General features: G+C 41.5%; 49 protein-coding genes and 6 tRNA genes (2 of these 55 cut by a window edge). 8 read left to right on the top strand and 47 right to left on the bottom strand.

The genetic code is table 11. The features are described from left to right. The 20 genes from rpoC to pth all read right to left on the bottom strand — a co-directional run. A protein-coding gene (gene rpoC / locus JG30_RS06485) for a DNA-directed RNA polymerase subunit beta' (protein WP_046317423.1) crosses the window boundary here: on the bottom strand, nt 1-3,554 show its 5' portion. It extends 46 nt beyond the left edge of the window; only the first 3,554 of its 3,600 coding nucleotides appear in the window; the start codon lies at nt 3,552-3,554; the stop codon falls past the left edge of the window. 14 nt (nt 3,555-3,568) lie between these two features. Further along, nucleotides 3,569-7,222 carry a DNA-directed RNA polymerase subunit beta gene (rpoB, locus tag JG30_RS06490; RefSeq protein WP_143443915.1) on the bottom strand — a complete coding sequence of 1,218 codons (3,654 nt, stop codon included), beginning with the start codon at nt 7,220-7,222 and terminating at the stop codon, nt 3,569-3,571. Nucleotides 7,223-7,444: 222 nt separating this feature from the next. Beyond that, entirely contained in the window at nt 7,445-9,916 is a 2,472-nt protein-coding gene (locus JG30_RS06495; RefSeq protein ID WP_046317425.1) for an ATP-dependent Clp protease ATP-binding subunit, read from the bottom strand. Nucleotides 9,917-10,049: 133 nt separating this feature from the next. Beyond that, a tRNA-Pro gene (locus JG30_RS06500) sits at nt 10,050-10,123 on the bottom strand. A gap of 11 nt (nt 10,124-10,134) precedes the next feature. Then, nucleotides 10,135-10,206: transfer RNA gene (locus JG30_RS06505), tRNA-Gly, on the bottom strand. 31 nt (nt 10,207-10,237) lie between these two features. Next, a tRNA-Arg gene (locus tag JG30_RS06510) sits at nt 10,238-10,311 on the bottom strand. 9 nt (nt 10,312-10,320) lie between these two features. Continuing rightward, nucleotides 10,321-10,406: transfer RNA gene (locus JG30_RS06515), tRNA-Leu, on the bottom strand. Nucleotides 10,407-10,417: 11 nt separating this feature from the next. Continuing rightward, nucleotides 10,418-10,489: transfer RNA gene (locus tag JG30_RS06520), tRNA-Gly, on the bottom strand. A 41-nt stretch (nt 10,490-10,530) separates the two neighbouring features. Next, nucleotides 10,531-10,603: transfer RNA gene (locus tag JG30_RS06525), tRNA-Lys, on the bottom strand. A gap of 81 nt (nt 10,604-10,684) precedes the next feature. Then, on the bottom strand, nt 10,685-12,187 hold the full coding sequence (gene lysS / locus JG30_RS08960; RefSeq protein ID WP_046317427.1) for a lysine--tRNA ligase: 1,503 nt from the start codon (nt 12,185-12,187) through the stop codon (nt 10,685-10,687). A gap of 6 nt (nt 12,188-12,193) precedes the next feature. Then, entirely contained in the window at nt 12,194-13,201 is a 1,008-nt protein-coding gene (gene dusB / locus JG30_RS08965) for a tRNA dihydrouridine synthase DusB (protein WP_046317429.1), read from the bottom strand. A gap of 183 nt (nt 13,202-13,384) precedes the next feature. Continuing rightward, nucleotides 13,385-15,505, bottom strand: coding sequence for an ATP-dependent zinc metalloprotease FtsH (ftsH, locus tag JG30_RS06540; protein ID WP_046317431.1), 2,121 nt, complete (start codon nt 15,503-15,505; stop codon nt 13,385-13,387). A 60-nt stretch (nt 15,506-15,565) separates the two neighbouring features. Then, nucleotides 15,566-16,108 carry a hypoxanthine phosphoribosyltransferase gene (gene hpt / locus JG30_RS06545; RefSeq protein WP_046317434.1) on the bottom strand — a complete coding sequence of 181 codons (543 nt, stop codon included), beginning with the start codon at nt 16,106-16,108 and terminating at the stop codon, nt 15,566-15,568. Beyond that, on the bottom strand, nt 16,108-17,445 hold the full coding sequence (gene tilS, locus JG30_RS06550; RefSeq protein WP_046317435.1) for a tRNA lysidine(34) synthetase TilS: 1,338 nt from the start codon (nt 17,443-17,445) through the stop codon (nt 16,108-16,110). The genes hpt and tilS overlap by 1 nt, the downstream gene beginning before the upstream one ends. 33 nt (nt 17,446-17,478) lie before the next feature. Then, nucleotides 17,479-17,913: a S1 domain-containing RNA-binding protein gene (locus JG30_RS06555; protein WP_046317438.1), complete on the bottom strand. Its 435-nt coding sequence runs from the start codon at nt 17,911-17,913 to the stop codon at nt 17,479-17,481. Between the two features lie 16 nt (nt 17,914-17,929). Further along, nucleotides 17,930-18,322, bottom strand: coding sequence for an FtsB family cell division protein (locus JG30_RS06560; protein ID WP_052725254.1), 393 nt, complete (start codon nt 18,320-18,322; stop codon nt 17,930-17,932). Nucleotides 18,323-18,400: 78 nt separating this feature from the next. Further along, nucleotides 18,401-18,643, bottom strand: coding sequence for an RNA-binding S4 domain-containing protein (locus JG30_RS06565; protein ID WP_046317441.1), 243 nt, complete (start codon nt 18,641-18,643; stop codon nt 18,401-18,403). Next, a complete protein-coding gene (locus tag JG30_RS06570) occupies nt 18,630-20,180 on the bottom strand; it encodes an oligosaccharide flippase family protein (RefSeq protein WP_046317443.1) in 1,551 nt (516 codons plus the stop codon). The genes JG30_RS06565 and JG30_RS06570 overlap by 14 nt, the downstream gene beginning before the upstream one ends. Then, entirely contained in the window at nt 20,177-23,701 is a 3,525-nt protein-coding gene (mfd, locus tag JG30_RS06575) for a transcription-repair coupling factor (RefSeq protein ID WP_046317444.1), read from the bottom strand. Before mfd ends, JG30_RS06570 begins: the two co-directional genes overlap by 4 nt. A gap of 14 nt (nt 23,702-23,715) precedes the next feature. Next, nucleotides 23,716-24,273: an aminoacyl-tRNA hydrolase gene (pth, locus tag JG30_RS06580; RefSeq protein ID WP_046317445.1), complete on the bottom strand. Its 558-nt coding sequence runs from the start codon at nt 24,271-24,273 to the stop codon at nt 23,716-23,718. A 210-nt stretch (nt 24,274-24,483) separates the two neighbouring features. Between pth and JG30_RS06585 the strand changes: the two genes are divergently transcribed. The 3 genes from JG30_RS06585 (at nt 24,484) to cbpA (ending at nt 26,414) form a co-directional block, all read left to right on the top strand. Continuing rightward, nucleotides 24,484-25,455 (top strand): L-lactate dehydrogenase, encoded by a 972-nt coding sequence (locus JG30_RS06585; protein WP_046317447.1) that lies wholly within the window; start codon nt 24,484-24,486, stop codon nt 25,453-25,455. Nucleotides 25,456-25,568: 113 nt separating this feature from the next. Beyond that, nucleotides 25,569-25,715 (top strand): hypothetical protein, encoded by a 147-nt coding sequence (locus JG30_RS09075; protein ID WP_198205197.1) that lies wholly within the window; start codon nt 25,569-25,571, stop codon nt 25,713-25,715. 33 nt (nt 25,716-25,748) lie between these two features. Then, nucleotides 25,749-26,414 (top strand): cyclic di-AMP binding protein CbpA, encoded by a 666-nt coding sequence (cbpA, locus tag JG30_RS06590; RefSeq protein WP_046317450.1) that lies wholly within the window; start codon nt 25,749-25,751, stop codon nt 26,412-26,414. Nucleotides 26,415-26,482: 68 nt separating this feature from the next. On the opposite strand, the gene JG30_RS06595 is transcribed toward cbpA, so the two are convergent. The 7 genes from JG30_RS06595 to JG30_RS06625 all read right to left on the bottom strand — a co-directional run bounded on the left by JG30_RS06595 (nt 26,483) and on the right by JG30_RS06625 (nt 34,583). Beyond that, on the bottom strand, nt 26,483-26,827 hold the full coding sequence (locus tag JG30_RS06595; protein WP_046317451.1) for a type II toxin-antitoxin system PemK/MazF family toxin: 345 nt from the start codon (nt 26,825-26,827) through the stop codon (nt 26,483-26,485). Next, on the bottom strand, nt 26,811-27,074 hold the full coding sequence (locus JG30_RS09080; protein ID WP_046317453.1) for a hypothetical protein: 264 nt from the start codon (nt 27,072-27,074) through the stop codon (nt 26,811-26,813). The genes JG30_RS06595 and JG30_RS09080 overlap by 17 nt, the downstream gene beginning before the upstream one ends. A 54-nt stretch (nt 27,075-27,128) precedes the next feature. Continuing rightward, nucleotides 27,129-28,238, bottom strand: a complete 1,110-nt coding sequence (gene alr, locus JG30_RS06605; protein WP_046317456.1) for an alanine racemase — start codon at nt 28,236-28,238, stop codon at nt 27,129-27,131. Nucleotides 28,239-28,243: 5 nt separating this feature from the next. Next, nucleotides 28,244-28,606 (bottom strand): holo-ACP synthase, encoded by a 363-nt coding sequence (gene acpS / locus JG30_RS06610; RefSeq protein WP_046317458.1) that lies wholly within the window; start codon nt 28,604-28,606, stop codon nt 28,244-28,246. Nucleotides 28,607-28,704: 98 nt separating this feature from the next. Further along, nucleotides 28,705-30,195 carry a degradosome RNA helicase CshA gene (gene cshA / locus JG30_RS06615; RefSeq protein ID WP_046317459.1) on the bottom strand — a complete coding sequence of 497 codons (1,491 nt, stop codon included), beginning with the start codon at nt 30,193-30,195 and terminating at the stop codon, nt 28,705-28,707. Nucleotides 30,196-30,359: 164 nt separating this feature from the next. Continuing rightward, nucleotides 30,360-33,134, bottom strand: coding sequence for a cation-translocating P-type ATPase (locus tag JG30_RS06620; protein ID WP_046317460.1), 2,775 nt, complete (start codon nt 33,132-33,134; stop codon nt 30,360-30,362). A gap of 84 nt (nt 33,135-33,218) precedes the next feature. Next, complete coding sequence (locus tag JG30_RS06625; RefSeq protein WP_046317461.1) at nt 33,219-34,583, bottom strand: UDP-N-acetylmuramoyl-tripeptide--D-alanyl-D-alanine ligase; 1,365 nt, start codon at nt 34,581-34,583, stop codon at nt 33,219-33,221. Nucleotides 34,584-34,685: 102 nt separating this feature from the next. On the opposite strand from JG30_RS06625, the gene JG30_RS06630 reads away from it, so the two are divergent. Further along, nucleotides 34,686-35,879, top strand: a complete 1,194-nt coding sequence (locus JG30_RS06630; RefSeq protein WP_046317462.1) for a multidrug efflux MFS transporter — start codon at nt 34,686-34,688, stop codon at nt 35,877-35,879. 76 nt (nt 35,880-35,955) lie between these two features. Here the strand turns inward: JG30_RS06630 and JG30_RS06635 are convergent, their stop codons facing one another. The 5 genes from JG30_RS06635 to JG30_RS06655 form a co-directional block, all read right to left on the bottom strand. Continuing rightward, on the bottom strand, nt 35,956-36,204 hold the full coding sequence (locus JG30_RS06635; RefSeq protein WP_046317463.1) for a type B 50S ribosomal protein L31: 249 nt from the start codon (nt 36,202-36,204) through the stop codon (nt 35,956-35,958). Between the two features lie 96 nt (nt 36,205-36,300). Further along, a complete protein-coding gene (gene murA / locus JG30_RS06640; protein WP_046317465.1) occupies nt 36,301-37,569 on the bottom strand; it encodes a UDP-N-acetylglucosamine 1-carboxyvinyltransferase in 1,269 nt (422 codons plus the stop codon). A 73-nt stretch (nt 37,570-37,642) separates the two neighbouring features. Then, complete coding sequence (gene pyrG / locus JG30_RS06645) at nt 37,643-39,256, bottom strand: CTP synthase (RefSeq protein ID WP_046317466.1); 1,614 nt, start codon at nt 39,254-39,256, stop codon at nt 37,643-37,645. Between the two features lie 202 nt (nt 39,257-39,458). Beyond that, the gene (gene rpoE, locus JG30_RS06650) at nt 39,459-40,007 is read right to left on the bottom strand and encodes a DNA-directed RNA polymerase subunit delta (RefSeq protein WP_376856665.1); all 549 of its coding nucleotides are present in this window, start codon (nt 40,005-40,007) and stop codon (nt 39,459-39,461) included. A 95-nt stretch (nt 40,008-40,102) separates the two neighbouring features. Next, a complete protein-coding gene (locus JG30_RS06655; protein WP_046317468.1) occupies nt 40,103-40,537 on the bottom strand; it encodes a YwiB family protein in 435 nt (144 codons plus the stop codon). An 80-nt stretch (nt 40,538-40,617) separates the two neighbouring features. On the opposite strand from JG30_RS06655, the gene JG30_RS06660 reads away from it, so the two are divergent. Genes JG30_RS06660 through mscL form a run of 3 tightly spaced genes read left to right on the top strand, consistent with a single transcriptional unit; the run spans nt 40,618 to nt 43,164 of the window. Continuing rightward, nucleotides 40,618-41,433: a lipoyl protein ligase domain-containing protein gene (locus JG30_RS06660; protein WP_052725255.1), complete on the top strand. Its 816-nt coding sequence runs from the start codon at nt 40,618-40,620 to the stop codon at nt 41,431-41,433. Nucleotides 41,434-41,435: 2 nt separating this feature from the next. Then, on the top strand, nt 41,436-42,773 hold the full coding sequence (locus tag JG30_RS06665) for an HD domain-containing protein (RefSeq protein WP_046317471.1): 1,338 nt from the start codon (nt 41,436-41,438) through the stop codon (nt 42,771-42,773). Nucleotides 42,774-42,798: 25 nt separating this feature from the next. Further along, on the top strand, nt 42,799-43,164 hold the full coding sequence (gene mscL, locus JG30_RS06670) for a large conductance mechanosensitive channel protein MscL (RefSeq protein ID WP_046317473.1): 366 nt from the start codon (nt 42,799-42,801) through the stop codon (nt 43,162-43,164). Nucleotides 43,165-43,217: 53 nt separating this feature from the next. On the opposite strand, the gene JG30_RS06675 is transcribed toward mscL, so the two are convergent. The 11 genes from JG30_RS06675 to JG30_RS06725 form a co-directional block, all read right to left on the bottom strand. Continuing rightward, entirely contained in the window at nt 43,218-44,198 is a 981-nt protein-coding gene (locus JG30_RS06675; protein ID WP_046317475.1) for a ribose-phosphate diphosphokinase, read from the bottom strand. 36 nt (nt 44,199-44,234) lie between these two features. Beyond that, entirely contained in the window at nt 44,235-45,623 is a 1,389-nt protein-coding gene (gene glmU / locus JG30_RS06680) for a bifunctional UDP-N-acetylglucosamine diphosphorylase/glucosamine-1-phosphate N-acetyltransferase GlmU (RefSeq protein WP_046317477.1), read from the bottom strand. A 69-nt stretch (nt 45,624-45,692) separates the two neighbouring features. Next, nucleotides 45,693-46,541 (bottom strand): pur operon repressor, encoded by an 849-nt coding sequence (gene purR / locus JG30_RS06685; protein ID WP_046317479.1) that lies wholly within the window; start codon nt 46,539-46,541, stop codon nt 45,693-45,695. A gap of 77 nt (nt 46,542-46,618) precedes the next feature. Next, nucleotides 46,619-46,852: a Veg family protein gene (locus tag JG30_RS06690; protein ID WP_046317481.1), complete on the bottom strand. Its 234-nt coding sequence runs from the start codon at nt 46,850-46,852 to the stop codon at nt 46,619-46,621. Between the two features lie 75 nt (nt 46,853-46,927). Next, nucleotides 46,928-47,818, bottom strand: coding sequence for a 16S rRNA (adenine(1518)-N(6)/adenine(1519)-N(6))-dimethyltransferase RsmA (gene rsmA / locus JG30_RS06695; RefSeq protein WP_046317482.1), 891 nt, complete (start codon nt 47,816-47,818; stop codon nt 46,928-46,930). Beyond that, nucleotides 47,808-48,380, bottom strand: a complete 573-nt coding sequence (rnmV, locus tag JG30_RS06700; RefSeq protein WP_046317485.1) for a ribonuclease M5 — start codon at nt 48,378-48,380, stop codon at nt 47,808-47,810. Before rnmV ends, rsmA begins: the two co-directional genes overlap by 11 nt. Beyond that, entirely contained in the window at nt 48,367-49,146 is a 780-nt protein-coding gene (locus JG30_RS06705) for a TatD family hydrolase (RefSeq protein WP_046317487.1), read from the bottom strand. Before JG30_RS06705 ends, rnmV begins: the two co-directional genes overlap by 14 nt. A gap of 12 nt (nt 49,147-49,158) precedes the next feature. After that, on the bottom strand, nt 49,159-51,165 hold the full coding sequence (gene metG, locus JG30_RS06710) for a methionine--tRNA ligase (RefSeq protein ID WP_046317489.1): 2,007 nt from the start codon (nt 51,163-51,165) through the stop codon (nt 49,159-49,161). Between the two features lie 100 nt (nt 51,166-51,265). Further along, nucleotides 51,266-51,520, bottom strand: a complete 255-nt coding sequence (locus tag JG30_RS06715; RefSeq protein ID WP_046317490.1) for a hypothetical protein — start codon at nt 51,518-51,520, stop codon at nt 51,266-51,268. A gap of 2 nt (nt 51,521-51,522) precedes the next feature. Next, nucleotides 51,523-52,215: an NAD-dependent protein deacylase gene (locus tag JG30_RS06720; RefSeq protein ID WP_046317492.1), complete on the bottom strand. Its 693-nt coding sequence runs from the start codon at nt 52,213-52,215 to the stop codon at nt 51,523-51,525. A gap of 19 nt (nt 52,216-52,234) precedes the next feature. Continuing rightward, nucleotides 52,235-53,170, bottom strand: a complete 936-nt coding sequence (locus JG30_RS06725) for a hypothetical protein (RefSeq protein WP_046317494.1) — start codon at nt 53,168-53,170, stop codon at nt 52,235-52,237. Between the two features lie 97 nt (nt 53,171-53,267). Here JG30_RS06725 and JG30_RS06730 point away from each other — a divergent pair, with 97 nt between their 5' ends. Beyond that, complete coding sequence (locus JG30_RS06730; protein ID WP_046317496.1) at nt 53,268-53,780, top strand: YbhB/YbcL family Raf kinase inhibitor-like protein; 513 nt, start codon at nt 53,268-53,270, stop codon at nt 53,778-53,780. Nucleotides 53,781-53,903: 123 nt separating this feature from the next. Here the strand turns inward: JG30_RS06730 and JG30_RS06735 are convergent, their stop codons facing one another. From JG30_RS06735 to JG30_RS06750, 4 genes are all read right to left on the bottom strand, one after another. Next, on the bottom strand, nt 53,904-54,848 hold the full coding sequence (locus JG30_RS06735; RefSeq protein ID WP_046317498.1) for a Ppx/GppA phosphatase family protein: 945 nt from the start codon (nt 54,846-54,848) through the stop codon (nt 53,904-53,906). A 187-nt stretch (nt 54,849-55,035) separates the two neighbouring features. Then, the gene (locus JG30_RS06740) at nt 55,036-55,743 is read right to left on the bottom strand and encodes a DUF4811 domain-containing protein (RefSeq protein ID WP_046317500.1); all 708 of its coding nucleotides are present in this window, start codon (nt 55,741-55,743) and stop codon (nt 55,036-55,038) included. Next, the gene (locus tag JG30_RS06745) at nt 55,744-57,210 is read right to left on the bottom strand and encodes an MDR family MFS transporter (RefSeq protein WP_046317502.1); all 1,467 of its coding nucleotides are present in this window, start codon (nt 57,208-57,210) and stop codon (nt 55,744-55,746) included. Continuing rightward, nucleotides 57,207-57,671, bottom strand: the 3' portion of a protein-coding gene (locus tag JG30_RS06750) for a MarR family winged helix-turn-helix transcriptional regulator (RefSeq protein ID WP_046317503.1). The gene runs 21 nt beyond the window's last position; only the last 465 of its 486 coding nucleotides appear in the window; the start codon falls outside the window, past its right edge; the stop codon is at nt 57,207-57,209. Before JG30_RS06750 ends, JG30_RS06745 begins: the two co-directional genes overlap by 4 nt.

The raw sequence follows: 57,671 nt of genomic DNA on the forward strand, positions 1-57,671 counted from the left end.
ATATGACGATATTTTGCCATGCCGGTTCCCGCAGGAATTAATTTTCCAATCATCACATTTTCTTTCAGACCGACTAATGGATCATTTTTACCTCGAATTGAAGCATCCGTCAAGACCCGTGTAGTTTCTTGGAAAGAAGCCGCCGATAAGAAACTATTGGTTTCTAAGGAAGCTTTGGTAATTCCTAATAACACTGGTGCTCCCGTAGCCGGTAGTTGTCCTGAAATCAAAGCTTCTTTATTTTCATCCGTAAAATCACCAATATCTAATAAAGAGCCTGGTAGGATATTCGTATCACCTGGATCAAGGACGCGAATCTTGCGCAACATCTTGCGTACCATAACTTCGATGTGTTTGTCACTGATATCGACACCTTGCATCCGATAAACTTTTTGAACTTCTGTTAACAGATAATTTTCAGTTGTCTTCACGTCTGTGACTTTAATTAATTGTTTAGGATCAATTGAACCAGCTGTCAACTTGCCACCACGAGCGATGGTATCACCTTCAGCTACAGCCACACTAGCGGTATAAGGAACACTATACGTGCGCGTATCAGTCTTTCCTTCAACCGTAATTTCACGGGTATGCTCGGCTGGATTTTCATCAATTGTAGTCACTGTACCGTCAACTTCAGAAATATAAGCCAACCCTTTAGGATTACGGGCTTCAAAAATTTCTTCCACACGAGGTAATCCTTGGGTGATATCTTCACCGCCGGCCACACCACCGGTATGGAAATTCCGCATAGTTAACTGCGTGCCGGGTTCACCAATGGACTGCGCTGCCACTACACCCACAGCTTCACCTACTTCGACTTCTTCGCCTGTAGCCAAGTTGCGACCATAACATTTTTGGCAGACACCATGGCGCGTGTTGCAGGTGAAGGCAGTTCGAATGTTCACCGTCGTCACTCCAGCGGCAATGATTTGATTAGCTAAATCTTCATCAATTAATACATTACGTGCTGCCAACTCGGCACCTGTTTGGGGATCAAAGACTGCTTTTTGTGTAAAGCGTCCTACCAATCGATCATAGAGAGGCTCAATCACTTCGTTACCGTCTTTAATAGCAGAGACTTCCATACCACGGTCAGTGCCGCAATCTTCTTCGCGCACAATGACATCTTGGGCCACATCAACCAAGCGCCGGGTCAAATAACCGGAGTTCGCTGTCTTTAAGGCGGTATCAGTCATTCCCTTACGAGCACCGTGAGTGGACATGAACATTTCCATAACGGATAAGCCTTCACGGAAATTAGAAGTAACCGGAATTTCCATCATGCCGCCATTAGGTGCGGCCATTAAGCCCCGCATTCCTGCCAATTGAGTAAAGTTGGAAATATTCCCCCGGGCTCCGGAATCGGACATCATTGAAATTGGGTTTTTCGGATCAAAACTATCTACTAATTGTTGTTGGATTTCATCCTTGGCATCATTCCAAATACTAATAACCCGATTATGACGTTCTTCATCAGTAATTAAGCCCCGGCGAAATTGCTTGGAAACTGTCGCCACTTGTTTATGAGCTTGATCCACAATGGCTTGTTTATCATATAATTGCGGTACATCGGAGACTCCGACGGTCAACCCGGATAAAGTACATGCCGTATAGCCTAGCTCTTTAATATCATCCAACAATTCGGAAGTCCGTTGAACGCGATATAATTTAAAGACTTGAGCAATAATATCACTCAAATAACCCTTTTTGAAAGGATCCGTTAGCGGCATATCACGTAGACGTTGGTGAACATCTTCACCCGCTTTAAGGAAATACTTTTCGGGAACCCCGTCCACTAAATTAGTTTCCGATGGTTCGTTAAGGAAAGGCATCCCGGCCGGTAAAATTCGATTAAAGATTACCTTACCGACACTAGTCAACATAATGCGATCACGCTGATCATCAGCAAAAGCAAAAGAGGTTAAAGTCTTGGTCGATAAACCAATCCGTGTGTGCCAATGCACTACTCCGTTTTGATAAGCCAATTCGACTTCATCCATATCTTTAAAGATCATACCTTCGCCTTCACGGCCACGCTCTTCTAACGTGAGGTAGTAGTTACCTAAAACTACATCTTGTGATGGAGTAACAATTGGTTTCCCATCTTTAGGCGCCAAAATATGGTGCGCAGCTAACATTAACATGCGGGCTTCGGCTTGTGCTTCATCAGATAAAGGAACGTGGACCGCCATTTGATCCCCGTCAAAATCAGCATTATAAGCTTCACAAGCTAAAGGATGCAAACGAATCGATTTCCCATCTACCAAAACGGGTTCAAAAGCTTGAATACCTAAACGGTGCAACGTTGGGGCCCGATTTAACAGTACTGGCCGTTCTTTGATCACGTCTTCTAAAACATCCCAAACCGCATCATCTTGGCGTTCAATCTTGCGTTTAGCGTTCTTGATATTAGATGCTAATTCCCGCTCTACTAATTCATGCATCACAAAAGGTTTAAATAGTTCTAAAGCCATCTCGCGAGGTAGGCCGCATTGATAGAATTTCAAAGTCGGACCAACATCAATTACCGAACGTCCGGAGTAATCCACCCGTTTTCCTAACAGATTTTGCCGGAAACGTCCTTGCTTACCTTTAAGCATATGCGACAAAGACTTCAAAGGACGATTGCCGGGCCCGGTTACTGGACGACCACGACGACCGTTGTCAATTAAAGCATCAACCGCTTCTTGCAGCATCCGTTTTTCGTTTTGCACAATAATATTGGGAGCATTTAAATCTAACAAGCGCTTCAAACGATTATTACGATTAATTACCCGGCGATATAAATCATTTAAATCAGAAGTGGCAAAGCGGCCTCCTTCTAATTGGACCATGGGCCGCAAATCTGGCGGAATGACTGGAATACAATCCATCACCATCCATTCAGGACGATTGCCGGAATCTTTAAAAGCATTTAGAATATCTAAGCGCCGAATTGCACGTGTCCGTTTTTGACCGGTAGCAGATTTTAAAACGGCTTTCAGCTGGTCTACTTCTTTATCCAAATCGACCGCTTGTAATAATTCTTTGACACCTTCAGCGCCCATTTTGGCCTCGAAAGCATCACCGTATTGCTGACGTTTTTCTCGATATTCAGTCTCAGTTAAGAGCTGTTTATCTTCTAGATCCGTATTGCCGGCTTTAATAACAACATAGGCAGCGAAATAAATAATCTCTTCAAGTGCGCGAGGACTCATATCTAAAACCAAACCCATCCGACTCGGAATGCCTTTAAAATACCAAATGTGTGTCACTGGAGCAGCTAACTCAATGTGGCCCATTCGTTCCCGCCGAACTTTCGATTTAGTAACTTCTACACCGCAGCGATCACAAACAATTCCTTTATACCGAATTCGCTTGTATTTGCCACAGGCACATTCCCAATCTTTCGTAGGGCCAAAAATCCGTTCATCAAAGAGACCATCACGTTCCGGTTTTAGAGTACGATAATTAATAGTTTCCGGCTTTTTTACTTCCCCATAAGACCAACTACGAATCTTATCGGGAGAAGCCAGTCCAATCTGCATACTCTCAAACTTATTGACATCTATCAATTGACAACCTCCCCTTATTGATCCTGATCACTATCATCAACATTTAAACTATTAATTTTGTCCATTAATCCTTTGGTGGCTGATGGATTATCTGCTTGCTTTTGGGCCTGTTCTTGAAGTTGTTTTTGCTCTTGTTCTTCGGCCAAACGGGATAATGCATCAACATTATGACTGGTAGCATCTTCATCCATATCTTTCAAGTCCAATTCTTGATGTTCATGATCCAAAATCTTCATGTCTAGACCTAAAGATTCCAGTTCTTTAATCAAAACGCGGAAAGATTCTGGCACACCCGGCTTTGGAATGGTTTCTCCTTTGACAATGGCTTCATAAGTGTTTACGCGCCCTGTAACATCATCGGATTTATACGTGAGAATTTCTTGGAGGGTATAAGCTGCACCATAAGCTTCTAAAGCCCAAACTTCCATTTCACCGAAACGCTGGCCACCAAACTGAGCTTTCCCACCTAGTGGCTGCTGAGTTACTAAGGAATAAGGTCCAATAGAACGGGCATGAATCTTGTCATCGACCATATGTGCCAGTTTCATATAATACATAACACCTACGGCTACTCGATTATGGAACGGCTCACCCGTACGACCATCATACAAGACGGTCTTGGCATCAGACGCCATATTAGCCTCTTTGACTGCCGACCATAAGTCATCATCACTCGCCCCATCAAATACTGGTGTCGCAATATGGACCCCAAGATTACGCGCAGCCATTCCTAAATGCAATTCCAAAACTTGTCCGATATTCATTCGAGAAGGCACGCCCATCGGATTTAACAAAATATCGATTGGGGTTCCATCCGGCATATAAGGCATATCTTCTTCCGGGACCACAATGGATACCGTTCCTTTGTTTCCATGACGACCGGCCATTTTATCGCCCACTTGAATCTTCCGCTTTTGAGCAATATAGACCCGCACCATCGTATTCACGCCTGGACTTAATTCATCACCGGCTTCACGTGTGAAAACTTTGACATCTTGAATAATGCCGCCGCCGCCATGAGGTACGCGTAACGAAGTGTCTCGTACTTCCCGAGCTTTTTCGCCAAAAATAGCATGCAAGAGGCGCTCTTCGGAAGACAATTCCGTCATCCCTTTGGGAGTAACTTTGCCCACCAAAATATCGCCATCACGAACTTCGGCACCAATCCGGACAATTCCTGTTTCATCTAAATCTTTCAGGGCATCATCACCCACGTTTGGAATTTCCCGGGTAATTTCTTCGGGTCCCAGTTTAGTATCACGCGCTTCAGATTCGTATTCTTCAATATGAATCGAGGTATAAACGTCATCTTTCACCAAGCGTTCCGATAGAACTACGGCATCTTCGTAGTTATACATATTCCAAGTCATAAAGGCAATTAAAGGATTTTGGCCTAAAGCTAATTCACCTTTTTGCATGGCTGGACCATCAGCAATAATTTCACCTTGATCTACTTGATCGCCACGTTTGACAATCGGCCGCTGATTATAACATTTACCGGCATTGGAACGCCGATACTTCATTAAGTGGTAGTTATCTAGGGTACCATCAGCACGCTGCACTTTAATCAATTTGGCATCCACATATTGAACGGTGCCCGGATCATGGGCTAACAGGGCTGTCCCAGAATCGTGAGCTGCGACATATTCCATACTAGTACCAACTAAAGGCGCATGGGGCTGTAGTAAAGGAACCGCCTGCCGCTGCATGTTTGCTCCCATTAAGGCCCGGTTGGAATCGTCATTTTCCAAGAAGGGAATACATGAAGTAGCCACGGACACAACTTGTTTAGGTGACACATCCATATAATCGATTCTATCAGCTGTCGTTTCGATATTATCATCTTTGTGCCGGGCTAAAATGCGCTCTTCGGCAAACGAACCATCTTTATTTAAAGGTGTGTTGGCTTGAGCCACAACATAATTATCTTCTTCATCAGCTGTTAAATAATCAATTTTATCAGTTACTTTATGCGTGTCCCAAGACACCCGGCGATAAGGGGTTTCAATAAAACCATATTTATTAACTACACCATAAGTGGCTAAATTATTAATCAAACCAATGTTAGGACCTTCAGGTGTTTCGATCGGGCACATCCGACCATAGTGCGTATAATGAACATCCCGCACAGCATAACCGGCACGATCCCGCGTTAAACCACCTGGCCCTAAGGCTGACAACCGCCGTTTATGCGTTAATTCTCCTAAAGGATTATTTTGGTCCATGAATTGGGATAATTGCGAAGAACCAAAAAATTCTTTAATAGCCGCCACTACCGGTCGAATATTGATTAATTGTTGGGGCGTCACGGTGGCAGTATCTTGAATCGACATCCGTTCCCGTACCACACGTTCCATTCGTGACAAACCTAGACGAAATTGGTTTTGCAGTAATTCACCCACCGAACGAATTCTACGATTGCCTAAATGATCAATATCATCAGTGGAACCAATGCCTTCTTGCAAATTAAAGAAATAATTGATTTCTGCTAAAATATCTGCAGGTGTAATATGCTTAACTTTTTCATCAATATTATCATTACCGATGAGATTAACGACCTTATCTTCATCTTCTTGTGAGTAAACTTTGATAATCTGTAATTTAACCGGATCAGTCAAAACACCTTCTGCATCCGGTTGGAAAGTTACGGCCTTAAAATCAGGATTCTTTAAATAAGGTGACAATTTAGTTAAAGCAGCCCGATCTAATTTGGTATCTTTGTTTAAAATAACTTCCCCTGTTTCGGGATCTGCTAAAGTCTCCGCCAAAGTTAAATTGCGTAGTCGAGTTTTCAGATTTAATTTTTTGTTAACTTTGTAGCGCCCGACCGGTGCGGTGTCGTAGCGTTTCGGATCAAAGAAACGGGCATATAAGAGCGAACGGGAGCTTTCAGCTGTTTTGGGTTCACCTGGGCGGAGTCGTTCATAAATATCTTTAAGTGCTTCGTCTACTCGCGAATCAGTTGTATCCTTATGAACATCTTTTTCCAAAGTTAAATTCAAAGAATCACTGTTTTCACCTAAAATATCTAAAATCTCGCTGTCAGAACCAAAACCTAAAGCCCGCACCAATTCAGTAATCGGTAATTTCCGGGTTCGATCAATGCGTACATAGGTGATATTTTTCGCATCATTTTCAAATTCTAACCAAGCACCACGATTCGGAATGACGGTCGTTCCATAAATAATCCGGCCATTCTTATCCGGTTCCGCTGTATAATAAACACCCGGCGAACGGACTAATTGCGAAACAATGACCCGTTCTGCACCATTAATAATGAAAGTGCCCTGTTGTGTCATGAGGGGAAAATCACCAAAGAATACATCCTGGGTTTTGATTTCGCCACTTTCATGATTAGTTAGGCGTAAAGTCACGTGTAACGGCGCTGAATAATTGGCATCATGATCTCGGGCTTCTTCAACGGTATATTTGGGCTTCAGCAATTTATAGTCCACATAATCCAATGATAACGTGCCCGCAAAATCATCAATAGGCATGATATCTTGGAACATTTCTTTGAGGCCTTCATCTAAAAACCAATTATAAGAGTTAGTCTGAATGTCAATTAAATTAGGGAGCGGCATTACTTCTTTAATTCGCGCATAACTGCGCCGTGTTCGATGTTTACCGTAATTGACATTATGATAACGAACTTTTTCTTCCGTCAAATTGTTCACCCTTTCGAAAAATCTAAGCGTCGTCAATAATATTACAATTATGTTACAAATTATTAATTAGCGCATTCAAAGCAAAAAAAAACCAAAAATAGTACCAACACTATTTTTGCTTTTTTATAATTCAACCCGGACAATATTTCGGGAGAATACGTACTTGACTCTACGCTAATCAGTCTTTATTACAATATTACAATTTAAAGAATTTGTCAAGAGTTAAACTGGCACCGAGGAAGTCTGTTTGACTTTGAACTTCAATTGGCCATGGTTCACGCCTACACTTAAAGTATCACCAGCTTGTACTTGATGTGCTAACAATAAATCACTAATCGGATCTTCAATTTCCGTTTGAATAGTCCGCTGCAATGGTCGTGCCCCAAACTGAGGATTAAAGCCCTTCACAGCCAATACGTCTAATGCTTTGGCCGTGAGCCGTAATTTGATTTTTTGAGCTTGTAGTCGTTGTTCTAACTGAGCTATCATAATTTTAATAATTTGATGTAAATCTTTTTGTGTCAGCTCATGGAAAATCAAAAGATCATCAACCCGATTTAGAAATTCCGGCCGGAAAAATTGACGGGCTTCCTCTAAAATCCGGGTTTTCATAGCTTGATAATCATGTAAAGCAGAAACTTTACCAAAGCCCACATTATGCTCATCGCGCAGTGCCGTAGCACCCAAATTCGAAGTCATAATAATAATCGTATTCCTAAAATCTACCCGTCGACCTTTAGCATCCGTCAGATAACCTTCATCCAAAACTTGTAATAATAAATTAAAAACATCTGGATGAGCTTTTTCCACTTCATCTAATAAAACTACTGAATAAGGATGATTGCGGACTTGCTCGGTTAACTGGCCGCCTTCTTCATAACCAACATATCCGGGAGCGGATCCGACTAAGCGGGAAGTATTAAATTTTTCCATATATTCGGACATATCAATTCGAATCATATTAGATTCAGCCCCAAACATTGTGGCAGCTAAGGCCTTGGCCAGCTCGGTCTTACCGACGCCTGTTGGTCCTAAGAAAATGAACGCGCCAATTGGTCGTTTGGGATCTTTTAAGCCACTGCGCGAACGACGAATCGCTTTAGCAATCGTAGTAATCGCCTCGTCTTGACCAATGACACGACGATGTAAGTCCTTTTCCAAATGCAATAACCGCTGTCCTTCTTTGACGGTCATTTTTTCCAGAGGGACTCCTGTCCATTGCGCCACTACCGCAGCAATATCATCGGGATTGACTTGTACTTTTTGTTGCTGTTTTTGACGGGCACTTTTCAGCGCTTGTTGTTGCAATTGTTTTTGTAAATCCATTTCTTGTTGATGATAATGAGCGGCTTGCTCAAAATTTTGCTCCTGCAAAGCCTGATCCCGTTGTTGGACCACTTGATTGTATTGTTCTTCAAGAGTTGTTAATTTCGCATAAGAACTTTTTTGAACTTGGCGAATATGAACGCGGGCACTAGCTTCATCAATTAAATCAATCGCTTTATCCGGCAAATAACGACTAGGTAAATAGCGCTGTGATAAGTGAATGGCAGCCTTTAAAGCGGCATCACTAATTTGCACATGATGATGTCCTTCATACTCGGGCCGCAGTCCTTTTAAAATAGCATAACTATCTGCTTGATTAGGTTCATTAACTAAAACTTTAGCAAAACGACGCGCAAAAGCTGCATCTTTTTCAATGTACTTTTGATATTCGTCTAAAGTAGTAGCCCCAATCATTTGAATTTCACCACGGGATAAAGCCGGTTTTAAAATATTAGAGGCGTCGATGGCCCCTTCTGCGCCCCCAGCTCCAATTAAAGTATGCAATTCATCAATAAACAAGATGATATTTTTATCATGATAAATTTCATTAATGATCTTTTTTAATCGATCTTCAAATTCACCCCGATACTTAGTCCCTGCTACTAACGAGCCCACATCCAGCATCATAATCCGCTTGGACCAGAGTTCTTCTGGTACTTCACCTGCGATAACTCGTTGCGCTAATCCTTCGACAATCGCGGTTTTACCCACACCGGGTTCACCAATAAATACAGGATTATTTTTAGTGCGGCGACATAAAATTTGAATAGCACGGGTAATCTCGACATCACGACCAATAACCGGGTCAATAAGTTTTTGCCGAGCCATGGCTGTCAGATCCCGGGCTAATGAATCTAGGGTTGGAGTCGTACTTTCCCGTTTTTTGCTGCCATGAGTAGAATTAGCAGTTTTATTTTTCGGATTGATTCCCATTTTTTGAAGCAATAACTTGCGTGTCTTAACAATGCTTAAACCTAAATTAACTAAAATTCGATCTGCCAAAATGGTTTGATCACGTAGCAGAGCTAATAAAATGTGGCTGGTGCCCACTTGCGGTGCTTCTAATAATTGTGCTTGATTGGTAGCTTGTTCTAGAACCTGACTAGCTCGCGGTGAGTATGGTAAATAACGAACTTTACGGGCTGATTGATCATCGGGGCCGTAGCCAGTTAAAGCTTCGATCTCGTCATGAATGTCCACTGCACTGACAGCTTGGTCAGTAATAGTCTTAGCCGCTACACCAGAGCCTTCACTTACTAAACCATACAATAAATGTTCCGTTCCAACTTCATGATGCCGTAATTTTTTAGCTAATCGTTGCGCCAAATGTAAGGCTTCTTTTGCGCTCGGGGTAAATAGTTCGTTCATAACAGCCCTTCTTTCTTAACCAACTACATTTCTGAGGTAGTAGTATATCATAATAACACTTTTGCACAAAAAATCTGCTTAATAAAAAAGATCAGCCCGCAGCTAATCTTAGCACAAATTTTGAACAAAAAAATCGGGAAAACAAGATTCGAACTTGCGACCTCTACGTCCCGAACGTAGCGCTCTACCAAGCTGAGCTATTTCCCGAAAACTACAAAAGCGGAAGACGGGATTCGAACCCGCGACCCCCACCATGGCAAGGTGATGTTCTACCACTGAACTACTTCCGCAAAAACTACCAATATCCAAACTAAAACTTAATGCACCCAGTAGGAGTCGAACCTACAACCTTCTGATTCGTAGTCAGACACTCTATCCAATTGCGCTATGGGTGCTAATTATAATGCCGAGGACCGGAATCGAACCGGTACGGTAATCACTTACCGCAGGATTTTAAGTCCTGTGCGTCTGCCAGTTCCGCCACCCCGGCAAAATAATAAAAGCGGAAGACGGGATTCGAACCCGCGACCCCCACCATGGCAAGGTGATGTTCTACCACTGAACTACTTCCGCATGTAGTTTTAATGCAGCTATCATGATTCCATGACAGTTAATGAGTCGCGTGGGGATCGAACCCACGACCCACGGCTTAAAAGGCCGTTGCTCTACCAGCTGAGCTAGCGACTCAACAATCGTCAGTTCTGAACTTAACGACTGTATTATTATAGCAACTTAACTATTAAAAATCAACCAGCAATTAATTGATCGCTAATCTTCCGGCCGCAAGGTTGGGAATAAAATGACATCTCGAATTGATGCTGCATCAGTTAATAACATAACTAGTCGATCAATCCCAATGCCTAAACCACCGGTTGGAGGCATTCCGTATTCCAAAGCCTCAACAAAGTCTTCATCAATAGCTTCCGCTTCATCATTTCCGGCCGCACGTTCTGCCATCTGAGCTTCAAAACGTTGTCGTTGATCGATAGGATCATTTAATTCCGTAAAAGCATTGGCATATTCGTTCCCTAAAATAAACAATTCAAACCGATCAGTGAAGCGCGGATCTTGCTCATTTTTCCGGGCCAAAGGGGAAATTTCAATCGGATGACCATAAACAAAAGTAGGTTCTTCAATTTGATCTTCTACAAATTCTTCAAAAAACGCATTGATGATATGCCCGACTTGCCAATAATCTTCATAATGTACTTGGTGTTCATCCGCCAGTTGACGCGCTTTTGCGACGGACATTTTCGGCCAGAAGTCTACACCGGTTTGCTGTTTAATAGCATCCACCATGTGTATGCGCCGGAATGGTTGACTGAGATCAACAGCATGGCCTTGGTAAGTAATTTGTTGAGTTCCTAAAGCTTCTTGTGCCGCAAACTGAAAGACACCTTCCGTTTCATCCATGACATCTTCAAAATTAAAATACGCGGCATAACTCTCTAATTCCGTAAATTCCGGATTGTGCTTGGTATCGATGCCCTCATTACGAAAAACACGACCAATTTCGTAAACCCGTTCCATTCCTCCAACAATTAGTCGTTTTAAATGTAGTTCCAAAGCAATTCGCAAATATAAATCAATATCTAAAGCATTATGATGGGTAATAAAAGGCCGGGCTGCCGCTCCTCCCGCTTGACTGTGTAACACTGGAGTTTCTACTTCAATAAAACCATTATGATCAAAATATTTTCGAATGGCTGAAATAATTTTAGAGCGTTTTAGAAAGCGCTGGAAACTGTCATCATTAGTGATTAAATCTAAATAGCGCTGACGATAAATTTGCTCCACATTGGTTAAGCCGTGATACTTATCCGGTAAAGGCCTTAAGGATTTGGTTAATAGGGTCAAATGATCTGCGCGCACCGTTAGTTCTCCCATATCCGTTTTCATGACGGTCCCTTCAATACCGAACCAATCGCCTAAATCGGCCTGCTTAAAAAGACGATAATTTTCTTCTCCTACCACATCTCTACGAACATATATTTGAATTCGGCCGGTGCGATCTTTAATATCTGCAAAACCTACTTTACCTTTGCCGCGTTTAGACATCATGCGTCCAGCAATCGTTACTGTTTGCGCTGCTGCTGCCACATCGTCCTTATTGCTGGCATCATAATGATCATGTAACATTTGTGCCGTCGTATCCGGCTCATATCGATGTCCAAATGGATTAATGCCTTGTTCACGCAAATTTTGCATTTTTTGACGACGTACGTCCATTTGATTTTTTAATTCTGAATTATGTTTGTTGTTCTTTGCCATCTTAGTTTAGACCCCTCTCGCTGTTTTCTTGAGCTGCCGCTCACTTACCTGTTGTACAAACTGATCCAGCAAATCATCTACCGCTTGTTTGGTAGTAACTTCATTAATTGCCGCTTTCGTTCGTGCTGAGCGCGGGATACCTTTTAAATAGTAAGCCGCTTGTTGGCGAAACTCCGGCACCCCAATTTTTTCCCCTTTAAGTTCTACTAAGCGCGCTAATTCTGCTTTAGCCACTTTGACCTTTTGCTGTGGCGTCGGTTCTGCCAACAATTCTCCTGTTTGCAAATAAGTGTTCATTGCCTGCAGAACCCAAGGATTGCCAATAGCCGCCCGAGCTACCATTACGGCATCCGCACCTACTTCTTCAATCATCTTCTTAGCATCTTGAGGAGTTCTAATATCACCATTACCAATAAAAGGAATAGAAACTTGTTGAGCAACTTGGTGTAATAATTCCCAATCTGCATGGCCGGTATACATCTGTGCCCGCGTGCGTCCGTGCATGGCAATCGCCGCAGCACCACCTGCTTGCGCCGCCAAGGCACACTCGACAGCGGTAATATGATCTTGATCCCAACCGGTTCGCAGTTTGACCGTGATCGGTTTATCAACGACTGCGGTAGCTGATCGAAGCAAATCATATATTTTATCAGGTTCTAACAACCAACTAGAACCAGCTCCAGTCTTTGCTACTTTTTTGACGGGACAGCCCATATTAATATCGATAATATCTGCCGCCGTATTTTCTGCGACATATTGAATCGCCGGCACTAAAGTTTCTTTACTACTACCAAATAATTGAATACTGATGGGGTGCTCATTTGGATTCACATACAACATATCCAGGGTCTTTTGATTATGATACAAAATCCCGCGATCACTGATCATCTCGCAAACTACTAACCCAGCGCCAAATTCTTTTGCCGTAATCCGAAAGGCATAATTGGAAATACCGGCCATCGGTGCTACAACTACTTGATTAGGAATAGTGACGTTTCCTATTTTCCACTCCATAAATTCTTCCTCTTTAATAAAATCTACTCTTTTGTATCATAGCAAAAGACGAATAACTCTGGCAATTATTTTCGGAGGAAATCCCCTTCTGGTCCAGATTAATTACGGATTGTGCTAATTATCCGTGACTAGCGCTAAAAAAACATCGTCCACTCAGACGATGCTTCTTCAAATAATTAAACTTTAATCTTCTTGCCGTGGTGAATCGTCATCTGCTGATCCTTTATCGGTTGACTGGCCTTGATTTTCGGAAGGAAACTCCGGTTCACTAGAAGTTCCATGCTGCTCTTCTTTAGCCTGTTTAGCTTCATCACGTAATTGAGCAGCTTTTTTGGCTTCTTCAAAAGTTGAGGCCTTTTCAGAAGGAAACTCATCTTCATTAGTTTCTGGCATTTCGCCTGTATTATATAAACTCAAAATTTGTTTTTCATCCAAAGTTTCATATTTCAATAAAGCTTCTGCAATGGCTTTATGCTGGGCCCGATGGCCTTGGATAATCTCAACAGCTTGCTGATGGGCCTGATCTAAAATCTTACGCACTTCTTCATCAATGGCCGTCGCAGTTTCTTGAGAATAATTAGGTTGACCGTAAGCACCTACGGGAGCACCACCTTTTTCCAGCTGCACCATCCCCAATTTCTCAGACATCCCATACTCTGTTACCATTGCCCGGGCAATTTGGGTAGCTTGCTCAAAGTCGTTGGAAGCACCCGAAGATTGGCTGCCAAAGATAATTTCTTCAGCCGTTCGACCACCCATTAAGCCCGCCACCTGTTCCATCAAATCTTTTTTGGTCAACAGGTTTTGGTCTTCCTTAGGCAGCATTATAGCGTAACCACCGGCACGGCCCCGCGGAATAATTGTCACCTTGCGTACTACTCGTGAATCACTTAAAACTACGCCGATGATTGCATGTCCGGCTTCATGATAGGCAACCATTTGCCGTTCATCCGGTGAAATCACCCGATCACGCTTGGCGGGACCAGCAATCACGCGATCTTCAGCTTCATCAACATCTGCCGCATCAATTTTTTTCTTATTTCTCTCGGCCGCAACTAAAGCTGCTTCATTTAAGACATTCTCTAAATCTGCCCCCACAAAACCAGGTGTTTGTTGGGCAACCACTTTTAAATCCACATCATCAGCAAATGGTTTATTCTTAGCATGAACCTTTAAAATGGCTTCGCGACCTTTAACATCCGGCTGTCCCACAAGGATTTTACGATCGAAACGTCCTGGACGTAATAAAGCCGGATCTAAGACATCAGAACGGTTCGTGGCAGCCATGACAATAATGCCTTCTTTACCAGTAAAACCATCCATTTCCACTAACAATTGATTTAAGGTTTGTTCGCGTTCATCGTTGCCGCCACCTGTTTTGCCATTACCACGTTGCCGACCAATGGCATCAATTTCATCAATAAAGATAATCGCAGGCGCATTTTTTTTGGCATTCGCAAACAAATCTCTGACCCGCGAAGCTCCGACGCCGACAAACATTTCCACAAAATCTGAACCGGAAATGGAATAAAATGGCACTTTAGCTTCACCAGCGACAGCTCGGGCTAATAAAGTCTTCCCTGTTCCGGGAGGTCCTTCTAAAAGCACTCCTGAGGGAATCCGCGCTCCTAAAGCTAAATACTTGCGGGGATCCTTTAAAAAATCCACAACTTCTACTAATTCTTGTTTTTCTTCTTCAGCACCCGCAACATCCGAAAAACGAACCTTGTTTTTCTTGGGATCCACTGGTTTGGTTTGAGACTTGCCAAAACTCATAATTTTGCCAGCACCACCGCCGCCTTGGCCTGCTTGACTCATCATAGAGTACATTAAGAAAAAGATTAATAACAAAGGTAAAATAGAAATTGCTAAATTAACCCAAACCCCATTTTGAGATTCTTCGTGCGCATTCATTCGCGTACCGGTAGCCTGGGCGGCATCACTAATTTGTTTTAAGGAAGAATTATTGGGTAGAATCGTAGCATTAAATTGTTTAGATTGATTAATGGGACTTGCTGATCTTGAAAAAAGAGCTAAATTATTATTACTGTCAGTGCCTTTACTACTTTGTTTCTCGGCCTTTTTATAGGTTCCAGTAACTTTGTAAACGCCGTTTGATGGTTGTATTGCAAAATTTTTAACTTTCTTAGCCTTTAGCTTAGAAACAAATTCGCTGGAGGTCAGATTTTGGACAGGTGCCGAACCTCTCCCTCCAACAAACCAACTCGTTGCTAAGATTAAAAGGATAAAAATAACAATATAAAACAGACTATTATTGCGTAGTCCATTTCGATTATTTTTCAATCTGTTTTCCTCCAACACTCATAACTTGATACCTATGTTATCACAATCAGATAGTTGCATCTACATGTAAACTTCAGGTTTTAAAATTCCAATATAGGGTAAATTACGGTATTTATCCTGGTAGTCCATGCCATAGCCGACAATGAATTCATCCGGACAACTCAACCCGATATAATCAGCTTTTACAGCCTGATGACGATGTACCGGTTTGTCAATTAAGGAAACAATTTTCATCGAGCGGGCTTGCCGCGTAGCAAATAATTTCATTAATTCATATAAAGTATTGCCCGTATCCACTACATCTTCCACAAATAAAACATCGCGATCTTTAACCGATAAATCTAAATCTTTTAAAATCCGTACTTCTCCTGAAGACTTGGTTGACCCACCATAACTAGAAACATCCATAAAGTCAATGTCAATAGCCTCAGGAATTTCGCGCATTAAGTCCGTTAAAAAAACAATTGCACCTTTGAGTATACATACAAAAAGCGGTTCTTTACCAGCATAGTCTTGCGCTATTTGTCGCCCAAGCCGCCGGTTAGCAGCAGCAATGGTCTCGGCGGTAAACAATACTTCTTGAATATCTTCATTTAGATTCATCAATTATTCCTCTCCCATTTGACTTCGAATAAAAATTTTTTAGACGGTGTTTGATAACGATAAACTTGAGGAATCCAGACAATCTCCTGATCAAAGAGTATCAACCAAAGTTGATCCCGCTGCCATTGAGGAATTTTCAGATTAATTAACCGCGCTTTCAATTTTTGATGTTGGCCGTTTAGCAATCGTACCTGATCCCCGGGCTGGCGATGACGTAAAACAATCCTACGGGGCCAATGATCATAGTAAAAAGTCTTTGGTGATTTTTGAATGGACTGTTTTATTGTAAACTTTTGACCATCATTTGCAAGAACCTGTTGGTCAATTTGCAGCAAATATTGCTCGGTGCTCGGACTTGTTGATGTCGCTGATCGCAGTAAGAATAAGTAGCGATAGCTCTTTTGTAATTGCCAATCTCCTGTTAATTTTAGCAAACCGTTGGCTTTGGGAAATAATTGTTGCACGGCGGCTAATTGGCGACCTGTCAGTTCAACTTGAATTAAATCATGGACCAAATATTGAACCAATAAACTTAATTGTACCGGCTCGCCAGTTAATAAATCTTGTAAATCCAACTGCCAGCCCTGTAAAACCCTAGTCAATCGGGGAGCTATCAAAGTTTGAAAATACTGTTGCAGTAAATTCTGCACGCTAATCTGTTGTTGTGAAAACTGTTGTAGATGTTCATGAAGCCGGGGATTTTCACGTTGTAATTGTGGTAAAACATAGTGGCGTAGTCGATTACGCCAAGTAATATCTTGAAAATTAGATTCATCCACGGCGTAACTGAGATGTTGGCGGTGCAAATAGTCCTGTAACTCTTTTTTCGTAAAATTTAATAATGGGCGCACTAATTGTCCCACTTTCCACGTTTGACAAGGGACAATGCCTTGAACCGTCCAGAAACTACCACTACGGATTAATTTCATCAAAATTGTTTCCGCTTGATCATCAGCTTGATGTGCGGTAGCTAACTTCGTTAACTGATTTTTTTGCATGATTTGTTGAAAAAAATTGTAGCGAAATTGCCGGGCTTGAGCTTCCATGCTTGTTACAGATGTTGCATGCTGCCATCGAGTTGTCCAAAACGGTATTTGTCGTTGTTGACAAAATTGCCGAACAGCTGCAACTTCTTGACTACTGATGCTGCGCAAGGCAAAATCCACCGTGGCTACAAATAACTTGGGCCGCATAGAGTCCGGCAAATGAAGTAATAAATTCAATAAAGCCATGGAATCACTACCACCTGAAACCGCAACTAATAAGCGATCCTCTGGTTTCAGGTAAGCAGTTTGGTGCATAATTTGCATAAATTTAATTTCAGTTGGATCTGTCATAGTTAATAAAAAAGTTCGAGTTATAACTCGAACTTAACTGCGGCGGCCACCACGACCGCCCCGTTTTCCTTCTGTATTTTTTTTTAAGGTCGATAAACGATCCTGACTTTCTTTCATAAAACCTGCTAAAAGGGTATCAAAGTCATCTTTACTATCCTTTTTATTATTGGAATGATGATAATTACTATTGGTACGATTCTGATGATGTGGGTGGGAGTGATGATTTTTGGAAGCTGGTTTTTCTGCTTGTTTAATTGACAATGCAATTTTGCCATGTTCGACATTCACCACCATCGCTGTCACAGTATCGCCGACACTGAGCTTATCATGAATATCTTTGACATAGTCATTGGAAATTTGACTAATGTGCACCAGTCCACTTTGACCATCACCAAGATCAACAAAAGCTCCAAAATCTTTAATTCCAGTAACTTTACCAGTTACTTTGGTACCCACAGATACGGTCATGGTATTTCCTTACTCCTTAAAAGTTAAGATTTTGATTGGCCTCATTCGGAATATTATAAATAATTTCATTGTCCTTAGAGTAATTAAAACGATAGCGAATCAAATTATCTAAATATTCGGGATTATGGAGTTGTCGGACTTCAGTTTGCAAATTAGCTTGTTTTTGTTTCGTTTGTTGTAAACGTTTTTGATGTTGGTTAAATTCAACTCGCGTTTGCTCACGTTCTTGTTGTGCTTGGACCACACGACTACCCAAAGCGACTAAAATAACTAATCCGACAGCCAATAACAGTGTAATCCGCCGCCGGTGTACCTGAATAATACGACGTTTAAACTTGTTTTCTGCTGAAGCATCGCTATTGTTTAATTTAATCGGATACACATTGCGTCGACGTCTTGGCTGTTGCAATTCAATCCCTCCACCAAAGAAGCTCTTAACAGTAAGTATACCAACATCTTGAAAGGGTGTCCATTATTTATTTCAGACTCACTCTACTCTTTTATACAAATCGGTTGCTTCATTTTTTTTAGCCAATTCATTCAGTTGTAAAACCTGTACTTTAACTGTTTTGTCACCATAATGAATCGTGATTATATCTCCTACTTGAACATCACTACTGGACTTAGCCACACGATCATTGACACTAATTCGTCCCTTGTCAGCAATCTCTTTGGCCAAAGTTCGCCGCTTGACCAAACGGGAAACTTTTAAGTATTTATCTAAGCGCATCATCTTTCTCCTTTATTAAATATTTCATCAACGGTACTAAATGCCATTCTTCAATAGTTAACAATTGACTGTGCCAACTGAAAATCCCTATACACAACACACCAACAATTATATTCACTACTACTTCTACGAACGCATAACCTCGCGTCGTTGGCCAGAAAAAAGTTTCTACCTGGAGCAAAATACCAACCACTACGGCCATGCCTCCAGCCACTAGAACCAATTTTGGGAAATATTTATCCCGCCACAAAATACTCTTTAAATCGGCAGTCGCCCGTTGATATAACTTCAAAGCCAAAAAGGCACTTGCAATTACGGTGGCCCAACTAGCGCCCCATAAGCCCCAAGGTTTAATTAAAAGATCGTTTAGTAACAATTTTAACACTACTGCCAGACAAACTAATAATACATTGCCTTGAGACTGATGGCGAGCCTGCATAATAATATTCATTAAAGTCGCATATGACCAAAAAATGACTGCGCAACAATACAGCGCTAATGGTCCACTGTAGGCCGCATCTTTAAATAACAGGGTATTAATTTGCGGCATCAACACGACTAAACCAACAGTGGCACTAGTCGTTAACCACAGGCCTAATCTACAACTGACAGTAATGATTCGCTGCTGCATTGCCAGATTCGATTGGCCTAATTGCGGCATTAAAGAAGTAGCAAACGAAAGTCCAATTACCATCACTAATTGTGCTAATGGTTGCCCGCGATCATAAATACCCTTGATAATTTGAGGTTGATCATAATGCCCCTGCTGTAAGAGCCGTAACAAATTAAAAGTATCAACTATTTGCCATAATATAATTAAGCTGCCAAAAATACTTAAAGCCAAGCCCTCTTTAAAAAAACGCCGATATAAAATTTTTCTCGGCCCAACTGCAGATGTTGTGCTAAAAACCAGCTTACGGCAATAGAATGCTAAAACAGCTAACGAAACCACAGCTCCCAAGCCAGCTCCCGCATGAGCCCAAGCTCCCATAGGATATAACTGTAAATTCTTCTGGCGCCAAGCTAGTGCCGCTAAGATAATAACCGCTACGCGGACCACCTGTTCACTGATTTGTGAAAATGCCGTAGGTTCCATCTGCAGTTGTCCCTGAAACGTTCCGCGCAAAACTCCCTCCAAGGGTGCCAAGGCATAAAATAAAGCCATGGCTTTAATTAACGGTGCTAAGTTCTTATCACCCATCAGCTGTGCCAACACCGAAGCCCCGCACCAAAGGATTAACGCACTACTAAGACCCCAAAGCACTGCAAAGCGCCATAAGCGCTGAAAATTAGCTTGCTGAGCCGTGTGATCTTGAGCCATGACTTGCGAAACAAACAAGGGCAAACCTACTAACGCCAAGGAACTAGCTAAACCGTAAAAAGGATAAATTTGCTGATAAACAAAAAATCCCCGATCACCCACAATATTCTGTAATGGAATCCGATAAAGAGCACTTAAAATTTTGGCAATTAAGGCCGCCAGCGATAAGAGCCATGTTCCGGTCATAAAATTTGCTTGACGAGCCGGCTCCCTCATGAAGCTGCCTGTTGTTGCGTAGCAGTCGCCAAATTAGCTAATTCTTGCATTAACCGCAAAAGTTCCGGTAGAAAATCTTTAGCGGGATCATTGAGCTTTAATTGCACCACAAAATAATGATGTTCATTAGCCACACGGGCTTTTAAAACTGTGACGGTTAATGCTTTAAAGAGTTGTTCACCGGTTAAATAATTATTGGCTAACTGATCAAATTGAATAGTCAAAAGCTTTTGTTTTTGATTGATGCTTTTAACTAATGCTGTATCTGCCAGTAGCTTAATTTGTGTTAATTTAAATAATTGTGCGACTTCTTGCGGATATTTACCAAAGCGCTCTTTAAATTCTTGCTGCAAAGAGGTTAATTGTGTCACTGTATGCGCTTCACGCAACCGCTTATACATCTCAATCTTTTGCAATTCATCACTAATATATTCGGTTGGTATATAAGCATCCAAATTTAATTTAACTTCACAATTCGTATGCGTGGCCTGCTTTTTAGCGCCGCGGCGTTTAGCTACTGCTTCCTCTAACATCTGCGTATATAGATCGTAACCCACCGAATCGATAAATCCATGCTGCTGCTGGCCTAATAAATTACCTGCTCCACGAATCGCTAAATCGCGCATCGCAATTTTAAAACCGGAGCCCAATTCCGTGAAATTTTTAATGGCTTCTAAGCGTTTTTCACCTACTTCTGTCAAAGTCTTATCCGGCCGATACATGAAGTAAGCATAAGCCACCCGACTGGAACGGCCCACGCGCCCACGTAATTGATACAATTGGGCTAACCCATAATGATCTGCATTTTCGACAATCAAAGTATTCGCATTGGGCATATCTACACCGGTTTCAATAATCGTAGTCGTAATTAGGACATCATATTCGCCAGCTAAAAAATCACTGATCACTCCTTCTAGTTGCACTTGCGTTAATTGACCATTGGCAATGGCGACTCGCGCATCCGGTACCAAACTAGTAATAAGTTGGGCTGTTTGTTCCATATCTTCCACCCGATTATGCAGATAAAAGACTTGTCCGCCCCGTTCCAATTCGCGCTCAATCGCACTGCGTACGACATCATAATTTTGTTCCATCACAAAAGTTTGAATCGGATAACGGTTGGGAGGAGCTGTTTCAATAACCGATAAATCGCGCACCCCATTCATAGACATATTTAAGGTTCGCGGAATCGGCGTAGCAGTCATCGTTAACACATCAATTTGGGATTTTAACTGTTTTAAACGTTCCTTATGTTTTACGCCAAACCGCTGTTCTTCATCGACAATTAACAACCCCAAGTCCGCAAATTGAATATCTTTGGATAATAGACGATGAGTCCCCACTACAATATCAATAGAACCATCCAGTAAACCTTTTTTAGTTGCTGTTTGTTGAGCGCGGGTTTGAAAACGTGACATAATTGCGGCTTGGACTGGGAAACTTTTGAAACGTTCGACAATCGTTTGATAATGCTGTTGCGCCAAAATCGTCGTCGGTACTAAAAAGGCGACCTGTTTGCCATCATTGATAGCTTTGAAAGCTGCTCGCAAAGCCACTTCTGTTTTACCAAAACCCACATCGCCCACTAAAAGTCGATCCATTGGATGAGGACTTTCCATATCGCGTTTGATTTCTTGGATACTGCGTAATTGATCCGGTGTTTCGACATAAGTAAACTCATCGTCAAATTGTTTTTGCAAATCATCGTCGGCCGAAAAAGCAAAACCGCGTTCTGCCTTACGTTGCGCATATAAATCCATCAAATCGTCCGCAATATCTTCAATATTTTTCTGGACCTTTTGCTTTGTTTTATGCCATTCCGTGCCGCCTAATTTATTTAATTTCGGTGCTTTGCCTTCTGCCGAAACATATTTTTGCACCATATTTAATTGTGTAACCGGGATTAATAATTGACCATCATCGCGATAGGTAATCGTAATATAATCTTGGTGCTTACCATCCACTTCCAGCGTTTGAATGCCTACAAAGCGGCCAATACCATGATTGACATGAACCACGTAATCGCCCGGCTTTAAATCTGTATAACTTTTTAAACGTTCCGCATTACTCAATTGCGTATGAAAGCGATGGTGTTTGGTAGGCTGATTAAATAATTCTTTTTCGGTAATTACCACTAATTTTTCATTAGGTAATTCAAATCCTGCTAGTAAGCCGCCCTCAACTAATTGCAAGGCTCCTACTTGGAGATCCGTTTTCGAACTAATGATCGCGGTAATACCAAAGTCCCGCAAAGTGTTTTGCATTTTCTGAATTTGAACCGCATTGTTAATCAGTAACACCGTCGTATAGCCTAATTTTTGCCAGCGGGTCACTTCCGTTTTTAAAAGCGGCAAATTGCTGAAAAACTGTTGAACACTACGACTTGTAATATCTAGTAATTGCTGAAATTTCCGGTGACCACGATTTTTAGGAAAAAGTGATAAATGAATTTCTGCTTGGTTGATTTTAGTCAAAACCGGCGCCAAGTCTAAATGAAATTTCTGTTCTGGTAAAAATTTTCCTTGATCAAATTGGCTTTCAAACCAAGCTAAATTCTCCGCCTGATTCGTTTGATCTTGTTCCACTAAACGATCATAGTCATCAAAAACGATAATGCCTTCTAAACTTAAATAATGACTCAAATTAGCCGGGTCGGGATATAAATAAGACACATAGCGGCTGGGATTAGCTACAGGATTCCCACTTTGCAAAGTAGTAAGATCTTCTTGAAAATTATCCTGTAAATTTTGTTGCACTTTCTTATCGGTAATTTGCTTAATCTGGGTGGTCAATTGCTGACTGAGAACCGCCGCCGCCGCTTTTAATTGGTCACTAGTAGCAATTCGGTCACTGGCCGGTGAGAGCTGGATTTGCTGAATAGCTTGATGATTGCGCTGCGAAGCCGGATCCAAAAAATGCAACGTTTCCACTTGATCATCAAAAAATTCAATCCGTACAGGTTGACCTGTTAGCGGATAAACATCCACAATGTCGCCTCGAATAGCAAATTCACCCGGGTTAGCTACGAGGTTTTGGCGTTGATAACCCATGGCCACCAACTGTTCAGGTAATTGTTCTAATGGATATGAGGCACCAATGGTCAAAGTAAAATGTGCCTGATCAAATTGCGTCGGTGCCGGTAAAATCTCTTCCAGACCCGCGACAGATGTTACGACCACACCGGCTTGTTGACTACGCAAAAAATCCAGCGCGGCTAAACGCTGGCTCAAAGCTTCCGGCGAACTAATCGCAATTTGCGTAGCAATCGTCGCTTCGACCGGAAATAAGTGCACTGACGGTATTTCTAATAGTTGCACTAAATCTTCATATAATTGACTTGCATGGTAAGTATCCGGTTCCACGACTAATAGAGGTTGTTTTTTTTGCCTCACCAGATTAGCTAAAAATAAAGCTTTGGCTGAATTGGTCAACCCCGTTACCAATTGACATGTTCGGGGTTTAAGCTGTGATAAAAAAGTCTGCAAGGCCGAATTGGTCTGCCAAAAATCAACTAATTCCACAATTACTCTCCATTTTAATTAAATTGATTCATCGTCTGCATAAAATCATCGTGTGTGATCCAATCAATCACTGCTGCCGTGGCCCGTTTCACACCCGCTTGCGCTTGAAGCGCTTGTTCGCCTGCAAAAGGAGTTAAAACCCAATCCACCACGGTTTGTTTTTGGGGATGGGCAATTCCAATTTTGATTCGCTTAAATTGTTCTGTCCCTAAAGCAGCAATAATGCTTTTTAAACCATTATGTCCCCCCGCAGATCCTTTTTGCCGTAACCGGATCTTACCAACAGGCAAATCTAAATCATCTTGAATAATTAAAATTTCTTCCGGATAAATTTGATAAAAGCCCATTAAAGGCCGCACGGCATTGCCTGAGTTGTTCATAAATGTTAGCGGTTTCACCAAATAAATTGTTTCACCCTGATATTTAAAGCGCACATCTAAAGCCGAAAATTCACGCTTTGTTAATTCTACACCAAAATGTTGGGCTAGTAGATCAATTGTCATAAATCCCATATTATGTTTGGTGCCTTCGTATTGTGGCCCAGGGTTACCTAAGCCGAAAATTGCCTTCATTTCATCTCATCCTATTTCTTAGTGTTAACGTTGGTCGATTATAACATAATTCTCAGAATCAATAACCAATCAAAAATTGTATTTTTAATGAAAATTCATGAAAATGATATTTAAAACCCTTTCAAAGTGAGATAATTTTGGTTTTCATTATACTACCATGTTACAATCGATAATGAAAAAAATTGTAAACATAAAGGAGCACATTGAATTATGACTAGTATTACTGATAAAAACCATACTAAAGTGATTTTAGTAGGCGACGGAGCAGTGGGATCTTCATTTGCCTATGCTATGACCTTACAAGGCATCGCTAACGAAATTGGGATCGTAGACATTGCTAAAGAAAAAACTCAAGGTGACGCCATTGATATTGCTGACGCGACTAGTTTTTCATATCCGAAGAACGTTTATGCTGCCGAATACAGTGATGCTAAAGATGCTGATTTGGTAGTAATCACTGCTGGTGCTCCCCAAAAACCTGGCGAAACTCGTCTGGATCTAGTGAATAAAAACTTGAAAATTTTAAAAACGATTGTTGATCCAGTAGTGGAATCTGGATTTAATGGTATTTTTGTAGTAGCTGCTAATCCGGTGGACATTTTGACATACGGTACTTGGAAGTTATCGGGCTTCCCGAAAGAACGGGTCATTGGTTCCGGAACTTCTTTAGATACCGCTCGGTTACGGAAATTTGTAGGTCAAGAATTAAACGTAGATCCACGTTCGATCCATGGTTACGTTTTGGGCGAACATGGTGACAGTGAATTTGTTGCTTGGTCTCACTTGACTATTGGTGGTTTAACAATGGCTGAATATCAACAAACCCATCCTGAAATTACCGATGAAAAATTGCAAGCTATTAATGATCGGGTAGTTAATTCAGCTTACGAAATTATTAATTTAAAAGGTGCCACATTCTATGGCATCGGCACAGCTTTAGCTCGTATTGCTAAGGCGCTCTTGGCTGATGAAAAAACAGTGTTACCTTTATCCGTTTATATGAATGGCCAATATGGCGTTCAAGATCTTTATGTTGGTTCTCCGGTAGTGGTTAATCGCAATGGCGTCCAAGAAATTTTAGAAGTACCTTTGAATGCTGCGGAACAAGAAAAGATGAACAACTCTGCTGCGCAATTAACCAAAGTTGCCCATGATGGTTTTAAAGCTGTAGGTATTGAATAAGCCAATTTTTGATTAGCACTAACTGCCATTTATTAATGGCAGTTTTTTTATTTTTTAAATCCGCGCTGTGCTATGATAAAGGCAAAAGCTCATCAGAGAGGAGGATGAATATTTTGATGAAAAAAGCTATGTTAATTTTATTAATTTTATGTTTAGTGGTCGTCCTAATAGGTACTTTACTAGGTAATTGGTTCTTGGGGATTGTGCCCATTTTTCTTGCGATGTGGCCGGCAGCCTACTTTGGAACTAGTGATGACTAATCAAGTACTTCTAAAAATTTTGAGGATAAAATAATGCTGATCAAATCTTTAGTTTTAAAGAAACGTTATTTAGTTACCGTCCAGGAATCGGTGACCTTAGAACAGGCTTTAAAAATTCTGGAAGAATCCGATAATCGCTGTGTCCCTATTTTAGATGAAACCGGAACAATTTTTCGGGGCAATATTTATAAAATGCATATCTATCGTCATAAATCCCGCAATGGGGACATGTCTTTGCCAGTGACATATTTATTGAAAAATGCCACCAAAACTATTCCCATTAATGCTCCTTTTTTTAAAGTTTTTTTTAACATCAAAGATTTACCCTACATTGCTGTTTTAGACGAAAATCATCATTTTTACGGCATTCTCACCCATACTAAACTTCTAGAAATGTTGTCCGAGGCGTGGAATATTAATACCGGCAGTTACGTATTAACCGTCATTTCCTCTGGTCAAGCGGGACAGCTGGCGGAAATCTCCAGTATTATTAACCAAGAAGTCAATATTGTCGGTTGTTTAACCTTAGACGCTCGAAAAACTGCTTTGGTAAGACGCAATCTCTTTACCTTGCAACCACAAGTGAACGCCGAACAATTACGCCGGATTGTCGACAATTTAGAAGCCAATAATTTTCGGGTTTCCGAAATTGATGACTTACAAAAAGGAACGATTTTAGACCAATTGCCTGCCGAATAATTAAAAAACTGACTCACTTAACTAAGTGAGTCAGTTTTTTAATAAGTAAGCGGTTATTAAATCTATGTTTATAAATGAATACTGATTTTTAAAGCCTTATCTACGGCATGCATCTTACTAGCTGATAAAGTCGTGACCTTTTCTTTCAAGCGTTGCTTATCAATGGTTCGAATCTGTTCCGTCAAAATAACGGAGTTTTTGCTAACTCCGTCTTCCACCGTAATACCAACATGCGTTGGCATTTTGGGCTTCTCGATTCGTCCAGTAATTGCTGCAATGATTGTAGTTGGACTATATTTATTACCAATATTATTTTGAATTACTAACACTGGCCGCATTCCCCCCTGCTCGGAACCAACTACGGGAGAAAGATCGGCATAATAAATATCACCGCGTTTAATAGTTAAAGTCAATAGTCCTTTTGTCTGCCTCCTGTTCACAAATTGAAAATTCTTTACTGAGTTCTTCGTTGATATCTGCCATATCCAAATAACCATGAATTAATTGATCAACAATATTGTTAGGATGATTAAAAAAACTTAACAGAGCCTCATCGACTATAAAATCAATATCACAAGCATTTTTGCTCACATAACTTTCTAGTTGATTCAATACTTCAGCATCTAGTTGCACGGAAATATTTCTCTGATTGTCAGCCATGGTTACTTCCTCCTCAATCATACTTTCAAGCATAATATACCATAGATTATTTGCTTAATTCACGTACTTTCGAGGAATTCGATCGGATAAATTACAAATAATTTCGTAATTTATTGTATGACTATATTCCGCCAATTCATCCACCGTGATGGTCTGCCCTTGATTAGAACCAATTAATGTGACTTTCGTTCCTACCGGATAGGCTTGGGGGACTTTAATCATCATCTGATCCATACAAATACGCCCGACAATCGGGCACCGCTGACCCGCCACCAAAACACTACTGCCGCTCAGCCGCCGCAGCCAACCATCTGCGTAACCGATAGGTAGAGTAGCAATGAACTCATCTGTCGCAGTGGTATATGTCGCCCCATAACTGATTTTTTGACCTGCAGGTAGTAATTTGAGATGTGAAATTTCTGTTTCCAAACTCAGCGCCGGTTGTAAAGCATAAGGCAAATCGGTAATCGCAGTTCCTGAAGGATTCAACCCGTATAAAGCAATACCGAACCGAACTAGTTGTTTTTGATAGGATAAATGCCACAAAGCTGTGGCCGAATTAGCACAATGCATGTATTTAAACTTGATCGGTAAATGCGCTGTCATTTGGTCAAATAGCGTCATCTGATGCTGTAAATAATCCGTATTTTTTTCATCGGCCGTAGCAAAATGTGTAAAAATACCCTCAGCGATCAATTGCGGCGTTTGCTGTAGAAAATGACAAGCTTGCTGAACTGAAGCTACTGAAGTTAATCCGATCCGTCCCATCCCCGTATCAAGGGCTAAATGAATTTTCAAAGGCTGTGTAACACTTTGGGCGGCAGCTTCTAGCCAAGCTTGACTTGGAGCCGTTAACGAAATGTCCTGCTGGCTGGCAAGAGTCGTTTGCGCTACAGGAGTTACACCTAAGACCAAAATCGGCTCGGTAAGTCCAGCCGCTCTTAATTCTAAAGCTTCATCTAAAGTTGCGACACAAAAGCCGGCAATATGCTGTTCATGCAACAGACGAGCTACTGGGACTGCACCATGATGATAACCATCTGCCTTGACAACTGCAAAAATTTGCGTTGTTGGATCTAAGATTTGGCGTTGATGAGCTAAATTAGCGCGAATGGCTTGCCGATCAATAATAATTTGCGTAGGTCGATGAACTGAAGGTTGCATACATTCTATTCCTTTCCGTTCGTTTCTAAAAGCACTTGCGTGACGACATATTGTTGCGTATGCGAAATCGAGATAAAAACTTGTCCGGGAAAGATCTGTTGCACTACTTGCGGTCGTCCCTGAGCCGTATCTAAAATACTTAAATCTTGAAAACTCAGTTTTCCTATTCCCGTCCCCCAAGCTTTACTAAAGGCTTCCTTGGCTGAAAAACGGCCCGCTAAATACTCTTGTTGTCGCGCACCCGAATATTGTTGCCAAACTGTTTTTTCCGCCGGTGTCAAAACTTTATCCACAAAACGTGGATTCTTTTGCGCAGCCCGCTCAATTCTTGAAATTTCTGCTAAGTCGATACCGATCCCATAAATCATTAGTTGTCCCCATTCAAAAAGGCCGAAACCTGATTGTTTTCGACCTTCAAGATAGCCTATTGTGAACCAGAAGTCAATTATTTATCAATTCCGGTTAGTTAATAATTTGTACTGTGAATTTTAAAATCGCGTTTTCCACGAGACTTACTATGCGTCCGGTCATGGTCAAAATCTCTATTACGCCGTTCGCGATGACTATGATTAAAGCGGCGATCCCGATAATTACGCCGATTAGACCGCCGGTGATCGCGGTTATTCCCACTTCGGCGACTAGGCAAAGGCCGTTCTGGTGTAATATGAACTGGAATGGATTCCGGATCTTTGCTGAGACTCTTCAATAAAAGTTCTGTTACTGTCAAGGCATCATATTTTTCTAAGAGTGTTTGTGCCACAGGGGCAAACTTATCTAAACCGCCCGCTTGAACTTGCTCGGCAATTTGCGTTTGCGCCGCTTTTAATTGCCCGTTCAAAGCTTCTTGTGCTGTTGGTGGCTTCAAAGGTAACATTCGTACATTGGTTAATTGTTCAATACTCCGTAAATAACTGAGCTCATTGGGAGCCACAAAGGTTACGGAAATCCCGGAATGACCCGCACGTCCAGTCCGGCCAATTCGATGCACATAACTATCAGGATCTTGTGGAATATCATAATTATAAACATGACTGACACCAGTGATATCAAGACCACGGGCGGCCACATCAGTGGCAATTAAATAAGTTAATTTGCCCGCTTTAAATTGATGCAACACACTCATTCGTTTTTGTTGGGACAAATCACCATGGATTCCTTCGGCATTATAACCACGTGCTTTGAGTCCCCGTGTTAATTCATCTACTCGGCGTTTAGTCCGGCCAAAGATTAAAGCTAATTCCGGTTGTTGCACATCAAAAAAACGCGTCATAATATTGAATTTTTCATATTCTTTGGAACGTACCATGTATTGCTCAATTTTATCCGCCGTTAATTCTTTCGACTTGATTTTAACAATTTTGGGATTCTGCATAAATTTAGCTGCAATATGCATAATGGGCTTGGGCATTGTCGCTGAATATAACAATGTTTGGTGGTCTTCCGGTACTGTTTTCAAAATGTTTTCAATATCGTCCACAAAACCCATATCTAACATTTCGTCAGCTTCATCCAAGACAACTTGTTGAATATGCTCCAGTTTTAAGGTCCGACGATTAATATGGTCTAACAGACGTCCCGGCGTACCGACAACAATCTGGGGATGATTCTTCAATTGTTGAATCTGCCGCCGAATATCCGAACCACCATAAACTGCAATCACTTTAGCATGCCGATTTTTGCCTAAACGTTGTAATTCTTCTTGCGTTTGCACCGCCAATTCGCGTGTCGGTGAAATAATTAATGCTTGAATATTCACAGACTGGGGATCAACTTCCTGCAAAATAGGCAACCCAAAAGAAGCTGTTTTCCCAGTACCTGTTTGTGCCTGTCCAATGACATCGGCGCCACTTAAAACTAACGGGATCGTTTGCGCTTGAATTGGAGTGGGTGCGTCAAAACCAGCTGCAGTTACTGCTGTTAACAAGCTCTCGTCTAAATTAAGTTCACTAAATTTCAAAAATATCCTCCTATATGTGAATGAATATATATCACAAAACAGGACTCATTTTCTAAATTTGGTAACTGCCTTGCAATATTTTGTTAGTTTTTCAGAAACTATACTAAGTAAACACTTTATCATTTTTGCAGTGAAAGTTAAAGGTCTTCAAGCAACTTATGTGATTACTTTAAACCTTTTTGCCGGCGAACGATCGCCTTACGCAACTCCTCAATCAAAAAAACCGGCAGTGGAATGCAAACCAAAAAAATCCAATCAGCCCAATTCAAGGCGCCAGTTTGAAAAACACCCCGCAAAAGGGGAACGTACATTAAAATAAGTAAAATCAAGAATTCGGCTAAAATCCCCACATTGATTTTATAATTACTAAAAAGACCTAAAGCAAATACAGAAGCGGATTGCGTCCGGCAATTCATAACATTCGCTATTTGGCAAAAAACTACCGCCGCTAAAGTCATCGTGGTTGCTGTCACATAATGGCTGCCACTAGCCGCTAGCGCAACTTGGGGCCAGCCGTATTGATAATTAACAAAAAAGTACCCTGCTGTGGAAACCAGCGAGCCCATTAAACCATACCAGGCAAAAGCCCGCCATAAAACATCTTTAGTTAAGAGATGAGCTTTTCGGGAACGCGGAGGTAAATGCATTAATCCCGGTTCCGCTTGTTCGGAGCCTAAACCTAAAGCAGGTAACATATCCGTGCCTAAATCAATGGTTAAAATTTGCATAACCGTTAACGGTAACGGGATCATACCGCGACTGAGTAAAAATAAAATCGACGGTACAGCTTCAGCCACATTGGAATTTAAAATATAGGTAAGAAATTTTTGGATATTATTGTAAACCGTGCGCCCTTCTTGGATCGCCGCAACGATGGAAGCAAAATTGTCATCTGTCAAAATCATATCGGCGGCATCTTTAGCTACATCTGTCCCCGTAATACCCATGGCAACTCCAATATTGGCCTTTTTTAAGGCTGGAGCATCATTGACACCATCGCCGGTGGAAGCCACAATTTCCCCCATTTGTTGTAGAGTATCAACAATTTTATATTTTTGTTCTGGCGCTACACGCGCAAAAATCAACTCTTGTTGAAAGGCGGCTTGCAAATCGGTTGTACTCATTTGGGTCAACTCTTTGCCGGTAATCACCCGTGCTTGTTTACTAGATACAATGCCTATTTGGGCAGCAATATTTTGAGCGACCATCGGACTATCGCCGGTCACCATAATAATCCGAATAGCGGCATCATGGCATTTTTTCACTGCTGCTTTAATTTCTGGGCGAGGTGGATCGGCCATGGCGGCTTGGCCCACTAAAATGAGATCTTTTTCTGTATTGGCGACCTTCAAACTGTCTATATCCGCAGGAACCTGATCTGCTGGAATATCACGATAAGCTACTGCCAAAGTCCGTAAACCGGACTGAGCATAATCGGACTCCGCCTTGTGGGCCCGATCTTGGTCTCGTTGGGTTAATTGCCTGATTCCCGTATGATCTAAAATGCGATTGCAACAATCCAAGGTGTCGCCTAATGACCCTTTTACACAAATCCGCAGACTGCCGTCTGGCAAACGATTGAGCGTGCTCATACGTTTGCGTTGCGAGTCAAACGTCAATTCCTTGACACGCGGATAACGCTGGGTTAATTCATCAGGATCTAACCCCGCCTTTTGCGCCATAATCACCATCGCTGCTTCAGTCGGAGTGCCCAATAATTTAGGCTGTGATTGTTTGGTCTGGGGCGCTTCTACACGGGTATCACTATCCAATGCCGCAATAGTTAACAATTTTTGAAGTTCCGGCTGTTGGGCTAGTTGCACTGGTTGTCCGCGATATTTCACTTGACCATTGACTTCGTAGCCTTGACCCGTGACTTGAAACTCACGAAAAGGTAACCAAATATGATTCACTGTCATCTGATTTTGTGTCAAAGTTCCAGTTTTATCGGAGCAAATGACCGTTGTTTCGCCTAAAGTTTCGACCGAATTTAAATCTTTAACCAAGGCATGCTTTTTAGCCATGCGGGTCACTCCTTGTGCTAAAGATAAAGTCACCGTAGGTAATAAGCCCTCAGGAATAAAGGCCACAATCATCCCTAAAGCAAAAATAAATGATTGTGCCAATGGATAGTGAACCACCCAAATCGCCAAGAAGAAAAAGGCAACACCGATTAAAATAGCCACTAAAGATAGTTGCTGAGTCAGACGATTCAGTTCTTGAGTCAGTGGACTCACCGTTTGACTTTGCGTTTGCGTTAAATCAGCAATATGGCCAAATTCGGTCTGCATGCCGGTCGCCAGGGCAACCGCCAGGCCCGTTCCGGCACCCACAGTGGTGCCGGCATACAAAATATTAGCCTCGGCAAATTCACCTTCACCGGGTTTATAAGTACTCTGTTTACTTTCGGGAACTGATTCACCTGTTAACGCCGATTGATCCACTTGTAATGAATTAGCTTCTAAAACCAGTGCATCCGCAGAAATTGCATCCCCCGCCTGTAATTCAAAAATATCTCCGGGGACCAATTCCTCCACTGCAATTTGTTCCAGCTGGCCTGAACGGCGCACCCGCACAAAAGTCGGCAACATTTTCATTAACGAAGTTGTTGCCTTTTGGGCCGCATGTTCTTGCCAGTATGAAAACACACCATTTATCACATTGACTGCCCAAATAGCAATTCCTAATTCCGGCATTTGGGCCAAAAAAGCAATAATTCCGCCAACCCATAACAAAATAGCCATTAAACTAACAAAATTTTTTAAAAAAATCTTTAACTGGGATTGATGGCTACTTTTAACAATTTGATTGGGACCATATTTTTTTAACCGAGCCGCTGCTTGCTGTGCAGTCAGTCCCTGCCAGCTGGTTTGAAGGTACTCTAAAACTGCTGCAGGCGATTCTTGTGCTAATTGTTGGGTTGTTTTTTTGCCCGCCATGACTATCATCTCCTCGAAACACGACAATAGTACACCTTTTCGGGGTCAGACGGATCAATAATATTTAATTAATTTTATATCTTTTTAAGAATCCATTAAAGCTTGTACCACCCGCTCTAAATGCAAACCGTTACTGGCTTTTAATAAAACTAAATCACTGGGTAAGACATCCTGTTGTAACTGGGCAATTAACTGTTCTTGTTGTGCAGTGGGGAAATAATAGACCGGCAGTTTAGAAACTAAAGCAGCTTGGAGGGCGGCCATAAGATCACCATACAAATAAACAGCTGCAATTTTGTGCGGATCTATGACTGAAGCTAGCTGTGCATGCCATTTGGCTGTTTGCGGGCCTAATTCCAACATATCTCCTAGAACTAAAATGCGGCGCCCCGTTGTCGGCACACGACTAAAATTACTTATCACATCAACCATTGCTGTCGGATTAGCATTATACACATCACTTAATAATTGTGCACCATTAGCGGCAGTTAACCATTGGGTCCGATTCTTAGTCGGTTTAAAATGTGCCAACGCTTGTTGCATAGCTGCTGGCGTCACACCATAATGTTGACCCACCAGCAGGGCTGCTAGGGCATTATCCACATTGTAATCACCAATCAACGGCAGGGTAAATTGTTGCTGCGGCCAGATATTAGTTGTAAAAAGCGAAGAGTCCTTTTGAGCTTGAATCTGTTTGGCAAATAAAGTATTGGTTGTCTGCCGCCCAAACGTCAAGGTCTTTTGCTTTAAAGCCGCCGCCCGATCTTGTAATAACGGCTCATCGCCATTAAAAATCAAAACTCCTTGGGGCTTCAGGAACTTGACAATTTCCATTTTGGCATCGGCAATTTTAGCTCGCGTCCCGAAAAATTCAATATGGGCTTCGCCGATCATCGTAATCACTGCTACATCAGGGTGAGCCAGCGCTGATAATTGTGTTAATTGTCCCGCATGATCCATGCCCATTTCAACTACTAAAATTTGGGTATCTGCCTGCATCGCTAAAATCGTAATGGGTACCCCAATTTCGTTATTGAAATTGGCTTGCGTTTTTACGACGCGATATTTCTGAGCCAAAATAGCAGCGGTCATATCTTTTGTAGTCGTTTTACCATTACTGCCGGTAATGGCCACTACCTGGGGCTGAATTTTTTGTAAGTAATAAGCACTCAACTTTTGTAAAGCTTCCAGTGTATCCGGTACTACTAAATAACGATCATCGGCACTGGGTGGTAATGGGTGGTCGGCTTGCCATAAAGTAGCTTGCGCGCCCTGCTTAAAAGCGGCGGTAACAAAGTCATGGCCGTCACGTTGTGCTACCAACGGAACAAATAAAGCTCCCGGCAGAACTTGGCGGCTGTCAAATGTCACTTGAGTTAAATCGGTTTGTGGTAATGTAGTAGTTTTTAAATTTAATGCAGTGGCCACTTCGGCTAAATTTAAGAACATACTGTAAACCTCCTTTTAATGTGAAAAACTGGCAATCAACAAACTATTTTTGAAGTAGATAGTGCTATAATAATTGCATTCTAAACGAAAGTGAGTTTTTCAATGGCTAACGTAAATCAATATTGGCAACGAAACATGTACATCTTAACATTTGGTAATTTTATTGCCGGCATTGGTTTTAGTATGGTGACGCCATTTCTTTCATTATACATTAACACGCTGGGGCATTTTACTAATGCTCAAGTCGCCATGTGGGCGGGAATTGCTTATGCCAGTACCTTTGTGGTGTCTGCTTTAATTTCTCCTCTCTGGGGCAAATTAGCTGATAGTAAGGGCCGCAAACGGATTATTTTAAGAGCTTCCTTAGGGATGGGGCTGGTGATTGGTTCTATGTCCTTGGTAACTAATGTGTATCAGTTAATTATTTTAAGAACTTTGCAAGGCTTCTTTGCCGGCTATATCAGCAATTCGAATACTCTCATTGCCACCACGGCTCCTACTCAGCATGTTGGTAAGGCTTTAGGAACCTTGACTACCGGGACCGTCTCCGGTTCATTGTTAGGCCCGTTATTGGGCGGAGTTATCGCTCAATTGTGGGGTTATCGTATTCCCTTTTTGATTACCGGCTGTCTACTATTAAGCGCATTTTTCCTGTGTTTATTTTTCGTAAAGGAAGATTTTACTCCGATTCCGCAAAGCAAACAACCATCTTTCCGGGAAGTATTCTCAATTATTAGCCAACCGCAAGTCGTGATCGGCATGTTTGTTACTACTCTGATTATTCAAGTTGCCAATAATTCGATCAATCCGATCATTAGTCTTTACGTTAAACAATTAATGCACGATAGTGGCCAAGTTGCTCTCATTAGCGGTATTGTGACGGCTATTCCGGGAATTCCTTCGGCGGTTTTATCTTCTCGTTTTGGTGCACTAGGCGATCGTATTGGCACTAAAAAGGTATTACTGGGAGGTTTAATTTTGGCGACGGTTATTTATCTTCCCCAAGCATTTGTAGCTAACGTCTGGCAATTAATGATTTTACGTTTCTTTGTGGGAATTTCAGACGCGGCTTTGTTACCGCAAGTGCAAACCTTGTTAGCCAAAAATAGCCCCCATCAAGTATCCGGCCGCATTTTTGGTTACAATCAAAGCTTTCAATATATGGGCAACTGCATCGGACCGTTGTTAGGATCAGTCGTCTCCAGTTCTTGGAGTTACGGAGCCGTTTTTCTAACTACTGCCATTTTAGAATTTATTAATTTAGTTTGGGTGCACACAGTCACTAAAAAAAGTTAGAGCAGTCGCCGCTATCACTTACATTGAAAAAGCCCACACATTGTGTGGGCTTCATTATTTTTAATTATGAATTGGTTTAATCGTTCGAAAAACCATATTTCTTGTTGAATCGATCAATCCGGCCATCAGCTTGGGTAAACTTCTGTTTACCAGTATAAAACGGATGTGAGTCAGAAGTAATTTCTACTCGGATCAATGGATATTCTTGACCTTCAAAGTCAGTGGTTTCAGCAGATTGAACTGTTGAACCCGCCAAGAATTTTTTGCCTGTGGCTGAATCCATAAATACAACTTGATGATAATCTGGATGAATTCCTTGCTTCATATATTACACTCCCCTGCCCTAAGCCATTGCCTGTCTTAGAGATTAAATTTACTGACATTAAAGCATGTTAGCACGAATCAATTAAACATGCAACCGCTAAAAAATTTCATTACCGGAATAAGAGACATCCGCCTTCAGATTTTGCAATTTGGTAATAATGCGATCATAGCCGCGCATAATATTCTCAGCACAATCAATCACGGTTGTCCCTTCCGCCATTAAAGCAGCGATCATCAAAGACGCACCCCCACGAATTTCTTCCGCGGTAACTTCTGTACCTGTTAAATGTGACGTATGATTCACCAAAATCTGATTGTTAACTACTTTAATGTGCGCGCCCATTTTAATCAATTCGGGAATGTGCCGGGTTCGTTTAGGATAAATACTATCTATAATCGTACTTTGACTATCCGCTAATAACATTAATGGCGTTAATGGTTGCTGCAAATCAGTGGCAAACCCTGGGTAAACACTGGTTTTGACTTTAATACCGCTTAATTGGCTATTGGGATAAACAAAAATACTATCTTCCCGGACATCTAAGTTCACACCCATTTCTTGAATTTTAGCCAAGAATGCATCCAAATGCTCCGCAATAATATTCTTAACTAAGATCCCATCACCGACTGCCGCTGCTAAAGATAGATAAGTCCCGGCTTCAATACGATCCGGAATAATAGTATGAGAGCTTTGTGTGCCTAAATGTTCTACTCCCGTGATACGAATAGTTTGTGTCCCAACACCACGAATTTGCGCTCCCATATTATTTAAAAAGGTGGCCAAATCAATAATTTCCGGCTCGCGAGCGGCATTTTCAATTACTGTAGTTCCATGCGCTCGAACAGCTGCCAAAATAATATTAATGGTGGCACCGACCGAAACCATATCTAAAAAAATCCGCGCTCCATGTAAACCATGGGGTGCTTCAATTACAATGGAATCCTTTTGTTGATGAACTTGGGCACCTAAGGCTTTAAAACCTTTAATGTGCTGGTCAATGGGGCGCGGACCAATATCATCACCACCTGGAAACCCAACGACTGCTTTTCCAAAGCGGCCCAACATCGAACCCATAAAATAATAGGAGGCCCGCAAACTCTTTACTTTACCATGTGGCAAGGCAATAAATTTAATCTGGGTCGGGTCTACTCGTAACACATCGCCATCATAATCCGAAGCCACATTCATTGACCCTAACATATCCATTAGGTTATAAACGTCCTTAATTTGCGGCACTGAATCCAAAATCACCGGAGAATCAGCTAAAATTGTAGCGGGAATAATTGCTACTGTGCTATTTTTGGCACCGCCAATAGTTACTGTGCCAGAAAGCCTCTTCCCACCATGAATCACCATTTTTGCCATATTCTCTCTCAGCCCTTTTCGAATTCAAACTCACCATAAAATAATAATATAAATCACGAAGAATGTACACCCATTAAATATCAGATTCTGTTAATTGACAGGCTGCGCCGACAAAATGTTTGAAAATAGGTTCCGGTCGTGCCGGGCGAGAGAGAAATTCCGGATGAAATTGCACTCCCACAAAAAAGCGGTTCGTTGGAATTTCAATAATTTCCACTAAGCGATTATCAGGCGACACTCCGGAAAAGACGAGTCCCTTTTGAGCTAATAAGCTCCGATATTCATTATTAAATTCATAACGATGCCGATGCCGCTCTTGGATCACACTTTGATTATTATAAATTTGTGCCACCAAAGTATGTGGCTGGATTTTGCAAGGCCAAGCACCAAGCCGTAATGTTCCACCACGATTTTCCACATCATGTTGATCGGCCATTAAATCAATCACCCGATGTTTGGCCTGAGGATTAATTTCAGTGGAAGTCGCATCTTTGATTCCTGCAACATTACGGGCAAATTCTAAACAGGCCATCTGCATCCCTAAGCAAACTCCCAAGTAGGGTACGTCATTTTCACGAGCATATTTGACGGTTTGAATCATGCCTTCCAAGCCTCGAGACCCAAAACCACCGGGAACAATAATGCCATCGGCTTTGCCTAATTTATCCTGGACATTTTCAGCGGTGATATCTTCGGCCCGATAACGAATAACTTGAACATCACAGTCAAAAGCATAGCCCGCGTGCTTCAAAGCTTCATTGACCGAAATATATGCATCTTTGAGTTCCACATATTTACCAACTAAAGCAATCGTTGTTTGATGCTGCAAATTCAAAACGCGTTGTTCCAAACGTTGCCAACTGGTCATATCGGCAGTCGGTGCCTGGATGTGTAAATAATCGCAAACAGTTTGATCGAGCCCTTGTTTTTGCAAGTTTAACGGTACAGAATAAAGGCTGGGAACATCTAGCGATTCAATCACGGCAGCAGGATCAACATCACAAAATGAAGCAATCTTGTTGCGCATTCCCTGTGAAATCGGCTTTTCCGTCCGGACCACAAGAATGTTCGGTTGAATCCCTAAACCCCGTAATTCTTTGACACTATGCTGAGTAGGTTTGGTTTTCATTTCGCCGGCAGCTTTTAAATAGGGGATTAAAGTAGTATGAATATAAACCACATTTTCCGAACCCACTTCGGATTTCATTTGCCGTAAAGCTTCTAAATAAGGTAACGATTCAATATCGCCTACCGTTCCTCCAACTTCGGTAATAATGACATCAGAATCAGTAGTGGCTGCAGCGCGCATAATTTTTTCTTTAATCATATTCGTAATATGCGGGATAACTTGCACGGTGGCGCCATCATACTCACCTTTGCGCTCTTTTTGAATCACTTCGGAGTAAACTTGCCCCGTAGTCACATTAGAATATTTATTTAAATCAATATCAATAAAGCGTTCGTAATGACCTAAGTCTAAATCAGTCTCTGTCCCATCATTGGTGACAAAAACTTCACCATGTTGATAGGGACTCATGGTTCCCGGATCCACATTAATATACGGATCGAATTTTTGCATTGTTACTTTCAAGCCGCGATTTTTTAATAACCTTCCGAGCGACGAAGCCACGATTCCTTTTCCTAAAGATGAAACCACGCCGCCGGTCACAAAGATATACTTGGTCATACCAACACTCCTTTATTTTTATGCACTGTTTGAATCTTGTCGTTAGTTTATAACTACCAATCAACCAACACTGACAGGGGTAATAAATTAAAAAAGGCCTCCATTCGCTTGCTTGAATAGAGAGCCTGTACTAACGCACTGTAACGCGCCCAAAAAGTATTTTATAAAGAATTATATTTGTTGTCAAATAATTTCTAACAAATTATTGCTCGGGATGGTCATCCTCGTCGTCCGCATCAGAGAATTCGCTCAAGTCGCCTTCAATGCCATCATCTAAATCATCATCCGCACTCAAATCAGTGTCACCATTATCACTTAACGTCATATTGGGTTGCGAAAATTTGGACAAATCCGGCATTTGTTGAGCATCACTGGTATCATCATCGTCATCATCATTAATGCTGGAAACACTGCCATCTTCTTCATCGTAATCAATAACGTCATCATCATCGTCATCATCAATAAAAGCATTGACCCGCTTAATTTCAGGGGCTTTGACATCATCGGAATCTTCGGGATGGTTAACTTCTTCATCGACGGAATCGTAGGGATACCAAGTACGCATGCCCCAGACATTTTCTCCTAAAGAAATAAAACTGCCGTCATCATTTAAATCCGTATAAAATTGCGGTAACTGATTTCTAATTTCTGCATCACTTTTATTCATATATTGTTGAATTTCATTAACCAAATCGACAAAAGAAATGGGTTTTTGGGCTTGTTCTAAAATGGCATGCGCCACTTCAATCATGGATAAATCACTTTTATTTTTGCCATCAAATTGTTTTAATTCTACAACCACTGCTAGGCACATCCTTTCAACAGTCTGTCTTCCATCTTAACCACTCATTGTTCAAAAAGCAATCTTAACTTATAACTTCCAATTAACTTTAATTCATTGAACAATTGATATTGTAATTTAAGTTGCCCATTTAAGGGATCTTGGGCTAAAAAAAGCTGCATTTGCTGCGTTTGTGAGCGTAACCAGAAACTGCCATAGGGCGTTTGATAGGCAAACCGCCGCGGTTGTCGCTGATCAAAAATTAATTTGGTACTTGCTTCTCCTTGAGGTTGACGTTTAATCATTACTTCCTGCTGAGAACTTAATTTAATAGTAACCCGGGCCAAAGCAGGCGCATCCTCTTGGTACCGCAAATAAATTATCGGCCCTAATTGTACAAACTGCCCCTGGGTTTTTACTTGGAATTGATTCATTTCACCATTTTGGATAATTTGATTAGTTAAATGAATATTCACTGTTTGGACTTCTGGCTTTGCCATGCTGTTATCCCTTCCAACTTGAATTATAATATAATTGATTATGTAAGACTAATTTAACTCTAATTGAGGAGTGCTTTTTTGTGCAAACTATTTTACTTTATGATCATGATTATCATACGCCGCCAGCTTTAAAGCGGATTTTTCCTGATACCGATTTTTTATTACGTCTAGCTCAAGTCCGGCAACAACCACTGATTCAATTTTGGCAAAGTTGTCCCTGTGTCATTTTAGGCTTACAAGATAAACGTCTCACTCAATTACAAGCTGGATTACAATGGCTTCACCGGCAACAGTGGCCTGTCTTTATTCGCAATTCAGGCGGTTTGGCAGTGATCAGTGATCCCGGGATTATTAATCTGAGCTATTTTATACCGGATACCACTAACTTATCAATTGATCAAGCTTATGAATTAATGTTTGCCGACTTGCAAAGTTGTTTAGCACCACTCATGTTAGACCATTTTGAAGTACAAAATTCCTATTGTCCTGGAACTTATGACATTGTCCGCCAAGGTCAAAAAATTGCCGGTTTGGCGCAACGGCGCTTAAATCGAGCTGGTGTAGTGATGGCCTATATTGCTGTTAACGGCAATCAACAACACCGCGGGGCTTTACTGCAAAAATTTTATCAACTGGCCAATCAGCCTGTGCAAGCGCGCTATCCACAAGTCAATCCCGCCAGCATGACTACCTTAGCAGCCGTGGATTCCAGTTGCCCAACTCCGGCGATTTTTAAAGCCCGTCTCCTACAAGTACTTGCTCAAAGATTTACTATACAAAAAATCAGTACTAGTTGGCTGACACAACAACCTCAATATGCTTCTAGTATTTCGAAAGCATTGACCCAACAACAACAGCTCAATCGCACTCTTTACAAATTGAAGGAGGAACAATAATTATGCTCCAAGTCGCCTTTTTACCCCGCGAAAAAGTCTTTCGCGATCCTGTCCATAACTATATTCACGTGCGTCATCGCGTGATTTTAGACTTAATTAACACTCCAGAGTTTCAACGCCTCCGGCGCATTAAACAATTAGGTACCACGTCCTTCACTTTTCACGGGGCGGAACATTCGCGCTTTTCTCATTGTTTAGGTGTCTACGAAATTACCCGTAAAATTTGTGAAACTTTTGCCCGGAATTATCCGACCCAAAATGCTCACGATGGTTTATGGGACAATTCGGAGTGCTTAGTAGCTTTATGTGCCGCTTTATTACATGATATCGGTCATGGTCCGTATTCGCACACTTTTGAACATATTTTTAACACAGATCATGAACAATGGACCCAAAAGATTATTACTTCACCACAAACTAAAGTCAATCAAATTTTGCGACAAGTTGAGCCGCAGTTTCCTGAAAAAGTAGCCGCAGTAATAGCCAAAACCTATCCCAATGAACAAGTTGTCCAAATGATTTCCAGTCAAATTGACGCCGATCGAATGGATTATTTATTACGTGATGCCTATTATACGGGAACTCAATACGGCACGTTCGATTTAACCCGGATCATGCGAGTCATTCATCCTTACCGCTCAGGTTTAGCTTTTGAAATTGGCGGCATGCATGCGGTGGAGGATTACTTAGTTTCCCGCTTTCAAATGTATCAACAAATTTATTTTCATCCAGTTTCACGGGGGATGGAAGTTGTGTTGACTAAATTACTCCATCGGGCTAAATATCTTTATGAAAAAGGTGAAATGGCCGGCTTTGAAATGCCCAGTCTGTTAATTCCATTCTTTGAAAATGACATCAATGTTTCGGATTACCTCCGACTCGATGATGATGTCTTAAACACTTATTTTAATTTATGGCGTGATCATCCGGATTCAATTTTACAAAATTTAGTTCACCGCTTTTTAGATCGCCATCCCTTCAAATCTGTTACCTTTGTTCCCGGTCAAGAAGACCAACTGCAAGAAATGCGGCACTTAGTTCAAGCCGCGGGCTTTGATCCTGAATTTTATACTGCCATTAATAATAGTTTTGATTTGCCCTATGATTCCTACAAGCCCTCCGCTCAAGAACCCAAAACGCAAATTGAAATTATGCAACCCGATGGTAGTTTGCAAGAGTTATCCACCATAAGTCCGATAGTCCAAGCACTGGCCGGTCGTGTCAGTGGCGATCATCGGTTTTATTTTCCCAAAGAAATGTTGGCAGATCCTACGCACAGTCAAACTGCCTCCTGTTTGAGCGCCTTTCAAGCACATATTAAGAACAATGCGCTACAATGAGGGCAAACGTTAGGGGGAGTCGGCAGTGTTAAATGATTTCAAAAATTTTATTATGCGCGGTAATGTTTTAGATTTAGCTGTCGGGGTTATTATTGGCGGTGCCTTTAGTAACATCGTTAATGCTTTAACTAAATATATCTTAAATCCGTTTATTGGCTTATTCTTAGGACATATTGATTTATCTTCCATTAAAGTCGGTATGTTCCAAGTAGGATCTTTCCTCAATGCGGTCATTGAATTTCTTATTATAGCCTTTGTCGTTTTTCTTATTGTTCAAGGTGTTCACAAAATTGAACGGCCCAAACCACAGGTTCAACAACCTTCCGCCGAAGAACAATATCTCCAAGAAATTCGTGATCTTTTAAAAAATTCCAATAATCGCCCGCAATAATAATTGCATACTAAAAAGGACAGCCGTACAAGCTGTCCTTTTTTGATTACCGTTTAAGCTGGATGGCGTTTAAAACGATTGTTAAATAATGGACTCACAGGTTCATTATGGTAAATGCGTTTAATAGCATCCGCCATTAATGGCGCTACCGAAATTTCAACCATTTTATCCAATTTTTTATCATCACTTAATTGAATGGTGTCAGTTACTACCAGTTTTTTAATTGCGGAAGCTTGTAATCGTTCAATTGCTGGACCCGATAAGACCGGATGCGTACAACTAGCATAGACTTCACTAGCACCCGCTTCCATTAAAGCTTGGGCCGCCAAGGAAATTGTCCCAGCAGTATCGATCATATCATCAATAATAATCGCCCGTTTATTCCGGACATCACCAATAATATTCATTACTTCTGAAACATTCGGGCGCGGACGTCGTTTATCAATGATTGCAATTGGTGCCTTCAAAAATTCAGCCAAGCGCCGAGCCCGGACAACTCCTCCATGATCAGGTGAAACTACCACCGCTCCTTGATCTAACTGGTTTTCCAAAAAATAATCCGCAATTAACGGTGCTCCTAGCAGATGATCTACCGGAATATCAAAGAATCCTTGAATTTGAACTGCATGTAAATCCATCGCAATAATTCGATGGGCACCGGCCTTTTCCAGCATATTAGCTACTAACTTCGCCGTAATGGGCTCGCGTGATCGAGCTTTGCGATCCTGACGCGCATAGCCGTAGTAGGGCATGACTACATTAATCGTTTGTGCTGAAGCCCGACGGAGGGCATCAATCATAATCAACAATTCCATTAAATTATCGTTGACTGGCGCAGAGGTGGACTGAATAACAAAAACCTCCGAACCCCGGATACTCTCTTCAATATTTATTTGAATTTCACCATCACTAAACCGATTGACGGAACATTTACCTAAAGGAACACCCATATAATGGGAAATTTTTTCAGCTAGTGGCTTATTTGAATTTAAAGCAAAAATCTTCATCGGACATTCAGCATTTTTGGTAGACATCATTTACTCTCTTTCTCTAAATATAGATTATTTTATTTATTGCCAATCAGAATCTTTCGCCAAGGGCAACCTCGACCAATAATCTGGTTTGTTGACTTGGCGAGCCCGTGCAATAGCTAAATCATGTTGACTAATATCAGCCGTAATCGTTGATCCCGCGGCTACAAAAGCATGATCTGCAATTTTGACAGGTGCTACAATATTAGAATTACTGCCAATAAACGTATGATCTCCAACTTCACTATGCCATTTTTGGACACCATCATAATTCACAAAGACTACCCCACAGCCTACATTAATATCACTGCCTAATGTGGCATCGCCCACATAACTCAGATGTCCAATTTTGGTCCGTGCTCCAATCTGGGATTTTTTAATTTCACAAAAATTACCAATATGCACTTGGGGACCAATTTCAGTCTGCGGTCGCAAATGGGAATTAGGTCCGATATCGCTACCTTCTTGCATAACTGCTTTTTCGAGACAAGAACTTTCTATACGAACCTGATCTGCAATAATGGAATCTGTGATGCGTGACCCTTGGGTGATTTCACAATTAGCTCCAATTTGCGTTTTACCTTTCAAAGTCACACCCGCTTCAATCAAGGTGTCTGCACCGATTGTCACGTCAATATCAATCATCGTATGCTGCGGATCAATTAAGGTCACTCCATTAGCCATGTGCTGTTGATTAATGCGTAACTGCATTAAGGCTGTAGCTTGGGCCAACGCGGCTTGATCATTAACTCCCAAAGATTCCTCAAAGTTCGCCATTTGAAAAGCGGCCACTGTTTGCTGATCTTTGCGCATCAACTCAATGACATCCGGCAAATAATATTCATGTTGGGCATTGTCATTGCGGACTAGATGCAAATAATGAAACAGGGCTTGATTATCAAAACAATAAACGCCCGTATTGATTTCTCGTACTGCTTGTTCTTGTGGCGTAGCATCTTTTTGTTCGACAATCTTTTGAACCTGATCGTGGTCATCACGAATTACTCGGCCATAGCCAAATGGATCCGGGGCTTGAGCAGTTAACACCGTCGCTAAGGCTTGTTGCTGTTCATGATAAGTAAATAATTTCTGTAAAGTTGCGGCTGTAAATAAGGGCGTATCCCCACTAATGACTAATGTGGTCCCTTGCTTGGTTCCTAAAAGCGACTCACTTTGCAACACTGCATGTGCCGTTCCTAATTGTTGCGCTTGTACTGCGTATTGCGTCCGTTGTTGTAATAGTTGTTGTACTTGCTGGGCCCCACAACCAATAACCGTAACTATTTGCTGTGGTTGCGTGGCTTCCACTTGCGTTAATACGTGATCCACCATTGCCCGGCCGCAAACGGGATGCAAAACTTTATACAGTTTTGATTTCATTCTTGTGCCTTGGCCAGCTGCTAAAATCACAGTAAAACGATTTGACATCAATGTTCCCTTCAATTTCTTCATAATTTAGTAATACCAGGATAATCATACCCTAAGCAAGAAATCCGCTCAACGATTTAATTCAAAGGGAGTAAAATCTACTTGATCCAAATAGCTGCCTGTGCTCATGGTTAAAGATTTGGTCTCCACATCTAAACTATCCAACTGTAATAAAGAAACAGTTTGGTCTTTTTTGGCGCTTACTAATTTACCAGATTCAACTAGGACTGTCACTCCTAAAAGTTCACTTTCAAACTCGTGTACCAAATTGCGTAATCCGCTAACCGTACCGCCACCTTTCATAAAATCGTCAATTGCGATCACTCGTGAATGCAGTGGCAAACTACGCTTCGATAGTTCCATTTTTTCCACTCGGGAAATAGATCCGGAATCGTAATTGACGCTTAAAGTAGGCCCTTCCGTTACTTTGGATTCCCGCCGGACAATTACATAAGGTACATTAAGATAATAGGCAACACTTTGGGCAATCGGTATACCCTTAGTGGCCATGGTCATAATCGCATCAATTGGCTGTTTCGCATACTGTGTCGCGATTAATTGGCCGATTTGCCGCAAAATCTGTGGATCTCCAATTACATCAGATAAATACAAATATCCCCCTGGTAAAATCCGCTGCGGATCAGTTAATTTTTGTTGTAACTGTTGTAAAAATTCCGTCGCCATTTGCCGATTAATGCCGGGAGTAAACAAAACTCCACCCCCAGCACCTGGAATAGTTTCAATGAGACCAATTCCTTGTTTTAAGAAAACATGTTTAATAATGGTAATATCTTCGCTAATAGAAGATTTGGCGGATTGATAACGCCGTGCAAAAAAGGTTAAAGGTACCAATTGATACGGTCGATTCTCCAAATAATTTGTCATGTCGACCAAACGTTCACTTCTTCGTGTTTTCATAAGCTGCCTACTTGTATCTTTTTATTTAAATTAGAACTATTAATTATCGTAATAAAAAAGATTGCCTTTGGCAATCTTTAATCAAAAGTCAATTGAATGGATTTAGTTAATAAATCCGCGTAACTGTAGGAAACACGATCAAAAGAATTCTCAGCGGGATCTAAGTCCACAACAAAAACAGAATGAAAGGTCTCAGCTAGTTTACCATGACGACGAGTAACACGTTTGCGCCCTGCTTGGGCCACGACTGTAATATTTTCACCTAGATGACGATCTAAATCACGTTTAATTGAAGCAAATGATGTTGGCACCAAATCAACCCCTTCCGGGGTCTTATTTTATCACATTCAGGCTAAAAAATCAATTTAATTATTGATTATAACAAATTATAATTTAAAATATTGATTAATCTGATTGTTTAACTGTACTAAGGCCGCCAAGGAGAGTTGCTCTGCTCGTATATTATGTTCCAAATGGCAGTTTTGAAAAACTTGCTCTAAAAGTTGTTTTTGCTTCGAGCCAGCTCCGACATATTTTAACAAATTATTCCATAAGGTCTTGCGTTTTTGGCGAAAGACTGCTTGGACAAACTTTTGAAATTGGCGATCATCTGCAATCGGATAACGTGGCTGCTTCAAAATATCAAAACTAACAATAGCGGAATCTACCCGCGGCTGGGGAATAAACGCCTGCGGAGCAACTTCATGTGTCAAAGTGACTTGGCTACGTAATTGGACTAAAACGCTCAAAGCTCCATAAGCGCGATGACCTGGCTGGGCTATTAAACGCTCTGCCACTTCTTTTTGCATCATTAAAACTAACTGCTGTAAGGGTACCGGTGCGGCTAATAATTTGAATAAAATGGGGGTGGTAATGTAGTAAGGCAAATTAGCAACTACTTTCACCTGGCGGTCAGTGAGTCGATTTTGCTGCCAAAACTGCTGCAAATCCAGTTTTAAAAAATCTAAATTCAATAATGTAATATTGGGATAATTAGCTAGATTGGTTTTTAAAATGGGGAGCAGCCGTTGATCAATTTCAAAAGCAAAAACTTGAGCTGCACTCTTAGCCAGTTGCTGTGTTAAGCCGCCGATGCCGGGCCCAATTTCTAAAACTATATCTGTCGCAGTTAATTGCGCGCTGGCAATAATTTGATTCAGCACTTGCGGTGTACATAAAAAGTTTTGGCCGAGACTTTTTTGGGGGCGCAGATGATTCTCTTTTAAAATTAATTGCGTCCGCAAGGGATCTGCAATATCAAATTTTTCAACTACCATGTTTTCCCTTTCTCGCCTGGGCAACGGCTGCTTGCACTTGAGCTAAAGAAATGCCAAACATTTGCAACCTTTGCGGTAATTGTTTGGCATTCGCATATCCAATATGCAACAGATCACCGATTTGTTCGCGCAACTGGCGCGCTTGGGGATGACCACTCAAACCTAATTCCACCAGCTCACTTTGTGTCAATAATCGCGTGGTGGTAGCCTTTTGCGGAGTCCAAACGGCTTGTAAAGCTTGCTGGATAACAGCGGCACTCGCATGTTCTAATCCTAAACTACCGTGATGATGAGGCGGCACGGCATCTTGGCGGCGTAAAAAAGCTTGTTTCACCCCGGGAACTTGTTGCACGATAATCCGACGAATGCGATCACCATTAAAATCAGGGTCGGTTAAAACAATTACTCCCCGTTGACTTTGAGCTTTTTTAATCAAAGCCAAAGTGTTCGCATCAATGGCCGAGCCGTGAGTTTCAATGGTATCCACTGCCCCTAAAACTTGATGCAAACGGGCCGTATCGTCACGTCCCTCCACTACAATTACTTCTTTAATTTTTGTCATGAATTTGATAAACCTCACAGGCATTTTTAAAAGTATGTTGGGCAACAATGTTTAATGGCAAAACCCGATAATTGGCTACAGCTTGGGCCACAAAATAGGTATAGGCGGGTTGATTAAGCTTGCCTCGCTGTGGTTCCGGTGCCAGATAAGGTGCATCTGTTTCCAACAACAGCCGTTGTAAGGGCACATTTTGTGCCGCTAATTGGACAGCAGTCGCATTTTTAAAAGAAACCACACCACTAAAGGACACATAACAACCTAAGGCTAAAAATTTATCTAACCACGCTAAAGAACCATTAAAGCTGTGCATAACCATTCCTGCTGCAACCGGATGCCGGCGTAAAATCTGATAAGTATCCGCCCACGCTTCGCGTGTATGAATATTGACGGGCAAATGATATTGTTGGGCGATTTCCAATTGCTCAATAAACGCTTTTTGTTGCACTCGAGGCTCAGGGTTTTGTTCCCAATAATAATCAAGACCAATCTCACCGATGGCGACCACTTTGGGGCTCTGAATATCCTCCACCAACTGCTTTTGTTGGCTTAAATTGAAAAACGCCGCGGCTTCCGGATGCCAACCAATGACAGCATGTATTTGCGAATGCTGTTTTGCTAAAGTTAATGCCCGTTGATTGAGTTGGGCATCCGAACCCACCACAGCCAACTCTTGCACATTGTATTTTTGAGCCTGCTGTAAATAATAATCCACTTGATTCCATAATTGAGGATCATTTAAATGAGTATGTGAATCAAATAATTGCACCCGCTTTAACCTCTACTCTACTCGGGAACCATTCACCAAGGTTGAAGGCACGGTCACTAATTGCACTTGGCCCTGGTATTCGCTGGATAATAACATTCCATTACTGGTCACGCCCCGCATTTGCCGCGGTTTTAAATTAGTCACCGCTAAAACTTTTTGGTGGACTAGTACTTGAGGATCCGGATAAAACTCTGCAATGCCGGAAACAATTGTCCGAGTTGAATCGTTACCATCATCGACTGTGAATTGCAATAGTCGATCTGCTCCGGCCACTTTGTTGACAGCCAAAATTTCAACTACTTGAATTTGAAGTTTATTGAAATCTTTAATGCCCACTTCAGCTTTGTGCGGGTTTTGTTGTTTAGCTGCAGCTGATTTCGAAGTTTTGAGAGTGCCGGTGGCCTGAGCTTTTTGTTGTTCGGCCGTCATTTGCTTTTTAATATAAGCAACTTCCTGCTCTACATCTAAACGAGGAAAGATCGGTTGCGGCTGGGCCGTGACTTGTGCGCTTGGTAAATGACCGAAAGCAATTGGTTGTTTGGCAGCCTCATCCAGACCTAATTGTGCCAAAATCTTTTGCGGCGCGTGAGTCATCACTGGACTAATTAAGATTGCAATTACTCGCAGCGACTCTGCTAAATGTGCCAATACATTAGCCAAGCGGTCTTTTTGATTGGGATCTTTGGCTAAAACCCACGGTTCAGTTTGATCAATATACTTATTGGCTCGCGAAATAAACTTCCAAGTAACCTCTAAAGCGGTCGAAAATTCGAATTGATCCATTGCCGCATCATAAGCCACAATCGTTTGTTGGGCTTGTTGTTCTAAGTCCTGATCCACTTCAGTTTGTCCTAAATTTAATGAGGGCAGTTGTCCGTCACAGTATTTATTAATCATAGACACAGTGCGATTTAATAAATTACCCAAATCATTAGCCAGATCAAAATTAATTCGTTCGACAAAATCTTCAGGAGTAAAAACACCATCACTGCCAAAAGGAATGGCCCGCATTAAATAATACCGTAAGGCATCCAATCCATAGCGGTTGACCAACATTTCCGGATAAACTACATTGCCCTTAGATTTCGACATTTTGCCGTCTTTCATCAGTAGCCAACCATGTCCAAAGATTTGTTTCGGCAACGGCAAATCTAAAGCCATTAAAATAATCGGCCAGTATATTGTATGGAATCGAACAATTTCTTTTCCGACAAAATGGACATCCGCCGGCCAGTATTTATCAAACAAAGTGGTATCATCACTGCCATAACCTAAAGCTGTCACATAGTTCAATAAGGCATCTACCCAAACGTAAACCACATGTTTAGGATCACTAGGAATGGGGACTCCCCAATTAAAACTAGTCCGCGACATCGCCAAATCTTCTAAGCCGGGTTTAATAAAATTATTGATCATTTCCCGTTTACGACTTTCAGGTTGAATAAAATTAGGATGTTGATCATAGTATTCTAATAAACGATCGGCATATTTACTCATCTTGAAAAAGTAAGAAGGCTCTTTAACCAATTTCACTTCGTGCCCTGAGGGAGCCAGACCGCCAATGACTTGGCCGTGATCATCACGATAGACTTTTGCTAATTGCGACTCCGTAAAGTACTCTTCGTCATCGACTGAATACCAGCCGATATATTCGCCCAGATAAACGTCGCCTTGATCAATTAACTGTTGCACAATTTTTTGTACCGAACGCACATGCTCTGGATCCGTTGTTCGGATAAATTTGTCGTTGGAAATTTCTAATAGCTTCCATAATTTTTTAATACCAGCAGCCATTTGATCGACATAAGCTTGCGGCGTCATTTGTTGTGCTTCGGCTTTTTGTTCAATCTTAAGCCCATGTTCATCCGTGCCGGTCAAGAAAAAAACATCAAAACCGCGTGAACGTTTGTACCGAGCTAACGTATCGGCAGCAATGGTGGTATAAGAATTGCCAATCGTTAATTTGCCGGAAGGATAGTAAATGGGTGTCGTTAAGTAAAAAGTTGGTTTATCAGACATGAGAGTCCTCACTTTCTCCAAAATAGTTGAGTTAAATTATAGCATTACCAGCAACCACACAAAAGTCATACTGTTAGAAATCTATTAGCTGTTATCGGTGTTATTGGGACTGGGAATTTTGAAGTAAATGTGCTTGATATTGATGTGTAATAATCTGCAGATCTTCGGCTAATGCAGCTAAATACTGTTGATACTGGGCAGGAAATTCTTTTATTTGATTAGCCTGGGCGACACTTAATTGTGGTGTCTTTGTTTGTTGAAATGCCTGTTGTGCCACTGTCAATTTTTCAGCAAAAAGTTGTAAAATTTGTTGGTCTAGCTCCTGCATTTGTGTTTGCCAAGCCGTTGCTGCCATCACTATTCCTCCAATTTATCGAAAATTTTCGTAGCATCTCCCACCAGCATTGTCGCCTGCTGCGGTATCGCTAATGGGGTTTTATTAACTGCTACTAGCTGTGCAGCAGCCGAACGAAATTGAATTAATCCGGCAAATGGATAAACTTGAAAACTAGTCCCCACCACTACAATTAGATCTGCTTGTTGGACGGCTTGAATTGCTCGTTGCACATTTTGTTCGGCAATACCTTCACCGTATAGTACCACTTGGCTGCGAATAATTCCGCCGCAATCTTGATGATGATAATCCTGTAAATAATCTTGCCAAGGTACTGCCTGTTGACATTTCGTACAATATGTTTGATATAAATTGCCATGAAATTCTACTAAGTTATGTGCTCCGGCCTGTCGATCTAAGCCGTCAATATTTTGCGTAATCACCATTCCTTTGTGATTCGTAATAGCGGCCATCTTACGATGAATCACATTGGGCTGGGCTTCGGGAAAGAAGAGATTTTCTTTGACAAAATTCCAAAAGTCTTGCGGATGTTGAATAAAATTGTCATGACTTAAAGCATATTCTGCATTTTGTTTACCGGCATAAACCCCAGTTTCGGAACGATAGTCGGGGATCCCTGAAGCCGTAGATACACCGGCTCCTGTCATAAAAACCACATAATGAGCTTGTTGAATGGCTTGATTTAAATCGAACATACAATCACCTTTCTTTAGATTAAGTCCGCAGCTGATATTGAATTTGCTGCTGTTGTAAAAACTCTTGCACTGGTTGTTGATACCATTGTTGATACACCAATGAAGTCACTTTGGTCGCTGAAAGCAATTCCCCGGCATTTTGTTGATCTTGACGACCGACTAAAGCATAAGCGCGCTGATGCGTTTTTAATGAATTAAAGGGCAAATGTTTGATGAAAAAGAGTTGCTCTACAGTTAACCGCAATTGCCGGGGACTCAAAACCGGCGCCAAACTAATAAAATCACTGTAAGGCAAAGCTAAGTATTGATGTTGTTCTAATAGCTGGCTATATCGCTGCCATAACTCCACAATACTACGATGAATGCCCGTAGGTGTTGCCCGTAAATGCTTTTTTAATTGTTGATAGAGTGTCTGGGCCGCCACAAAGGCAGCCGCATAAGTGGTTTGCCAATCAGCCAAATCTTGACCGCCACTAAAAGTCAAAGCATCCAGCAGCATTAAGACCTGTAATGGAAAATAATTACTAGCTGTAGGCACCTTGTGGGCTATTCCCTGAATGAAATCATGTTCGATTGCAGGCGTAATTTCCTGGCGGGCCCGCTGCTGGTCCATAATCAAACCATGTTCCACACTGCCGACCAGAGCTTGTGCAGTAATTTGAATTTGCTGATCTAATTCCGGTCGGGCGGTGGTTACCGGAAACTGAACTTGTGGTCCCAATGTAATTTCAAACAAAACATGATGCAATTCATGTGCTAAGGTAAAATCGGGTTGTGTTGAATGAACTAAAATAATATGCACGTTGCCTTGAGCATCGCGCCGATGTCCTGATTGATCAAACGCTACCCATTCTTCTTGTCGCGGTTCAGTCTCTAAAATAATCTGTCCATCTAAGCGGTCTTGCACTTCGTTAAATAAAGCCTGGACTGCTGGTTGGAAAGCTTGAATTTGCATTCTATCACCTAGTTAAAACTCATAATTAGTATCTATTAGAGTATAATTAATTATAATTAATAGTATTATAGCACGCTTTACGAAAGGAGTTTTTAGCTTGAAAGTCAGTGTAAAATTAGATAGTAACAATCAATTACCAGCTGCTTATGGGAAATTCGCCAATCCTGAAGATTTTAAAAATCACTATCCCTTGCGATCTTTTCCAATACAAATAAGTGCATTACCGGCTCAAACTCGTACTTGGGCTTTTACTTTCACGGATCCAGACTCTATTCCCGTATGTGGTTTTTCGTGGATTCACTGGTCGGGTGCAAATTTACCTGCAGAAGTTTTAGAATTGCCAGCCAATGCCAGCCAACAACCACCAGTAGCTTTTTTACAAGGCAAAAATTCCACCATTAGTTCTTTTATCGGCGAAACGGATCCGACTATCTATGAACATTATGTGGGACCTACCCCACCAGATCAGCTGCATCGCTATGAATTACGTGTCTACGCCGTAGATCAAATTCTGCCTTTAACCAACGGCTTTTGGCTGAATGAATTACAACATGCCCTCACTGGTCACATCTTAGCTCATGCCAAAATCATTTTGCCTTATCGAGCCTAATTGTATAAAACCCTTGGTAGGATTGATTTTGAAATTTGCGAAATATAAAAAACTCCTGGACCAGCAAGGAGTTTTTTTGGTAATCAATAATTTGTAGTTAAGCTTTCTCCATTATTGGATCTTTTAAGATTTGGGTAAGCTATTGTCCTTCAAATTAAATGAAAGAAAGGGAGTTTGTTGATGTTTTAATTGGCGGATATACTCTACTAATATGCCTTCCCGTAAACCATTGCGGCAAAATTGTACCTGCTGTACTTGAAAGTGTTCCATGATTGTTGCTAAAGGTAACAACCCCACGGGCATAAAAGGCGCCCGCTGCGGTTCCATCTGAGATAATTTTAAATTTTCTGCCAAGGAGTTATTAATAATTTTGACTATCCACTTCTGTAATTGCTTACGTGTAAGCCAGGTAGCAGGTGAAGCTCCGATTATCTCCATTAGACAGCGATGCACCCCGCCTAACATTACCAGGTGTGAGATTGTCTTGTGCGAGATCGATTGCAAACTGGTTAAAATTAAGCTTCGGATTTGGGATTGCTGGGCGGCGTTCAATTGCTGTGGTTGTTGCAACAAATCAAACAGATTAACCGCTCCCCATGGCCAGCTGCCAGTTTGCTGTAATCGTCGCTGTTGCACGACCCCTAATTCAAAACTGCCGCCACCAGTATCTAAAAATAAAAAATCAGCTTGCAAACAGGATTGTTGCACTGCCAAAAAATCATAATATGCTTCTTGTTGACCCGTCAACACCGTAATTTTTATATCTGCTACTTGCTGGGCTGTTTGGATAAAAGCGCTTTGGTTACTAGCCTTACGCACCGCTTCAGTGGCCGTGGCCACAACTTGCTGAATTCGGTGTGACTTAATGATGGTTTGAAACTTGCGTAAAGCTTGAATGCCCGCTTGAAAATTAGCTGAATTGATGGCACCAGTCGTCGTCCGGTTTTTAGCCAGTTGCACAAATTCACGATATCGTTGAATTTCTTGAACTTGATATTGATCATCAATTTGATACAGGGCCATCCGAATAGAATTAGAACCAATATCAATGAGAGCAATTTTTTGCATCTTGCTGTTCTCCTTCAATGCATTCTGTTTTTAGAATACACAACAATTCCCAGAAAAGCGACGACTTTAATTAAATTATCCGAAGGATTTTTAGATCAGGATGATTGTTGACCAAACATAGCTAAAATAACTTCTTCACACTGAAAACTGAAGGCTCAAAAAAAGTGTCAACTTTAACGTTCACACTTTATTTTATTAATGCTTGATAAGCTTGTTTTTGAAAACGCTGTTGATTATAGCGGATTAATTGCTGTCGTTGCTGTGACGTAAGCTGCGGCTGTTGTTTGACCGCCTCAGCCAGAGATTGCTGTACTTGTTGTTGAATTTGACTTGTTACTTGGCTGCGAATAGCGGGATTTTGGAGTTTACGCTGCAGTTTTTGAGCTTGTTGGGTGGATAAGACCAGCCAGGTCTGTGGGATTTTAAAATTGTAATGTCGCTGAATCAGTTCATGGTCATTATTAGCAATCCCAAATAAAAACCGACTCCAACCATTGGAATACACCCATTCTTGCCGGCGCGTTTCCAGTTGTGCGGTCGAGCGCTGGGTAGTGTGCACCTTCCAGGTAGCTGTCGTCGTTTTAGTCGCTTGGGGCTTGGTCGATCCTGGCACGCGATACAAGTAAACACGTTCTTGGTGCGCTGTACCTAAATCACGATATAACAGTGCTGATAGATGAGTGGCTGAAAGACTAGATTCCAATGGCACAGTTTGCACTTGGGTAACTTTTTTCATGCCCCAGTGATAAGTACTATTACCAATAATCGCCACCAAAATAATGACAATTAACCCGTCGCAAATGCCCCGCGTCCAATTGCCTATTCGGCGATTACGTAAATAAACACCACCAAAGTAACCAATTAATGTCACAATTACTAATAAAATAATTATCATTTACGCTTCCTCCGTGGCCAGATCTGTTGAGGTGCCTTTATCTTTTAAGAAGAAAGATAATACTAATGTTACTAAACAAAAACCTACTGCAACCGCAAAAGCAGCCCGATAACCACTAATTGTAGCCGTAATAAATTGTTGCCGGTATGCAAGCGGCGTTTGTCGCAAAACACTCGTTGCCGGTTTCAAATTATTAGTAACGTTCGTCAAGACACTGATTAAAATCGCGGTTCCCATCGAAGTAAAGACTTGGCGACAAGTATTATTAACCGCCGTGCCATGACTAATCAGATTGTAAGGCAAGGCATTCATTCCTGCTGTGGTAACCGGCATATTGACCATTGAACTGCCAAACATCCGAAAGGTATATAAAGCGACAATATAAACTATTGAAGTGTGTTGGGTAATAAAAATAAACGGCACTGTCCCTGCGGTTAAGAAAAACATCCCCGTAGTTGCTAAACGTTTGGCCCCGTAGCGGTCGAAAGCGGCCCCCGTAATAGGACTCATTATTCCGGTAATCAAAGCTCCTAATAATAACGCCAATCCTGAATGAAAAGCCGATAAGCCTTTGACAATTTGTAAATATAACGGCAAAACCATTTCAATACCCATCATCGCCATATTGGTAACCGCAGATAATACTACCGACAGCGAAAATTCCGGTGATTGAAAAACCCGTAATTGTAAAAACGGCTGCTCTAAATGTAATTGACGATAAGTAAAAATCGTAATAAAAATAATCCCAATAATAATGGCGCCATAGACTTTAGGAGAAGTCCAACCGTCATCCCCAACCGAGGAGAAGCCAAACAACAAACTGCCAAAACCTATAGTGGACTCAATAATAGACCAAACGTCGATAGTGTTTCGATAATTCTTTAACACTGAATGCATTGTAAAAAAGCTCGTAATAACTACTAAAGTGACAATCGGAATGATGATGCTAAACAAATCCCGCCAAGTCCAATTATCGATTACCCAACCTGACAAAGTAGGGCCAATGGCGGGCGCTAAACCGATAACTAAACCGCCTAATCCCATTGCAATCCCCCGCTTTTCAGGTGGAAAAACGGTTAACATAATAGTTTGCATCAAGGGCATCGTAATGCCTACGGCCACTCCTTGAATTAAACGACCGCTAAGTAAAATACTAAATGTCGGTGCCACGTAACAAATAATTGTGCCCACTAAAAAAGTAGACATAGCTCCAATATACAGGGCTTTGGAGTTAATCCGAGTACTGAGCCACGCACTAATTGGAATCATTACCCCGTTGACCATCATAAAACCGGTAGTTAGCCACTGCACGGTGGCGGCGGAAATATTAAAAGTTTTCATCAGAGTCGGGAAAGCGGTCGATAAAATAGTTCCGTTGAGAACGGTACAAAAAGTCCCCGCTAATAAAGTGACCACCATCGCAATCACATTAAATTGTTTCCCATTTCGATCTTTTGTTGAATTCATTCTGACACCTCTGGTTTATGGACCGCTTGGCGGCCGACTTCTTGCAATACTTTTGTAAAATCAATCTGTTGAATTTCGTCGCTCACCCGTTGGACCAATTGATTAAAAATTGCCAACTCTTGCTTCGTAAAATGTGCAAATAAAATCTGATCCCACTGGGCGAGGATTTGTAATAACTGTTCGTGAAATTTTTGAGCTTTGGCTGTAGGCTGGACAATTTTTTTACGATGGTTAGTCGGATCTTCTTGTCGTTGAATCCAGCCATTCCCTTCTAAATTACGCAAACTACGCGCTACACTCGATTCATCGGTCAATAAATGTTGGGCTAACGTTTTTTGACTGGTTCTTGGATAACTGGCGACTGCAAAAATTAATAAACCTTCAAAATAATTAACGCCATAGGGCTTAATAAACTGTCTTATGAGTTGCCGTTTTCCACGCGTAAAACCTACTTCAAACTG

This window comes from Bombilactobacillus mellifer (assembly GCF_000970795.1).
Classification (GTDB): domain Bacteria; phylum Bacillota; class Bacilli; order Lactobacillales; family Lactobacillaceae; genus Bombilactobacillus; species Bombilactobacillus mellifer.

Excerpts from the sequence above, each read along its gene's own strand:
- JG30_RS06495 (WP_046317425.1), bottom strand. The coding sequence starts at position 9,916 with ATGAACGAACTATTTACCCCGAGCGCAAAAGAAGCCTTACATTTGGCG.
- lysS (WP_046317427.1), bottom strand. The coding sequence starts at position 12,187 with ATGGCAAAGAACAACAAACATAATTCAGAATTAAAAAATCAAATGGAC.
- dusB (WP_046317429.1), bottom strand. The coding sequence starts at position 13,201 with ATGGAGTGGAAAATAGGAAACGTCACTATTCCTAATCAAGTAGTTGTA.
- hpt (WP_046317434.1), bottom strand. The coding sequence starts at position 16,108 with ATGAATCTAAATGAAGATATTCAAGAAGTATTGTTTACCGCCGAGACC.
- tilS (WP_046317435.1), bottom strand. The coding sequence starts at position 17,445 with ATGACAGATCCAACTGAAATTAAATTTATGCAAATTATGCACCAAACT.
- JG30_RS06555 (WP_046317438.1), bottom strand. The coding sequence starts at position 17,913 with ATGACCGTATCTGTGGGTACCAAAGTAACTGGTAAAGTTACTGGAATT.
- JG30_RS06565 (WP_046317441.1), bottom strand. The coding sequence starts at position 18,643 with ATGCGCTTAGATAAATACTTAAAAGTTTCCCGTTTGGTCAAGCGGCGA.
- JG30_RS06570 (WP_046317443.1), bottom strand. The coding sequence starts at position 20,180 with ATGAGGGAGCCGGCTCGTCAAGCAAATTTTATGACCGGAACATGGCTC.
- pth (WP_046317445.1), bottom strand. The coding sequence starts at position 24,273 with ATGAAGGCAATTTTCGGCTTAGGTAACCCTGGGCCACAATACGAAGGC.
- JG30_RS06585 (WP_046317447.1), top strand. The coding sequence starts at position 24,484 with ATGACTAGTATTACTGATAAAAACCATACTAAAGTGATTTTAGTAGGC.
- cbpA (WP_046317450.1), top strand. The coding sequence starts at position 25,749 with ATGCTGATCAAATCTTTAGTTTTAAAGAAACGTTATTTAGTTACCGTC.
- JG30_RS09080 (WP_046317453.1), bottom strand. The coding sequence starts at position 27,074 with ATGGCTGACAATCAGAGAAATATTTCCGTGCAACTAGATGCTGAAGTA.
- alr (WP_046317456.1), bottom strand. The coding sequence starts at position 28,238 with ATGCAACCTTCAGTTCATCGACCTACGCAAATTATTATTGATCGGCAA.
- acpS (WP_046317458.1), bottom strand. The coding sequence starts at position 28,606 with ATGATTTATGGGATCGGTATCGACTTAGCAGAAATTTCAAGAATTGAG.
- JG30_RS06620 (WP_046317460.1), bottom strand. The coding sequence starts at position 33,134 with ATGGCGGGCAAAAAAACAACCCAACAATTAGCACAAGAATCGCCTGCA.
- JG30_RS06625 (WP_046317461.1), bottom strand. The coding sequence starts at position 34,583 with ATGTTCTTAAATTTAGCCGAAGTGGCCACTGCATTAAATTTAAAAACT.
- JG30_RS06630 (WP_046317462.1), top strand. The coding sequence starts at position 34,686 with ATGGCTAACGTAAATCAATATTGGCAACGAAACATGTACATCTTAACA.
- JG30_RS06635 (WP_046317463.1), bottom strand. The coding sequence starts at position 36,204 with ATGAAGCAAGGAATTCATCCAGATTATCATCAAGTTGTATTTATGGAT.
- murA (WP_046317465.1), bottom strand. The coding sequence starts at position 37,569 with ATGGCAAAAATGGTGATTCATGGTGGGAAGAGGCTTTCTGGCACAGTA.
- pyrG (WP_046317466.1), bottom strand. The coding sequence starts at position 39,256 with ATGACCAAGTATATCTTTGTGACCGGCGGCGTGGTTTCATCTTTAGGA.
- rpoE (WP_376856665.1), bottom strand. The coding sequence starts at position 40,007 with ATGATTGAAGTGGCGCATGCCATTTTAGAACAAGCCCAAAAACCCATT.
- JG30_RS06655 (WP_046317468.1), bottom strand. The coding sequence starts at position 40,537 with ATGGCAAAGCCAGAAGTCCAAACAGTGAATATTCATTTAACTAATCAA.
- JG30_RS06665 (WP_046317471.1), top strand. The coding sequence starts at position 41,436 with ATGCTCCAAGTCGCCTTTTTACCCCGCGAAAAAGTCTTTCGCGATCCT.
- JG30_RS06675 (WP_046317475.1), bottom strand. The coding sequence starts at position 44,198 with ATGTCTACCAAAAATGCTGAATGTCCGATGAAGATTTTTGCTTTAAAT.
- glmU (WP_046317477.1), bottom strand. The coding sequence starts at position 45,623 with ATGTCAAATCGTTTTACTGTGATTTTAGCAGCTGGCCAAGGCACAAGA.
- purR (WP_046317479.1), bottom strand. The coding sequence starts at position 46,541 with ATGAAAACACGAAGAAGTGAACGTTTGGTCGACATGACAAATTATTTG.
- rsmA (WP_046317482.1), bottom strand. The coding sequence starts at position 47,818 with ATGGTAGTTGAAAAATTTGATATTGCAGATCCCTTGCGGACGCAATTA.
- rnmV (WP_046317485.1), bottom strand. The coding sequence starts at position 48,380 with ATGACAAAAATTAAAGAAGTAATTGTAGTGGAGGGACGTGACGATACG.
- metG (WP_046317489.1), bottom strand. The coding sequence starts at position 51,165 with ATGTCTGATAAACCAACTTTTTACTTAACGACACCCATTTACTATCCT.
- JG30_RS06715 (WP_046317490.1), bottom strand. The coding sequence starts at position 51,520 with ATGGCAGCAACGGCTTGGCAAACACAAATGCAGGAGCTAGACCAACAA.
- JG30_RS06720 (WP_046317492.1), bottom strand. The coding sequence starts at position 52,215 with ATGTTCGATTTAAATCAAGCCATTCAACAAGCTCATTATGTGGTTTTT.
- JG30_RS06725 (WP_046317494.1), bottom strand. The coding sequence starts at position 53,170 with ATGCAAATTCAAGCTTTCCAACCAGCAGTCCAGGCTTTATTTAACGAA.
- JG30_RS06735 (WP_046317498.1), bottom strand. The coding sequence starts at position 54,848 with ATGCAAAAAATTGCTCTCATTGATATTGGTTCTAATTCTATTCGGATG.
- JG30_RS06740 (WP_046317500.1), bottom strand. The coding sequence starts at position 55,743 with ATGATAATTATTTTATTAGTAATTGTGACATTAATTGGTTACTTTGGT.
- JG30_RS06745 (WP_046317502.1), bottom strand. The coding sequence starts at position 57,210 with ATGAATTCAACAAAAGATCGAAATGGGAAACAATTTAATGTGATTGCG.